Source organism: Halosegnis longus, from assembly GCF_009663395.1.
In the GTDB taxonomy this organism is placed as follows: Archaea; Halobacteriota; Halobacteria; order Halobacteriales; family Haloarculaceae; genus Halosegnis; species Halosegnis longus.
The window spans coordinates 2314264-2368293 of record NZ_QKNW01000001.1; the positions used below are offsets into that span (position 1 = coordinate 2314264).

Consider the following 54030-nt stretch of genomic DNA (forward strand, 5'->3'; position numbering starts at 1 on the left):
GCGGTCCAGCAGTTCGGGACCGGCGACCCGAATGAAGTTCACCGCCGTCTCGCCGGCGAGTGCCCGCGCGAGCAGTGTCTTTCCGGTTCCCGGCGGCCCGTACAACAGGACACCGGAGGCCGGCTCGGTGTTCGCCGCCTCGAACAGCGGGGCGTACTGGACGGGCCACTCGACGGCCTCGCGGAGGGTAGTCTTGGCCTCGTCGAGTCCGCCCACGTCGCTGAAGTCGACGGTCGGCGTCTCGGCGACGTACTCGCGCATGGCCGAGGGGTCGACGGCCGCCAGCGCGTCGTCGAAGTCGCCCCGGTTCACCCGGAGTTCGTCGCGGTTCTCGCGGTCGCGGAGGGCGGCCATCGCCGCCTCCTGCGTGAGCGTCTTCACGTCCGCGCCGACGAAGCCGTGGGTGCGGGCCGCGAGGCGGTCCAGGTTCACGTCGTCGGCAAGCGCCATCGCCCGCGTGTGCACGTCGAGAATCTCGCGGCGACCGGTCTCGTCGGGGGCACCGATTTCGATTTCGCGGTCGAATCTGCCGCCGCGACGGAGCGCGGGGTCGATAGCGTCGACCCGGTTCGTCGCGCCGATGACGATGACCTGCCCCCGGGATTCCAGACCGTCGAGGAGAGTGAGCAGTTGCGCGACCAGCCGATTCTCCATGTCGCTTTCCTCGTCGCGCTCGCCGCCGATGGCGTCGAGTTCGTCGATGAAGATGATGGCCGGCTGATTGTCGGCGGCCTCCTCGAACATCGTCCGGAGCCGTTCCTCGCTGTCGCCCTTGTACTTGGAGACGATTTCCGGGCCGTTGATGACCCGGAAGCTGGCGTTCACCTCGTTGGCGACGGCGCGGGCGATGAGGGTCTTCCCCGTGCCCGGCGGCCCGTGCAGCAGGACGCCCTTCGGTGGGTCGACGCCGACCTCGCGGAACAGCTCCGGCTCCGAGAGGGGAAGCTCGACCATCTCGCGAACCAAATCGAGTTCCTCGTCCAGCCCGCCGATGTCCTCGTAGGCGACGCCGGAGGCGGTCGTCGTGGCGGCGTCTGCTGGCTCCTCGGAGACGGGTATCTCGGTGTCGGTCGAGCCGGACGGCGCGTCCTCACCGGTCTCGTTCCCCTGAACGGAGAGTGTCGTCGTCTCCGTCACCATCACGACGCCGTCCGGGTCGGTGGCGGTGACGCGCGCCTCGATGTCGGCGGCGTCGAGATGGACCGTATCGCCGGCGCGCAGGGGGCGGTCCAACAGCGACCGCTTGAGGAGCGATTCGGCGTTGCCGGGGACCGAGCCGCGCACGTCGAGGGTGACGCGGTTCGCGTCGCTGACGGTGACGCGGCGAACCGTCACCTCGTCGCCGACGGTGACGCCGGCGTTGGCGCGGGTGTCGGCGTCGATTCGCACCACGTCGTTTTCGGTGCCGGGCCACACCTTCGCGACGGCCTGTCGGTCACCCTCGATGACGACCGTATCCCCCGAGAGGACGCCGAGTCGCGACCGCGCCGGCTCGGGGAGTCGGGCGACGCCGCGGCCGGCTTCGCGCTTCTTCGCGGCGGCCACCGGGAGCCGCACCGTCTCGTCAGTCATACAGGCGAGAGGTCTGGCGCGAGTTTCAATCCCCCGGTCACGGCGACAGCCGGTCGCGGTGTTCGCTGGCGAGTCGCTCGGCGTGTTCGCGGTGCTCGGCCGCCTTCCAGCGGACCTGCTCGTGGTCGCCGTAGGTGAGTGCTTCCTTCAATACGTCACGAATCATTCCAGCCTCGATTGCCTCGATTTCGCCGTCGGTGCCGAACTCGATGACGCCGTAGCGGTCGGGAGCGCTCCCGATGGTCGCGCGCGTCAGGTCCGACCACGCAGTCGGGAGGGGCATCACTCCTCCCCGACGATTTCGTAGCTCTCCTCGCCGAGCTCGTCCTCCGCGAAGACGAAGACGCGCCCGCGGGCGGTCTCGGGGTCGGCGGAGATTTCGGTGCGGTAGCCGGCGTTCGTCGCCTCCACGCCGGGGAAGATGGACTCCGTCTCGTCGCGGTCGATGATGACCCGACCCACGCCCGTCGCCCGGAGGATGTCGTCGTCGGTCGCGCGGTCGTTCACGTACAGCATGACGCCCTCCTCCTCCGAGGGGTCGGTGACGAGGACGTGCACGTCCTTGCCCGGTGCGGTGGTGACCGTCTCTTCCACCTTCGTCGGGACGCCGTGATAGAAGACGCTCCGGCCGTCGGCGTAGGTCACCTCGACGCCCTCCGGCTCCAGCGAGATGTCGATGAGTTCGGGGGCGATGTCGCTGCGGAAGCTCATACCCGGCCTTCGGCAGGGCGGCGGAAAAACCGTCGTGTTCGTTGTTCGGACCGTCACGGCTTTACTCGTGCCCGGACTCTCAGGGACAATGCGAGCCACCGCACGGGCGCCCGCGGCGGGGACGGTCCTCAACGCGCTCGCCACCGGCCACGGCAGCGCGTTCGCCATCGACGAGTACGTCCACGCGACGGTCGAACTCGACGGCGCGGGCGAGGTGACGGGCGAGGTGGCCGACGAACCCGACGCGGACACGACGCTCATCGAGGCGTGCGTCGAGACGGTCGCGCGCGAGCACGACCGCGAGGTGGGCGGCCACGTCCGCACGGAGACGGCGATTCCGATGGCCGGCGGGCTGAAGTCCTCGTCGGCGGCGGCGAACGCGACGGTTCTCGCGACGCTCGACGCGCTCGGCGTCGAGATGGACCGGGAGGATGCCTGCCGACTCGGGGTGCAGGCGGCCCGCGGGGCCGGCGTGACGATTACGGGCGCGTTCGACGACGCCAGCGCGTCGATGCTCGGTGGCGTGACCGTGACGGACAACACGAGCGACGAACTGCTGGCCCGCGAGGAGCCGGAGTGGCACGTCGCGGTCTTCACTCCCGACGAGCGGGCCTACTCCGCCGACGCCGACGTGGCGCGGTGTAAACGCATCGCCGGCACCGCACGGGTGGTCGAGGAGTTAGCGCTCGATTCCCGCTACGGCGAGGCGATGACGGTCAACGGGTTCGCCTACTGTGGCGCACTGCACTTCGACACCGAGCCGATGCTCGACGCGCTGCCTGACGTACACGGTGTCTCGCTCTCGGGGACGGGACCGAGCTACGTCGCGGTCGGCACGCGCGAGCAGATGGAACAGACGCAGACGACGTGGGCAGAATACGAGGGAACAACATGGCTGACGACAACACAACAGGCGGGAGCACAGCTGACATGAACGTCGAAGAGATGGAACTGGACGAACTGCGCGAGGAGATCCGGAGTATCGACCACGAAATCGTCCAGCTCATCGCCCAACGCACCTACGTCGCGGAGTCCATCGCGGCGGTCAAACGGGAACACGACATCCCGACGACCGACGAGACGCAAGAGCAGGCGGTGATGGACCGCGCCGGCGAGAACGCAAAGCAGTTCGACGTGGACTCGAATCTCGTGAAGGCGGTGTTCCGACTGCTCATCGAGCTGAACAAAGTGGAGCAAAGGAGCAATCGGTAGCCCAAATCGGGGGTTTAAGCTCCTTTAACGGCGTTTTGTTCGCGTCAATCCCCTTCCGATTATTCATCTATGGTTCCGGATTCGATGAGCAGTCAGAAGATTCGATGTTCGTCTGCTGCTTGGGCCACGACCACCGTTGCAAGCAATCCGAATTCAGTATAGATGACTAGATATCGCCAAGTACGGATGCAGAGATTACCGTTCTGCTAGCTTCGCAAGCTCGTCGTAGACCTGTCCGAAGTTGTCGTATTCGCCGGCTTGATCGTCCCAGACGGCGTCAACTACTGACTCGTCTTCAATCTCGTAGACGGCGATACTTCCCTCGAAGATTCCGTCGTAGTCGTCGTTTTCGATGCCGGAGTCGATGACGTAGGTGCCGGATTTTATCTCCATGGTTTTCACGATATTAGCGAAATCCCAGAGATGCTGGAAGTCGGCATCGTTGCTGTTGTACTCCAGTGTTGTCCGGGACAGCTGCTTCACTACCCCGGTAGTAACTGCAAATTCACTTGTTGCGGGTACTGCTCGTTGGCTAACGTCGCAGCTATCGAGTTACTATCATCTGCAATCGAAGTTATCGATCCAGAGGCGAACCCCTTTGCTTGCCCAAACCCGTCTACGTCGCCGCGATTCCACTCGTCGGTGTGGAACAACAGCGGATGATGGTGGTCTCCTTCCGTGATAAACGGCCAGTCCTGCACCGGTGTGTGGAGGTGGGCTGATTTCGAACTGTGAGCGCTTCGCTGGTGGTCGAAGCTCCGAATTGTGTCGTCGTCGGGGCTGTACATGAGGCCGCTCGGGGTGACGCCGCCCTGATTGGGGGTTTCCCATGCGAGAACGTCAAGTCGTGGTAGCGTTTGTACGCTTCCCGGGTTACAGCCGCGTGTTCAGGTACGTTAATCGGATTGCCAATAGTGAGGACTAAGCCGTGGCCGAGGTCAAGGGCTTCTTCAACAGTATCCGCGTTCAACCACTTCTCAGTGGAGTAGCTTCGCGGGGCCTCAGTATCATTATAGTGGAAATTCTCTCCGTGTTTCTCGTCTGCGTAGAGGTCTTCATTAACGAACGCTTCGACCCACCGCTCCAAGGGATTCTGGGAGTCTCGTTTGAGGATGTCGAAGTTGCTGTCGCGGTACAGTTTCAACGCCTCAAAGTCAATCTCGTGATTGTCGCGCTCGGAGTCCGTCGAATACTCGAAGGCGGGATGTTCCTCGACGACGTTGCCGACCGACGCCTCGACGTACTGGCCGAGTTCCTCGCGCAGCAAGTCGTTGCGACCAGGTTGCATATCCCACCGATAGTTTGCTGGCCGATCGATGTCCGGCTGGTCGTCCGTCGTCTCTTCGGGTTGCTCGGTCGTCTGTTCTGCTTCGGTGGTCGTCGCCGACCCGTCAGTCGTCGTGGGCGGCGCCGTCGGTGAGTCGTCGCTGGTGTCGCTGGCACAGCCAGCCAGTCCAGCGACGAGGCTCGCCGTAACGCCGGTTCGGAGGAACGTCCGCCGTCTCATTAACTACCCATCACTTCCCAGCCGACGCTGATAGAACTACTGGAAAACCCAACCCAGATATTGCACGGGAAGCCCCCGAAACCTGTTTAGTTCGAACGCCTACTCTACGGTTATTTCGACGATACATAAGTGGAAATTGGAATTCGAAGCGATGGATACCCGAACAATATGGGGCTCAGAGGGCTCTCGAATCAGTCGATGCACCGCAAAGCACAATATTCTGTGTCTACAAATTTTCCTGTATGCCTAGTATCACCGTCAACGTGGACGACGAGCTCAAAGACCGAATGGAGAGACACCCAGAGATCAACTGGAGTGAGGTCACTCGACAGGCCATCCAGGAGAAAATCGAGGCCCTCGAAGTGATGGACGAACTCACCAGCGAGAGCGAGCTCACTGAGAGCGACGTGACAGAGATTGCGGATCGAATCAACGAGCGTGGACGCGAGCGCGTCGAAGAACAGTCGGACTAGCCTCTTGGATGAAGCTGGTTATCGACGCCAACGTCGTCATTTCTGCGCTCATCGCTGATTCGAAAACGCGTGAACTCATCGTCACGCTCGAACCCGATTTGCTGACGCCCGCGTTCGTCCACGACGAAATCGGGAACTACGAAGACCTCATCGTCGGGAAGTCCTGAATGGAACCGCAGCGCGTCCAGCAGTTCATCGACCTCCTGTTCCAGTACATCGAGGTCGTCCCCGCAGACGAGTTCTATCCCCACATCGAGCAGGCCGACGCGGCGATCGGCGAGACCGATTCTGACGACGTGCTATACGTTGCGTGTGCCCTGGCTAGCGACGCCGGCATTTGGAGCGACGATTCCGATTTCGACGAACAGGACGTCGTCGAGACGTACTCGACGAGCGACGTAATCGACTCGTTCGACACGCGCTAGCCGACCGAGACTGACGGCTACAGGATAGGGCAGGATTGTTTAAATGTGCCTGCTGGGAGAGCGTTCTCAGCCACGTATTCGCCGGAATAGAAACGCGATCAAGGTTTGATTTCACCGGCTCGCAGTATGGATTTCAGCTACCTGAACAAAATCGAGTAAAACCGTAACGTCATAAACGACGGACAGCGCGGCGATCGAGACTCTGAGAAGTGACCAATTAAGTAGAGTTTATTACAACAAGGATTCGCGCAGACAGGACCGAGCAGCTACAGACCGAAGTTGAAGATATCCGCGCGGTACTCATCTTCAACGTCCGCATAGTCCGTGTGGACGTACCCGGATACTTGCTACCACGGGCGTGTCTGAGCCGCGCAGGTCAGTCCAGCTAAATAAAGCTACAGCCGTGCAATGAGACGGTCAGTAGCTTACGCCGGAACTACCAGAACCGCCTCCGGAAGAGCCGGTCGATTGCATCGTGTCTGGGCTGACGACTAAGGCGAAGTTGGTGTCAGCCGGTTCATTATCCGGTGACAGGTAGCCAACAGCGAATGCCGAGTATACTTCGCCACCGCTGAGGCTCACATCGTAGCTTGCGACGACCTCTCCGTCGTTGTTCTCGGTATCGCCACGAATGTCGAGTGTGTAGTCGCCAGCAGGGACCGTCGCGTACCCGGACTCGCCGTATGCCACGCCGTCAAACACTGCATTGCCGTTGGAGGCGAGCGTGATATCAACCGCAGGGGCATCTGGCGACGCGTGCACTGCTCGAATCCGGGCGCTGGAGTTCGGCGGGAGTTCCGAATCCACTCACATTGGACTCCCGCATCTGCACGTCTGCAGCTTCGGCGTGCCGTACGTCTCACACAACTGGCTGAAGAGCTACTGGTCACAGCGACACGCCGAGATTGTCCACATTCACGGGCTGAACAAGCGAGGTTCTGTTGAAATACTCAGCCAGTGCCATGTTCTTAGGACCGTGCTGAATACAGAGCCCATATCTTGTATAGCGCAGTTCAATTAGAGTGCCAGACAACGATGCACGTCCAAGTACACGAATGTATTAGCGGTACTTACAACAGGACTGCTTGGGCCAATCCGAGGAAGACCAAGAACCCCAGCACATCGGTCGCCGTGGTGATGAAAATCGTCGCAGACGTGGCTGGGTCGTATCCCATTCGGTCGAGCAACAGCGGCGTGATGGCACCAAAAAAGCCCGCGATGACGAGATTTGCGACCATCGAGATACCAATCACAGCCCCGAGTAAGAGGCCGAACTCACCGAATGAAAAGGCGGTAGCAATCACGGCGACGAGCACACCGGTGATCATCCCATTGACAGCACCGGCAGCGGCTTCGTTGAAGATGACACGCTTGCCGGTGTTGAGAGATACTTCACCCAGTGAAATTCCACGAACTGTCACCGCCATCGCTTGTGTCCCGGCATTTCCACCCATTCCGGCCACGACCGGCATGTATGCCGCCAAGATGGCGACGGCAGCGATGGTTGACTCGAACAATCCTACGACCGCTGCAGCCATGAACGCCGTGCCGAGATTGAGGATCAACCACTTGTACCGCCGACGGACCTTCGTTCCAATCCCATCGAGCACGCTCTCTTCTTCGGCGACACCAGTGAACTCGTAGAGCGTTTCACCCTGCCTCTCTTCGAGCAGCCCTAACAAGTCCTCGGCGTGAATCACACCGAGGATGTCTTCCTCTTCATCGAGTACGGCTACTGAACGTTCGCGGTTTTGCTTGAACACCTCAAGAACCTCTTCGTCATCGCGGTCGTACCGGACATACGGGGTCTCCTGGACGAAATCGCTGATCGCCTCAGTCTCGGGGTCGGCCACGGACAGCGCTCCTCCAGGGAGCTCGCCACGTAATTTCCCATTCGAAGTAACGAAAATCGTCGGAACCTTCCCCTCTCTCTCTCTCTTCGAACTGACGAACGCGTTCGATCACTCCCTGGAAGTCCCGCCGTTCATCGACAGTGACGTAATCGAGGCTCATCACTCCGGCTGCACTTTCAGGGTCAAACGAGAGGAGGAAGTTGATTTTCTCGCGGCGCTCGCTATCGAGCGTTGTGAGCAGTGCCTCACGTGCCCCCTCATCTGTGTACCCAAGAACGTCCGTTACCTCGTCCGGATCGAGTTGATTAATAAACGTCACCAGCTCAGACCGGGACAGATCAGTAATGAGGTGTTCTCTCACGTCTTCGGATAATGAGAAGAACACGTCTCGCCACTGGTCCCGTGGAAGATTTGTAAACGAGTCCGATGGCTCCGGAGCCATCGAAATCGATTCCTGTAGTTCTGTAGAATGCTGAGGCACGTGCGGGTTGTATAAGACAACTACAAAAGCGTTACTGGTAGCATATCGTGGAAAGACGCTATCAACTGTCGCTGTTCCAACAGCATCGAGCAGCCAACTCATGAGAACAACCTCGGAAAGGAGTGAGTTCCCCTGTTGACTACATCCTCCGTATCTCGCACGCCGATCATATCAGTTCTTAATCATTTCAACAGAGTTAACTGGTATGTAAATGTTTGACCCCTCCCGGGTGGGTGAACTAGTGATTATCATCCCCCTACAAAGTGGAGTTGCAATGGCAGCACAGGACAAATCCGGTTTCGAGAAGGCTGAATCGCCACAAATGGTGACGACCTCGATGACGATGCTGTCTGGATTGAACGTCCCGATGAGGGTGAGTCGGTTCAGGGCATCCTTCTCGACCGAACTCCCGAGGCGGGTGACTACGATTCGGCGCTGGACAAACTCCGTCGCACCGACGATCACGCCGAAGATGAAGGCCCAGTCGTGATGATGTGGAGATCGTCGGCAGGCGCGATGTTGTATCGGGGTGTGTACCCGCTGTCTGTTTTGAGTAACAATGGCGACCAGTCGAGGCTACGAGTTGGTGATCTCGAATCGGACTCCATCGAGGTCCGCACCGTCTTTGATACGAATCGCCCACCCGTGGGCGAGCACGATCTGACGAACACTCGCCATCCCCATCCCGATACCTTCTTGACCGTTCTTTGTCGAGAACCCCGGTGTAAAAATTCGGTCCCGGAGTTCCGGATCAATACCGGGGCCGCTATCCTCGTAATAGAACCCGGATTCGAACTCTCCCATCTGAATCACAACGTCGTCGGGCCCATGTTCGATTGAATTGCCCACGAGGTTCTCGAGCACCCGCTGGAGTGCATCGGTATCAGCCTCAATCTGTGTTCCTTCTTCCACCGTTACCGAGGCCGTCTGTGGCGGATCGACGGCAGTCCAAACGTCATCGATTATGGATGCTAACTCGATGCGTTCCGTCTCCGAAACGATTTCTCCCGTTCGAAGCGTCGTCACGAAATCATCGCGTAACTCGTCAACGCGGTCGATCGCTTCAGCGGCCTTTCTCACGTGCTCCATCTCCCCCGTTTGGAGAGCCAATTCCAAGCGTCCCTGGACTGTCGAAATCGGGCTTTGGAGGTCATGTGAAACGAAGCTTGCGAATTCATCGAACTGCTCGTTGCGTCGCTTCAATTCGCGTTCTCGGCGCCGTCGTTGTGTTACATCCTTTGCAGAGACGATAATACGAGAGACTGCCCCATCATCGTCCATAACTGGCCGGAAATTCCCTTCGACAGTGGCCTTTCCGCCGTCTTCTGTCGGATGGTCGGCCTCGTACTCGACGTACTCGCCGTCGGCAGCTTCAGCAACCCACTGTTTGATCGCTGCTCGATAATCTTCAGTCCACCATGGCGTTTCCCAGAACGGGTCGCCGACGATATCTTCTCGTGAGACGTCGACGTATTCGAGCGCTTTCTCGTTTACGTCCTTGACCGTACCATCGGTGTCAAGAAGACCGACGAGGAGGTTTGGGTCGTTAAAAACCGCCTCAAATTGGTGTTCCTGTTCGCGCAAACTCTGTTCACGCTGCTTCAATTCGGAGATATTCCGTCCTTCTGGAATAAGTAATGTGACATCGCCGTCGTCGTTGGTTATCGGTCGAACGGAGAAGTCGATGAAAGCTTCTCCGTCAGTCCCTTGAATCTTAATCTCATCGCGGAACAGCTCACCGTCTCGTGCTGTTTCGACTGCCTCGCGAACCACATCCCGAGCTTGCTGGCCTGATTGGAACCACTCTGCTTCCCACAGTGGCATCCCAACGACCTCGTCACGTTCGACGCCTGCGAACGAGAGTGCCGCCTCGTTAGCTTCGATGACCGTTCCGTCTGGTTGGAGGAGACCCGTCAACTGATAGGTGTTGTTGAAGATAGCCTCGAAGCGACGCTCACGACGTTTGGATTCTGTAATGTCCGTGATGAACCCCTCAAGCGCGATAATCTCGCCATCGGAATCCGTGACGTTTCGGCCACGCTCCCACACCCATTTTATCTGGCCGTCTTCTGTTTTGATCCGATACGTTAGCTCGAACGGCTCGCCATCTTCAATTGCCCCCTGAACGTCATCCCAGACTTTTGCCCGGTCGTTTGGATGAATCACGTCTTCACCCCATGAGACAGCCCCCGATTCGATTGTGTCAGGAGAGTACCCAACGAGCTTTTCGCACTCGCCGGCGACCTCGCTCATCGGCCACCCCGGTTCGTTTTGACATCGATAAATCAGCCCGGGAACGTTATTTATGATTGTTTCGAGCCGACGCTTCTGCTCTTTGACAGCTTCTTGTGACTGCTGGCGTTCAACAGCGTTTTCGATACGATTCGCGAGTATTGCGTACTGGTCAGTGCCACTCTCTTTTTGCAGGTAATCCGTGACACCTGCCGAGATAGCATCGCTTGCGACTTCCTCAGAGCCCTTGCCAGTAAAGAGGATAAAGGGCAAGTCGGGATACTCGTCACGGACTAATTCGAGCAACTCGATCCCTGTCATTGAGGGCATGTCGTGGTCTGAGACGATACAATCGAGATCTCCGTTCCGAATCCGTTCAAGCCCGTCTGTTGCTCGCGTTTCAGTGACCACGTCAAAGTAGTCACACTCGCGTTCTAGAAAATTGGACGTCAGACTCGCAAAATCCGGCTCATCATCAATATGAAGAACTCGAACAGAGCCAGCCATACTTCGACTATCTGAGATAGAGGATAAAAGAGGTTACCATGAACCTTCTCTCTCTTTTTCAATACTGCTATTTAATATTGGATTAGGCACCCAACAGTCGTGGGTTTGATCTATACTGCTGTGACTACGTGGTTGTCGAATGGCAACCTCCCCGCTGAGCGAGTTCGAGGTCGTCGGTCACGTCTCGGACAGTCGCCTCGCCCTCCCGAGCGAGGTACGCGTACAGCTGGGAAAGCTGTGGCTCCTCAAGGGGGTCCGCGACCGAGGGGAAGTCCCGGACAATGTCGCCGTCGGCGTGGTTTGCGGTGCGTGACATGAACCGTTCTTGATTACAGTGAAACAGTAAACATTGTTTGGGATCGCTCTACCGACGTCGAGTATCGTGACCAATTGAGGTACTGTGGCCGCAGAAAGTGCTACGGTGCTGATAACTATCGGACTAGAGTTGATTCCCAGTAGGATACGTAGTTGGTCAACTGGTTTGTCACGTCTTCGGAATGTTCGTCGACGAGCCGATGACCGTCGACGAACTGGCCGCGAAACTAGAGTTGGATGATGAAGAGGTTCACGACCGGATTGTGTATCTCTCAACGTTCGACCGGGTCAGTCGGGATGGCGACACAGTCCGTCACGTGGACTAGCTCAATCGCTATCCGAGGGAGAGGAAAGCCACCCTATCGGTGAGCGTTGTCAGCGACCAACATCGGCGACAGACATAGGACGACTCAGCCAGAGTGACATCCATGACAGACCCCGCTGATTACCGCGCCGGCCTCCGCACACAACACGAGGAGGTCGACGACAAGGCGCTCCCAGTCGATGGGGCCTTTCCGGACTGGCTGTCCGGTGACCTGATTAGCAACGGACCGGGACAGTTCGAGGCCGGCGACACGGCGCTGCGCCACTGGTTCGACCCGTTCGCGATGCTCCGCCGCTTCCGGATCACCGACGGCACCGTGACATACACCAACCGATTCGTCGAGAGCCGTGACTACGCGTTCGCGCGCGACGAGGGCGGCGTTCGGACCCCGTTTCCGGGAACGCCGCCCGACCGGCCGCTCAGAACGCGGCTCCGACAGGTCCTCGACGGGACCTTCCCGGACAACCCCGTTATCGGCGTCCAGCGGTTCGGCGACGAGTACGCGGCAATCACCGAATCACCGACGGCGCTGACGTTCGATCCCGACACGCTCGAAACGACCGGCCGGATCGACCTCACCGCGGGACTCGACAGCGACCTGACGCTCGCGCACGTCCACTACGACGGCGACGAGGATGCTTTCTACAATATAGGCGTCGAGTACGGCCGCGACACCGTGTACACGCTATTCAAGCGCCCGGGGAACGGCGGCGAACCGACCGCGCTGACGCGACTGCGCTTCGATGAGGCGCCGTACATTCACTCATTTGCCGTAACCGACCGATACGCCGTAGTCACGGTGAACGCGTTCGGGCTCGACACTGGCCAGCTGCTCAAGGGGACGGTGACGAGGGAGACGTTCCTTGATGCGTTCCGGCCGCTCGACGCGCCGTTGCGGTTCGTCGTTCTCGACCGGTCGACTGGAGAGCACGTAACGACCGCGTCGGCGCCGCCGGCGTTCGTCTACCATCATGCGAACGCATACGAGCGCGACGGGGAGATCGTCGTCGATTTGGTGGCCTTCGACGACGAGCGGGCGGTCACCGGACTCGCGCTCTCGAACCTCCGGAGCGACACCCCCGACCTGCCTCGCGGCGACCTGCGCCGGTACAGCGTCGCGCTGTCCGATGGCGAGGTCGCATCGGAGACGCTGTATCAGGGGCCCGTCGAGTTCCCGACGATCAACTACCGGGCGGTGAACGGCCGGCACTACCGGTATGTCTATCTCGCTGAGACGGACGGCAGCTCAAGTCTCCCGACGGGCATCACAAAGGTCGATGTCGAGGCGGGGACCGTCCGGCAGTGGCGCGAATCGGGCACCCACCCAGGCGAGCCGCTGTTCGTGCCGTCGCCGGACACGGACGACGAGGATGACGGCATCATTCTCTCGGTCGTGTTGAACCCCGAAGCCGACCGCTCTCAGCTCGTCTGTCTGGATGCCACTACGCTGAGCGAGCTGGGCCGAGCACATCTTCCCCACCGGCTCCCCTTCGGATTCCACGGGCAGTTCTACGGGCCCGGCGCTCCGGGGCGGAGCATGGCCTGAGCGTCGCTCCCAGGGAAGCGTGTTCGGACTGCGGGGTCGCCTCTTGGGAGGCACCGGCACTATCGAAGCGCAAGCCTGGGGTGGAGGCTCGTCGTAATAAGTGGGTAGTGGCGTGACCGGCTTACCTCGTCCCGATGCGTGGACGCGGTTACCCAGCCGTATTTACGAATTCGGCGACATATAGCGTGTGTGAATCGGCGTTCCCTGCTTGTGGCCCTCGCTCCCGGGCTTGCTGGCTGCTCGCTCGCACCAAGTGGCCCCTCAACGGAGTCTTACCCGACCAGTGCTCCGAACATCTTCGCTTCCTTCGATTGGGACTCCGACCAGTCTGCACTCATCGTGACATTCGACCGTGGTAATCCCGTGACGCCTGAGAACACCGGGCGACTTGTCGTAGTCACACCAGATGCCGATGGCGTTGAAACGGTGTGGGTCGACCGGGGCGATACCGACACAGCCGCGGCGTTTCCACTCACCCCCGGAGCGACGCTCCGTCACGAGATTCCAAGCCCAGCGACGACTCGTGTGGTCTGGGAGGGCCCAGAGCAGCACACCCGGATGGTCGGAGGGTGGCAGCCGGCGACGACTGCTTCAGCGGGTGCCGAATGAACCGCCGGCGGTTCCTCGCCGGAGCAGGGATCGCAACCCTCAGCACGATTACGGGGTACGGTGGGATTCGGGTTGCGGACATCCGTCCATACGACCCAGCGCTCCCAACGGGTGAGTCACCGCGGGCGCAGATTATCGCGGCAGCTCGACACCGGCATGCCGCCGATCACCGCGCCGTCACGAGGGTCCGGGTGCTGGACGACTGGACTGGTGAAGCTCCGTATGCTCTCGATATCCGTCGACTGTGGCACAAACCCTCTCGGCGGCGGCAGCTCCACACGCTGACGACGTTCGAGACGCCATTGACACGCAGCAACCGTCTCACGGACGTCCCCGACAGAGAGTACATCGCGCCACACCAGACCCTGTGGGCGCTACTTCACTACAATCGGGTATTCAACGACAACTACGCCCTTCCACTGACGAACGTCCGGTACATCACCGACGGAGCCGTCATCTATGACCACGACGAACCAACTCCGGCTGGGAACACCGTACGCGTGTCGGACGAACAGAGCGGACGGTTCGTCAGTGGTGACTACGAGCGGGCCTCCGAACCGGTCCGTCGTGACCTCATCCGTCCCCACCGGACCGACTGGACGCGAATCGCTGCCGACGAAGCGACCGTCACGTACCGCCTCTCCGGCGCGGACGCATACGCACAGGCCGTCCCACTACCGTTTGCTCCTATCTCGGGGTTCGGTGACTGCTGGATCGAGGTGACGCTGCATCGTGAGACAGGACGACTCCGACGAATCGTCGACAATCGTGCCGTGGTCATTGACTTTCAGAATGGAGTTGGTGAATGGTCGTTGACCTATCGCATCGAGACCGAACTCAACCAGTACGGCGACGTACGCGTACGCCGGCCGACCGGGGACGTTGACGGCGGACTGCAATCGCGTCTGCGAGCACTACTCTTCGATCTGGTGAACTACTGAGTTCGTAGAAGTCGAAGACGCTGCTGCATAGAGCGCGTATATTCAGCACTGTGCCTTATTGAAAGGCTCGTTTGACCTCCCGGCTGTGCTACTGAGACGGTCGGAAAGATCTACGGGTCGTACACCCGGGTCTCGGAGTCTCCACTTGCCCCCGTTTGAGCCCCGCACTCTGGGCAGAAATCCACACGACCGTATTCGGACAGATTCGCGCCACACCCTGAGCAGCGCGTACTATCACCACCGGTTCTGTTTATACGTCCAATCGCGATGGTCATATTCATATCATGTACTGTGAAGACACCCAGTTCAGGAACCGTTGTCGCTGTCTCAACACTGATAGGGCGTTGTGGCCGAACCGTGACTAATGCGGAATCTCCGGCTTGAATGTAGTCCGGATCGTCTACGCCTGCATCACGTATATCGCCGCTTGACGGATCGAGCTTCCAGTCGATCGACTCGATAGCACAGGCGGTCCGTGACGTGTGAATCTGGAAGTCTGGAGTGTACCCTTCTGTGAGCACAGACGGATGCTGCTTCACGGCAATCTGGGCCTGAAATCTCTTGACGACGCTGGGGGGACTATCAGCGGGGCCACCGACATCCCCGCAGTTGAATTCCTCTTTTCTTAATCCGCGTATGCCGACGAGCGTGTTGTCGAAAGGTATGTTCTCGGGAATCTTATCCGAATGTTCATTTACACTTTTGATTTTACCGTTGGCATCTGATGGTTGGAAGACGACTTCATCGCCTACAGAGACAGTCCCGTTGTGGATTTCTACAGACGCGATAGTTCCGATTCCGGGAACACTGTAGATATCTTCAACCACGAGACGAACAGGATCTGCTCTGGAAACCGACGAATCATCCTCTTGTTGAAGAAACCACTGCTGCTGTACATGGTCCATATCGGAAAAATGGGGCTCTACAGACCGCTGAATTCGATTTTTGATATTTCTGTCCTCAAGGTTACCCATTTGAATTACGCATGTGTCATGCTACCACATGCAATTAATTGTTATTCTGTTCGTTCCTATTTGACTCATCAGATGAAGGGTAGGGAGACGATCCTGCGTACGACCGATTTGAGTTTGAGAGTTACATCGGTGACCGGCTCTCGCTTGACGGTAATCTGTTGAGATCCTCGGTCGGGGACACGTGCTCGGAACTGTACTGATTACAGAACCGGTCGCTCACACAGATGCGTCAGACTCTTGATCGGCGTCGATAACGACGACAGCAAACCCGCCGTTTGGCATTTCCGAGATCGATTTCGACTCCGGAAACTCGGTGTCGTCTGCTCGGAGCCCCGTGCCACTTCCGTGCCACTCACCGGATAGCTCTACTGCGGGCAACACTTCTGCACGAATCGTATTTACGTCGCTGTCTGGGTGAAAATCCGTCCACGATGTTCCCACTGCCTCCTCCAGCGTGTATCCGTACAGGCGCTGGTGGGCTGGATTCGCATACACTAACTCGCCGTCGGGCGAAAACACTGCGATACCCTCTCGCACAGCCTCTAACGCGGCAAGTCGAAGCTCCGCGAGTTCCTCGGCCTCGGCCCGGTCGATAGCGTTCCGCAGGGTGTTCGACAGCACCTGCACGTGAGATTTACCGTGGTCCTTCTGGATGTAGTCGGTGACGCCGGTACTGATTGCTTCGGCGGCCACCTCTTCGCTCCCAAGCCCGGTGTAGAGGAGTACCGGCAGTCGCTCGTCCAGTTCTCGGACGGCTTGCAGTAATTCGAGCCCGTTCATCTCGGGCATATCGAAGTCAGTGACGAGCGCCTCGATGCTATCGTCGTCCGATTTGACTCGAGCAAGTGCCTCGTGTGGGTCGTTCGTGGTTTCGTAAACGATATCCGGTGCTACACTGTACATATACGCCTCGATTAGATCGAGAAACTCTACTTCGTCATCGACGTGAAGTACACGGTAAGTCTGAGCCATTGTTCGTCGCAATCGGAGACCTTGGTGCGGGTATGTTGTCCAGTAAAGTCCACATCGAAGGTCGACTGGGGGGGGGGGTCACGGAGGCTCCCATCCTTGCTGTCGATGTGTGCGCGTGCAACCTCACCGAGCGACGTGAGCGACACCACGTTGTAGTTGGCGTCCGACTCCTTGCGAACGAGCGAAGCGCGTTCGAGCGTACTGAGCGCGCGTGAGACGCCGGAACTGCTGAGGTTGACGACCGTCTCCAGCAGCTCCTGTTGGCGCATCGCGCGGTCGTCCGGAAGCGCGAGCAGCACGCGACCGTAGCCGTTCTGCCAGTTGTCGATGGCATCCAGGCGGTCGCGAGCTTTCTCCTGTTGGCTTCGCGATTGTGTGGCCTCGGCCTGAGTAGGGGGGGTCGCCTCGAACGGCTCAGTCAGGTCGGCCGTGATGTCGTACGCCGCCAACTGCTCGGCGAGCCCGCGCGACGACACGACGATCTTCACCGTCGACGTGCGTGCAAGCGCGTGGAGAAGGTCGATGGACCGCTGCCCGGTCCGTGTGTCGGCGGCGGCCCACGCGGCAGCGTCGAAGCGAATCGAGATGTCGAGGAGGTCGTCGAGGATGGTGAGCGCCGCAATCGGCCCCCGCACGACCTGCTCGACCGACCCCGACGGTGTCCCGCCCGGCACAGCGACCTGCGTCAGCGTCTCACGGCGCGCCCGCTGCTGCGCTTCGACGGCCGCGCGCGTTCGGACCTCTTCGGCGTCGGCCATGTCGTCGTACTGCGACTCGTCAGGCCGGTCGAGCGCAAACTCCGCGAACTGGTGCGCCCACGTCTCGTCGAACGCGGAGACGCCGGCGACGCGGACCAGCCACGTCGCGACCGCCGACACGTCGCGCCGGGACGGCAACTCGTCATCACGACGGAGGCGGTCGCGAAGCGCGTCGGCTGCGGGTTCGAGCAGCTTCTCGACGAGCGTCGGCCCCCACTGCGACATCTTCGGCCCGATCTTGAGCTCGATATCGTTCAGCGCGGTGTCGTCGCCGGGGAAAATCGGAGTGAGTGACCCCTCGTCGCGCGGCCAGTCGGGGTCGGGAAGCGTGGTGTCTTCGTCGATATCTGTCGCGACCGTGTTGAACGCGAACGGCCCGTCCTCAACGAGCGCCTCTTGCACCTGCTCGGCACGGGTTGGTTCGAGAAGCCCGCCCTGTGCCGCGAGGTCGGCCCACACCGCCTCATTCCACTCCTCGTGGCCAACCTTCGGAATATCGAGCGTCGGGGCGTCGCCGGTCGCTCGGGCAGTCTCTGCGCTCTGCTCGGCGAGCGAGAGTGCCTCGACGCGGTCGCGTGCCGAGGCGAACGACTCCATCGCGACGGGCTCGTCGGTCGCGCCGCCCGTCGAGCGGGCAGTCTGCATCAGAAGTTCAGCACGCTTGTCGGCGGCCTCCTGGTCCGTCGCCGCCGTTGCGAGTGGCTGCAGCTTCCGACGGAGGTGTGTACGCCCGCAGCGAGGACACTCCGCAGTGACGGTGCGCTCGCTGTTCTCAAGCAGCCAGTGTTCGCGACAGTCCGTGCAGGCGACGACGATCCACTGCGCGCGGTCCGAAGCGGTCATCGCGACCCCTCCGTGACTGTCGATCGCAGTTGCTCGTCGGTCTCCGACGGTTCGACCCTCGGGGTCGAGACGTGAAGACCGGCCTGCAGACCCGGCTCTGTGTGGAGATATGCGTGCATCGTGGCCTCATGGCCACGCACAGGCTGGTCGCTTCCACTCGCGCGAACGGCACAGCCGCCGCTAACTGAGGGAAGGTTTAAGATACACCGCGCAGAAGGGTAGAGTACGATTGTGCTCCTTCGGGAGGTTCCTACCCTCCCGCCTTCCACACCGGTGAGCCGTGCGTGTGTCTTACTCGTGCTTGATAGCTGAGAGTGTGCGCGACCCTCTTTAAATCTACTAGCTCCAGTCGAAACAAGCGGGGGTGGTTTCCCCCGACGGCGAAGCCGCCGAGCCGCCGGACGGCAGACGCGCGTCAGACATTCGGTCCCTCCACGCACTCAGGCGCGATGAGTCGCGTCCACGACACCTGCTTGTAGGCCTCTGCGTCGGTCCGGCCCTCACCGGCGTCGAGCCACCCGCCGAGGTCCGCGACGAGCTGTGCGACCGCCGTCGCAGGGACGACGACCATCGCGAGCAGATCGGGGAAGCGACCGGGCTGGTAGACCGCGAACAGGACGGATGCGCCCTCCTCAACGAGTGTCTCCAGTTGGCCACGTCGCACATGCCATCGCCCGCGCTGGCCGCTTGCGAGTCGCTGCTGACAGCCCTTGATTTCGACGTGCGTGCCGGCTTCGAGGATGCAGATGCCGAGCATTCGCATCTGCTTGCTCGGCGAGATTGCCGTCTCAACGACGGCATCGTAGTGGCGTGCCGTCGCGTCGGGGACTGACGTGAGTTCCTCAACGACCTGGATGACCTCGGCTTCGACCGCGTCGCCGGAGGCGCGGGAGGACCGCGCATACGCGTCACTGCTCATCGTCGGTCACCTCAGAGAGGAGCACGCTCGCAGCGAGCGCGATGATGTGGAACGCTTGGTCGAACCAGATTGGGGCGCTGTCATGCCAGCGCCGTGAGTCAATCGCGAAGTGACTGCCCCAGAGTGCAACGAAGAAGACCGCTCGCTGGCGGCTGGACCAGTCGCACGCGAGCGCGAATGGAATCAGCGCTGTCGTGTAAATCGAGACATGCGTCGCGCGGACAGACGCATCCTCCAGCTTCTGGGCCGCCATCCCGTCGGGCTGTAGCGGGAAGTCCCCTGCTGCATGGCCGGCGAGCGCGTACAGCGTCGTGTGGTCGCTCACGCGAACCACCCATCGCGACTCTCCGTCACGGACAGCCCGTGCGGGCGACCCTCAACGCGCTCGGCGGCCGTCCACTCTGTTGGAATCTCGTCGGTGTCGGCCGACCGCACCTCGTGCAGCACGTCGGTGCCAACACCCGGCGTGTGGACAACGCGGACGCGGTGCTCGATGGTGTCACCGCGTCGGTCGTGGGCGGTGAACGGTGAGTCGGTCCACTCCGCGACGGTGTGAGAAGTCTCGTCGGCCACGTCAGGCCACCTCCGAGCAGCACGCTACCGACGCCGACCAGCGATAGTTATTATACAACAGCGCGCTTTTATTATTTAGATGGTGAATGACCCCCCCAGAGAGGAGATTTTGGCCGCGCTGAGAATCATTGACGAGCGGAGTCTGTGCAGTACCCCGATGGAGTGGTTGGCTGAGATTGAACCCGGCAACGACCCGGAGCAGACTGTCCAGAAGCTCAGGGAGGCTGGATTGGTAGAGCGGATGGGTATTGACAGAGATCGCCTGTGCCTGACGCCAAAGGGAAAGGCGATGCTGAAGATAACCGCCATCCCCGAGCAGTAGCCCCCGATTTACGCTCGATTCGGTACTCGTCTGCTGTGGTGCCTGCTCGGACTCGTCGCAGGGAGTCTCGTCGGTCACTCTGGACACCCCTCGAAGGCACGCGTCTCGTGGACGCGACGCGTCTCGATATGGACCTGTGCCATCCCGTTCTCCTCGGCCTCTTTCGCCGCCTCGATCGTCCCCTCGCGGAAGTCCGTCCACTCCGAGTAGCACCTGAGATAGCCGTCTTCGACGCTCCCGATCTCGAAGCGAAGTCGGTACTCGTAGGTCCACTGGCCGTGCATATCGTCCTGCCCGGCGTGGGCGTGGTCGTCGGGGTGGTCGGCCACGTCAGGCCACCTCCTGTACGGGCGCGGTCATGTGCCAGCGCGGGGTGTAGAGCCACTTGCGGCAGGTTCCGCCGAGCGACCCAGCCGTGCCCGCTCCCCACCGGTCGGGCGCTGGCTCGGCAAAGCACGACCAGCAGGTGTGGAACAGCCACAGCTCGTACGGGAGCGAGCGCGGGAGTTCTTTCCCGCACGTCGTACAGCGGCGGAGGTCAGCATCGGCCATCAGTACCAACACCCCTCCTCCGCCCATGACGCCAGTCGGTCGTTCTTCACGTCGCGGCTGTGGCCATCCCACTCGTAGTCGTCGTCACGCGTCACCAGCGATGCCGCCATCTCGCGCGGAACGTGCCACGACACCTGTCCCGTCGGCGTTGAGGCGTGGACGATGGCCCACTCCTCGGGGTCGTAGTCCGGTGCGGGCGTCCAGCCGCCCATCGGTGCGAGTTCAGCGAACGCACAGGCGAGCAGATTACGGTCGCGATAGACCGCGTCCATCTGCTCGTGTGGGTTTGTCTGCTCGCTGTTGTCGTGGGATGTCTCGTCGGGGGACACCTCACTCCTCACCTCGCTGCTGCTCGGCCTCGTTCGTGAGCTCCTTCTCCAGCGCGCCGAGCGTCTCGGCGACCTCGCTGACGGCCGCGTGCTGGTCGCCCGACAGCGCTGCGGCGGGAATCTGTGTGACGTTAGCGAGTGCCTCGCGCGTCACAGCCAGCGCCCGCTCGGTGGTGTCGTCGGCCATCAGACGGACACCTCCCCAGTAGTTCGGTCGTGGTCACGGTCGCGAACGCTCGGGTGCACGGGACCAAGCACGTCGAAGGCTCCATCGTCACCGATGCGCGACGCGTCCGTCCACAGCTCGTGTGGCCCGTCGCGATGCTCCTGCACCGCGAGATAGTGTTCCCAACAGCCCCACGCGGTTTCGAGTTCGCGCACGAGGCCGTCGCCGAGCCGGTCGATGACGACGAAGCCGATGCGCGTGGGCTCACACTCGGGGTCAACTTCGGTAACGAGACACCACTCGGCGTCCTCGTATTCGAGAATCGTCCCGCGCGTGACGCCGTCGACGTGTGCGTGCGAGCTAATCCACTGTCGCTCTTTGCTCCGTTGGCGGCGGCTGGCGACGTTGTTCATACCGACGCCCACCTCGTTGGCGTCGCCCACTCGCCGTCTTGTAGCCGCCGGCGCATCTCGGCTTCCTCGTCTTCCGAGACGACGCGGAACGGGCCGTCGTCGTCGACAAACGCCTCCAGTGCGGCACGGCTGCCCTGATAATCGTAGCCGAGCGAGCCGCCGCGAAGGAACACCAGCTCGCCGTCGTCGATCTCGAAGTGGTGAATCTCGTGGTTGGCGTCGACGAGCATCAGCACCGCGTCGTGCTCGCGGAGGAACGTTTCCCAGCGGTCGGCCGACCAGTCAGTGCGGTCGTCGTCGCTAGCCGGCTGGTCGATGCCGCCGTCAGTGACAATTTCCTCATCACGAATCCCGCCCAGACGCTGCCGAAGGCTTTCGAGGTGCGCCTCCGGGTCGCTGTGGATATCACGACCCATGACAACCGCGCGAATCTCGGGGTCACTGAACTTCATCGACCACTTTGCGTCGGCAGACCGCTCACGAACCCACGAGTGCAGTAGTTGAGACTGGTCATCTCAATGCATACGATCTCATCGAGATCGATCGAGTCCAAGAACCACTAAGCGAACCTACGGTGAGAGGGTCGTCATTTTCTGCAAGCGTTCAGGTATTGGCCAGTATCCGATTCGTCGAGAGTGTCCGTGTCAATATGCCCTCCTTACTAAGCTCTCATATTGGCTATTCGACGAGATATTAACTGCTGTATTGGATATGGCCAGATTTAATAGAATAGTCCTTATTATTGATAACACGATGGCACACATTCACCTCGGAGAAGGCTCGTTCCCGCTATGGGCACTGGTACTCTGGACGCTGCTTGGCGCCGGACTGATCAGTGCCGTCATCTACCGAGTCCGGAAGGGCGGCATCAAGACACACCAGATAGCGCTCGCCGGCATCGGTGCGGCCGCGAGCTTCGCGATCTTCCAATTAAATATCCCCGTCTGGGGCGGTATCCACATGAACCTCACCGGGCTCGTGGGGATTCTTGCTGGGCCGCTGCTTGGAGCGCTCATCGCACTGGTCGTGAACATCTTCTCGGCAGCACTCGGCCACGGTGCAGTCGGCCTCCTCGGCGCGAACACGCTCGTCAACGCGAGCGAAGCTATCGTCGCCTACTACGCGTTCAAGACCCTGGTGAGGATGGACTGGGACGTCTTCCCCGCCGGCGCCAGTGCCGCAACGCTCGGCCTTTCCGCAGGCGCGTTCCTGATGGGAGCGATCATCGTCATCAGCGGCGTGAACGGAAGCGCGCTCCCCCGTGGTGATCTGACGATTGCCGTCGCTGGGCTCGTTGGTCTCAACCTCGGCGTCGCAGTCATCGAGGGTATCCTGACGGGCTTCATCGTTCAGTTCCTCGCGTCCGTCCGCCCCGACCTCGTCGGCCTCGCCGACCGTGACACCCAGGAGGAGCCGACCGGGGTGACGGCCTGATGCAGCGCTGGAAGCAGTACGGTGGTCTTGCTGCCCTCTTCGTTGCCTTTCTCGCCGCTGGGTACTGGGGCTTCACCGCAACCGGCGGTGCCCTGCCGTGGGCCAAACGCTCCGCACAGGCGCTCCAGCGCGGTGTGCAGGAGGGTGGCGGTTCGCTTATCGACTTCGGCCGCGGTATCGTGGTGGCCGGCCCCATTCGGAAGGGCGGAATGATGCTCGAATTCGGCGCGCTCGTCCTCGTACTGGTTGTCCTCGGTATCGGACTGTACGTCTACGTCGACCGCTACGGTGGCTTCGAGGACGGAGAACGCCCAGCTCAGTAACCGTGACAACACTCTCGAACCACGTTCCCGATCCGCGGCTCATCACGGCGTTCGCCGAACGGCGAGACGGACCGTTACACCGCGTCAATCCATGGACGAAGGTCGGTGTCGTCGGTGCACTCGTCCTCGCCGTCACGGTGTTCGACCGCCTTGCGCTCTTGGCCGGACTATACGGAGCCGTACTATTTGTCTATGGACTCGCGGGACTGCCATACCGACGACTCGCTGGGTGGTACACGCTCCCGATGCTGTTCATCGTCTCGGTTGCCGGGCCGCTGGCGTTTCTCGAACCGGGGACGCCGATCGGTGGCGCGCTCTCGACACCGCTCGGTGAACTTTCTGTCACGTGGGCAGGGCTCGTGCTCTTCGGGGAACTCACCTGTCGGTCACTCACGGTCGTCACGTTCACGCTGACGGCCTCAATGACGACCAAATACACGGACGTCGCCTACATGCTCGGCCGGTTGCTCCCACGACCGATTGACCAGATCGCGCTGCTCACCTATCGGTTCACATTCGTCATGATCGAGACGCTTGAAGACCTGGTGAAAGCCGCACTCTCCCGAGGTGCGAACTTCTCAGAGTTCTGGGCGAACAAACGGCTGTACGCCAGAATCCTTGGCATGACGATGTTGTCGGCAATCGAGCAGTCAGAACGGCTCGTCAAGTCGATGGAAGCCCGTGGCTACAACGGCGACATCACGCTGTACGGCGACGTCTCGCGGCCACCGACCCACGAACTATTCATCGTGGTGGGTTCGTACGTTGCCGTCGTCGGCTACGCAGCGGTCGCAGTCTACGGGGTGAGACTGTGAGTCGAGACGATTCACCGCTCGTCGATCTTCAGTGTGAGGCCCACACCTACCCCGACGGCACGGTCGGCATGCACGACGTCGACTTCTCGGTGTACCCCGACGAAGTCGTCGCACTCGTCGGCGGCAACGGCGCCGGGAAGTCGACACTCCTCGAACACCTCAACGCGACACTCGTTCCCGACGACGGCGATCTCGTCGTCAACGGCACCCCAATCACCGAAGATAACGCGGCACATGCGCGGAGAGAAGTCGGCTTCGTCTTCCAGGACGCCGATACGCAACTCGTCGCGCCCACGGTCCTCGATGACGTGATGTTCGGCCTCCAGAACTACGGCGTCCCCGGTGACGAAGCGAGAGCGCGCGCTCGTGAGGCGCTCGCGACCGTCGACGCGAGCCACCTCGAAGACCGAATCCCACACTACCTGAGCGGTGGCGAAAAGCGCCTCGTTGGCCTCGCTGGCGTGCTCGTCCTCGAACCAAGTGTGGTCGTGCTGGACGAACCGCTCGCAGGGCTCGACCCCGAGCGGTCCCAACTGGTCGCCGAGCGAATCCAGCAGATTCACGAGGACGGTATCAGCGTCGTCCTCTCGACGCACGATCTCGAATTTGCCGCTGAAGTCGCAGACCGAGTCTGTGTGATGGCCGACGGCAATGTCGTTGGAAGCGGAACGCCCCGAGCGGTGTTCTACAATAACGCGCTGTTGGCAGACGCGAACCTGCATCCCCCGAGTGCAGTGCGTGTTGCTCGTGATGCAGGGCTTGGGACGACGGCACAGCCGGTGACTGAAGCAGATCTCGTGTCGCTCCTCACAGAAGTCAACAACCTGGAAGCCACACCGACACCCTCACCAGATGGTAGCAGACACGACTGAGTGCCTTTCTCGATATCTCCGCGAGACAGCCCAGAAAGCAATTTGAAACCGTTTCTGCTGAATCGCACAACCTCGGAGGGTGGTTTTTGATATGTGGCTTCTGTGCAATCACGCGCGTATTGTGTGACATCCTCCCCGCCGTGAACGGCGGGGCTTCCCGTACTGCGGGTGGGATATTTGCCGGTCTACGACACGACCTGTTCTCTCGTGGTGAACGTCCCGCTCTCGCGGTCGAATAGGTGTGTCGAGGGCTGTGCCACACAGCCGTTACTCCTATCCTCGCCGTGAGGACTCGGAGTTATCTTCTGACGCATGTTTTCCGCCCCGTTGCAATCCGCGTTCCCGACTAACCCGCACGACGAGCAGACGTACAACCCACGGTGTTTGCGGTTCGACTTCGTGGCGTCACCACATCGTGAACACGTTTTCGAGGTGTTCCACTCGTTCTCTTTCCGTACCTCGACACCGCGAATCTCGCCTTTGTAGTCAAGGTACTGGTAGATACGGTCGAACGCCCACGTATGCAACTTCTTATTGCCCGTCTTGCCCCAGTCTGAGTCACGAACCTTCTCGGGCCAGCTCACCGCGAGCGTTCCAACATCGCGCTCGACACATTCTGTGATGATTGCGTCTGAGAGGACGTGGTAGAAGTGCGTCTCGCGCTCTGTGAGTTTTCGACGCGCCCACATCGACTTTTCAGATGGGCCGTTCTCACCTTCCGTATCGTATTCAGCACGCTTGAAGTAGTGTTTGTCCTGCTTAACTGAGTTGCCGGGGTATAGGACGTATTCGTTAGGGAACGCGACTGTAGCGATGTTCGTGATACCGAGGTCGATACCTGCCACGCCGTCGCCCGCTGAGTCGTTGGTTTCGAGGTTGACTTTGCAGACGAAGTGCAGTTCCCACTCCCCACCATTCCAGACGGCACGAACGTTCTGCACCGAGTTGACTTCTGAGAGGTCAACGTCGGGACGAGTCTGATACTCACAGAGGATGAAGTCCGAGAAATGCTCTTTCAGATTGGAGCCTTTCGAGAGTCGAACCCGATTGGTCTCTGGGTCATGTTTGAACCCGTCTTCTTTGAACGTGACTGTACTTCGGGGTCGTCTGTCGCTGTGTTTGCGGTAGCCGGGCGGATTCGCCTCGCCGTCTTTGTGTCGCAGTTCGAACCACGACTGGAAAGCGTCGGAAAGTTCTTCGATGACTTTCTGACTGGATTGTGCGTTCAGGTCTTTCCAGCACTCCCGGTTCTTCATGTACGCTTTGAGCGTTCCTTCGTCTGGGATTTCGCCTGTTTCGTCCCAGATTCGGTCGGCTGTCCAGCGTGCGACGTTCCATATCTTCGAGGCAGAGTCTCCGAGCGAATCGAGGCCATCGCGTACCTGTCGCTGGTTCTGAATGGACCCAACGTAGGTTCGCGTGACCTTAATCGCCATACATAGCCTATGTAGACGAGCTTACTTAATGATGTGGATGAGCGTTGAATATCCGGCCTGCCATCGACAGTGGGTTGTGAGGGAGTTGTCGGATTCACTCCCGCCCTGAAGGGCGGGATTCTCTCCTCGCAGAAAGATAGAGTTTGGCATCTAACCCTCGCAACTATCCGGGGTGAGACCCAATGCGGAAACACAATTCTCGGGACTCGTTGCAGATACCTCTCGATTTCCGATTTCTGCGGTTCACCGTCTGTCCATATGATTGAATAATGACTACCCAACCGGCGACTTACCCCGAAGAAACCACTAGCAGCGAACCGCAACAGACGCATTAGTCGAGCTAAATAATCGTCCTCAAGCGAGTCTCATCTCGACAACATTGGTTGCCTAAGAGATTGTTCCAGCGAGAGGCACCCTGCCCATACCTTTCCGGACACCGGTCGCTCACATGAAAATTGTCAACTAATCTTATTGTGTGAGTATGTTGGGATCTACTCGTTCAATTCCCGCGTCAGCGAGTTCGATTTTCACCGCCGGGGGAAGCGTTTCGAGCGTCTCGTCTACTTGTGGATCGACAGCTATACCGTCGACTCTCAGTGCCACTAATTTTCCACGGTTGCCCTGTGCGGCAACCTCGAATTCGAACGGGCGATCGCGTTCGTCAAGTGCATAGACCCAGACTTTCGAGAGGCCGTTTGCACTCTCCCAGTAACTGCTGTTGAGGACGTTGAGACTCCCCGCAGGGGGAACAGCCGGTGAGTTACATGCCTGGCACTGGCCCGGATGTGGCGAGGTACCGATGTACTCGTAGTCGGTCCCGCACCGATAACACTGTAATGTCAGAATCATCGTCAGCACTCTTCCTCTCGGGGGTCAGAGCCTCCCAGCACGTCCCGGGTCGACGTCAATTGCATCGACAGGACAGATATCGACACAGAGCATGCAGTCAATGCACTGGTCCTCGTAGCTAGGATCGGCCTTGTTTTCGGACTCGGGGTGGCCAGGGGTATCGGTCCACTCGAATACGTCAACGGGGCAGTCCTCCAGACAGGCCCCGTCCGCGACACAGATGTCGAAATCCACTGCGACATGGGTTCCGTGGATTCCCTGTTTGTCCTCCGTTGGTTCCTCGCCATCTGTCGTCCATACTCGGTGGTCCTTGTGGCGGTCAACTTCCTAGTAGGTGTTCTCGAAACTCGGATCGATAGCCATTGATGTATCCTATGATGTCTTGTTTAGCAATGCCGAACCGGTCACTACCCGAGGCTCCCCTCCATCTCCAGTTCGATGAGTCGGTTCATTTCGACTGCGTACTCGATGGGCAATTCCTCTGTCAGCGGCTCGATGAAGCCGGCGACGATCATCTGCTTTGCGTCGTCGTCGTCCAGCCCACGTGATTCGAGGTAGAAGACGTCCTCATCGCCGATCTTCCCGACCGTCGCCTCGTGGGCGACGTCGACCTTGCTCTCCTGAATCTCCATGTACGGCATCGTGTCGCTGGTCGACTCGTTGTCGAACATCAGCGCGTCGCACTCCACGCTGGTCGAGGAGTTCTCGGCGCCGTCGGCGATGTGGACGAGGCCGCGGTAGTTTGTGCGGCCGCCGTCTTTCGAGATGGACTTCGACTCGATAGTCGACTTGGTGTCAGGCGCGTTGTGGTAGACCTTCGCGCCGGTGTCGATGTTCTGTCCTTCGCCAGCCATGGCGATGGTGATGTGGTTGTCCGTCGCGCCGGGGCCCTTGAGAATGGTTGACGGGTACAGCATCGTGGCTTTCGACCCCATCGACCCCGACACCCACTCCATCGTGGCGTCCTTTTCTGCGATGGCGCGCTTGGTGTTGAGGTTGTAGGTGTTTTTCGACCAGTTCTGCACCGTCGAGTACTGGACGTGAGCGTTTTCTTTGACAAACACTTCAACGCCACCGCTGTGCAGATTGAACGCCGAGTACTTCGGCGCGGAACAGCCCTCGATGTAGTGCACTTCGGAGTTCTCCTCGGCGACGATGAGCGTGTGTTCGAACTGGCCCATCCCCTCGGAGTTCATGCGGAAGTACGCCTGGACGGGCATGTCGACGTTCGTGTCCTCGGGGACGTATACGAACGAGCCGCCCGACCAGATTGCGCCGTGGAGCGCGGCGAACTTGTTGTCGCTGGGCGGGACGGCCTTGGTCATGAAGTACTCCTTGACGATCTCTTCGTGCTCCTGAACGGCCTTGTCCATGTCACAGAAGATGACGCCCTGTTCCTCCCACTGCTCCTGCATGTTCTGGTACACAATCTCGGACTCGTACTGGGCACCGACGCCCGAGAGGGCGTTCTTCTCCGCTTCAGGAATGCCAAGTTTGTCGAAGGTATCCTGAATCTCCTCGGGAAGGTCTTCCCAGTTCTCGGCACCGCCGCGCGTCTCGATGTCCGGGCGAATGTAGGGGACAATTTCGTCGATGTCGACTTCCGAGAGGTCAGGCTGACCGGGCCAGTCGGTTGGCATCGGCATCTCCTGAAACTGCTTGAGTGCACGAAGACGGCGTTCAAGCATCCACTCGGGCTCGTTCTTGTCTTCCGAGATCAGGCGGATGGTCTCCTCGGTCAGCCCCTTCTCAGCCTCGAATGCCGACTTCTCCTCTTTCTTGAATTCGAAGCGAGCTTCGGTATCGGTGTCCTGGAGATGGTCTTGTTCTGAACTCATGAATCCATGTTGAGGCTCTGGCCGCATAACTTTGATTGATAACCATCTTTGGTTTCGGCCTAAGCAAATAATCTCCTGAAATTCCTGCTCTGAAACTCAAAATTGGTAATGTATTTTTGCGATATAAAAACTTACTATCACTCAGGCTCAAACGCGGTATATGATATTATTATCCACTGCTCGTCAGTCCAGTAGGCAATCTAACAGCCAACTTCTGTCTAGAGCCAGTATACCCAGCTTGTATACTACTTTTGTGAGTTGCCAGGCTTGGGATATCCGCTTGTCCCGCCGGCAGCGATCCTCCCGCTGTATCATCGGGGGAACCGAACATGACTGATTCATTTACCACGCCAAAGGTTCATCAAGAAAGCTCTCCAGAAGAACACGACGAGACGGACGAGGAAGAGCAGAATAACCTGTCGGGCAAAACGTGTCCAGAGTGCAGTGGACGTATCGTCCACGACGAGGCACAGGCCGAAACTCACTGTGAAGACTGTGGTTGCGTAGTTGAATCAGATAAGATTGATCGCGGACCTGAATGGCGTGCGTTCGATTCGCGCGAAAAGAATGACCGGTCACGGGTTGGGGCTCCTCAAACCCAGCAATTACACGATCGTGGCCTATCGACGGTTATCGACTGGCGAGACGAAGACGCGTATGGACAGTCGCTTTCGTCTCGTCAGCGAAAGAAAATGCAACGCCTCCGGACATGGGATGAGCGATTCCGGACAAAAGACAGCCAAGAACGGAATCTAAAACAGGCGCTGGGAGAGATCAACCGGATGGCCTCCGCGCTTGGATGCCCCGATCCGATCAGGGAAACGACGAGTGTGTTATATCGGCAGGCGGTAAAAAACGACATGCTCCGGGGCCGGTCGATCGAGGGGATGGCGACAGCAGCCCTCTACGCCGGATCACGTCTGGAGAATGCACCCCGGACACTCGATGAAGTTGCTGCCGTGAGTCGTGTGGATAAAATCGAGATAGAACGCACCTATCGCTATCTGGCAGACGAGCTCGAACTGAAAATGGCGCCAACGAACCCTGAATCATACATTGCTCGGTTCGCTTCCGAGCTGGGGTGTCCCGATGAAACGGAACGTCGAAGCCGTAAACTGATTCAAGCTGCCGTTAAAGCGGGTGTTCACAGTGGGCGAAACCCTGTCGGGATTGCAGCATCAGCGCTGTATGCGGCTGCCAAACTCACAAATCAAGACGTCATCCAAGATGATCTGTCCAAAATCGCTAATGTGAGTAAGGTCACGATTCGGAATCGGTACACAGAAATCCTCGAAGCGGCAGACGAGATGTCAAGCGAGTGACTATATCTAAGCGGAAAGCAGTCCTCTTCTGTTCGTCATGTGGGCACGAAAGCCATATTAAAGATGATTGGAACGTCCCCCCCGATAGTGGCCAGTACCAGCTCGAATGCCCAGACTGTCGATCTCGACTATTCGATTTTAATTGGAGTCAGCTGTAATGGAAACATTCACAACCGATCTACTGCGGTAGGACTCGAAGTAAGAAATGTTGGGATAAGTATAGGTGTAGGGAGCGTCGCAAGAGATAGGGCATCTATTCAGCAACTCAGATGAGAGTAGAGATACTTTGTCGAATATGGGTTAGTTCGTTATATTTAATCCCAAACAAATTCCGATATATAACATATTTTTGTTTTCGGTCGGATGTTCGCGAAATGACTGAGGAGGCCCTGTACGACCGGCTTAGAAGGGATCAAGCGATTCGGAGGGTCGTTGACGACTTTTATAATCGACTTCTTGCGAACGCCGAGTTGGGTCCGTTCTTTGGGGAGCGGATATGGAGAAACTCCGACAAACGCAGATGGGTTTTTGTCCGAGGCAGCTGGTGGCCCAGAAACATATGACGCTGAACTAGTCCGTGAGACACGTCCCCACATTTCGTTCATCCCTCGATTACATCCAGCGAGCCGTTGAGTTACTGCGTGATAGTTTAGACGCGTTTGACGTGCCTGGGGAAGATGCAGACGCCGTCGTTCAGCCAATCGCCGCATACGAAGAGAATCTATTGGCAAGACCCGATGACACCGAGAAAGAGTGAGTCCAGAAACTGCAACAAGCCCGCCTCACATCCTGCATGTGAGCCTCACCAATATTTGGACAGATAGTACGTGCGAATCTTTCTATTACACCTGGGGTTTCATAGAAACAATTACACACGGGGCTTTTTATTATGGACCACACTCTATCGGTATGCCCGAACGAAATGTTCTTGCCGAGAAACTTGCCACATGTAATACTGATCCAAGGACTGGTTTCAACCGCGATGGCTGCTGTGGAACTCATCCCAACGACCGAGGCAGGCACGAGCTCTGTGCGGTCATGACCGAGGAATTTCTGTCGTTCAGTAAAGAACACGGCAACGACCTTGTGACGCCGCGTCCGGAGTTGGATTTTCCCGGTCTTGACCCGGGCGACCGCTGGTGTCTCTGTCTCGGACGGTGGGTCGAGGCACTTGAGACCACGCGAGCCAGACATCTCCCGGAGACGACCGTCCCCCCTGTAGTTCTCGAAGCAACCAACGAGGCAGTGTTAGATTCCGTGAATCTGGAGACGCTCGAAAGCCACTCCTACGACGCGTGAGCGTCCAACCGACCCTGAGATCGTGCGATTATACACGACAACTTCGACTGCTCCTGCTTCGGTGTTTCTCCTCACTGGTGTGAAGCCATCGAATATGGGCAGAGAACGAAGCCACTCCGTCTTACAGTAGTTCGAGGCGAAAGCCCACGGCTTTAGCCGTGGGATGAAGCCGACAACCGGGAATCTATCCACGCTCGGACGCTCGGCTGGATATTCCACTCCCTGAACCACCAAAACTTATAAGTCGACAATATTATGTTACACGCGTAATGGTCGAGGTGAGCGTGGAAACTACGTTCCGCAACCCCAGCCGCTCTCGCCGCGAAGAGTGGCAACGCGCCACCCATATCCTCCGCGAGTGCAAACAATGGCTCGTGGACTGCTGGGAAGACGGCACGCTCACCTCGTCCGTGACAACTGGCGACATCGACAACCCACTCTACTCAGCACTCCAAAACCAAGCTATCCGTAACGCGAAGAGCGACTACGACGACGAACCCATCAAGTACACAGGAGAACAACCTATCGGGGTTAACAACCAGAACTGGGAAATCAACACGACGGAGAACGACTCTGTCGTCATCGGGTTCCCATGCATCAGCGATTGGTGGTACACGCCAATCCACGTCCACGACAGCATCAAAGAACCCGTCAAAGCTCTGCTCGATGGTGACGCTGAGAAGACGAAACTCAGTGTGTGGCGAGAAGGTGACGATTGGTATTGCTCGTTCACCGTTGAGTACGACGAGCAACAAGACGGCGAGGAAACACCCATCGGGGTTGACGTTGGCCACAACTACATCCTCGCCGCTACGCCACACGATGCGAGTGCTGACTCGTTCCTTGTGAGTGGCAAGGAACACAAGTTCGTGCGGCGGTACTATCGTTCCCTGCGTGACTCGCTACAGGAAACTGGGGCGCATCGCGCCCGAACTCGCGTAGGTAACAAGGAGTACCGTCGCATCCAACACATGAACCACACCCTCTCCAAACGACTCGTCGAATACGCCAGTCAGTTCGAGAATCCCGTCATCAAACTCGAAGAACTCAAAAACATCCGTGACGGTAGCGAGTGGAACGGCGTCCACTCGTGGCCGTTCTACGAACTGCAACAGTTCATCACGTACAAAGCCGAGAAAGAGGGAATACGGGTCGAAACGGTAGACCCCGAGAACACGAGTCAGGAATGTAGTCAGTGCAATGAACTTGTGGGTCGTGACGGGAGTAAGTTCGATTGCCCGCATTGTGGGTATGTTCGGCACGCGGATTTGAACGCGGCTGAAAATATCAGCCAACGAGAGGGTGACCCATGCACGGCGTAACACTTCGGATGACGCGAACCGTGCGGCCCAGCACGCTGAAGACCGTGCCGACCGCTTCGCGGTCGCCTGCCACGTGCAGGTGGGAAGGCCGATTTGACCTGGCTACACGCGCTGGAACGCACGCCCTCGGTCACAATTGGGCGGCAACCTGCGAGGCTGGCCACGCGAAAGCGTATTTGAGCTGCTGAGGAAACGCGCAACTCTAATATCCCCGTCGGGGAATCCCACCCCTTCAGGGGTGGGAGGAGGTCAACTCCGAGAGCACGGCATAGAAATAGTTGCTGCCGACAACTTATTTCAATCGGCATCCAAGATTGGCTAATGCTCACCATTGATCTTGATGAGTTCATGATTGAGATTCAGGACGGGACAATCAAGCACGTCGGTTCGTCCACAACGAGTGTAGACGCGAAACTCTATGACGTGACCGAGGCCGAGGCACGACACTTTGGCGATCAGATCAAGTTCGCGTTTGAAGACGGTGAGGGTAATATGATTGAGGTCGCACTCAACGGACCAGAGGTGCAGTCGATTGTTGGAGACCTCAATGGGATGGAGTGATAAGGGTTGGCTGACCGACCGGACGAGTGATAGCGCGGAGGCCATTGCCGGTCATCTGTCTTCGTAACACTCACACCGTGCTTGGGTGGCGGCAACGAGTCTCTGTTATACGAGCAGCCGCTGCTGATGGATCTTCTGATCATCTTCGATTAGCCGGTCGAGAATTGGTGGCGGTGAGTAGCCGAAGTAGAGAGCGCGAATGTGGTACGAACGGAGGCCGGTCAACGGGTGATAGTGATCGGTCCGTACAGAGGAACTAGGCATCAACTTCCAGATTTGAGACAGGATTACGGATAATAGCTACATCGCAATCCTTCTCGAAAAGGACGCGACCGCCGACACTCTCTGTTCCAAGTAAAGCCTGTCCAGCGGCGTCACTTCCAATGAATATGGATGTAACGTCACGGTTACGGGCTACGCGGCGGAGCCGGTTTGCCATCGTGCCACTTGATGCGTACCTGCCCACAGAAAAGTGTTCGAAAATTGCACTAGAAACGCAATCTTCGACCTGTTGGCGAAGTCGAGAGATGATTCGTTTTTTATCGAACTCTTCGTCACTCGTTATCCACCCCTTCTTGTCGGCATACTCTGTGTTGTTTACTGGAATTACCGTGGCTGCGAGCAGTGGAGTCCCATCAAGCTCCGCAGCTCGCCCTCCGTGGAAAAGAGCGCTTTTAGCCAGTACAGACCCATCGAAAGGCACGAGAACGGCCATATCGAAAGTAACGAACGTCGGCTCATAGCTGTTTCGCTATTTCACTATCTATCCAACACACCGAAGACTCATCGAAAGTTCGCACGTGTAGTGACCGAATCGCCCTGATCCAGTTTCGCGGAGGATTCTGAATAAAGAAACCGCGCTACTATCTACTGTTACATCGTCCAATATGATTGTTCATGAAAACGTTTGATTCCGGTTACCAATCACTATTGTGTGCTAACCTCCTGTTTTTGGACAGAATGGACAAAGATACGCTTACACAGATTGAACAACTACTTACCGAAGTTCAGCAGGATATCGACGATCCAGACACCAGTTACAAGCTCAGAACTGCGAGGCAACTCCTCAGCATCCGGAAACAGCGCAACGAAGCCTTGGATGAGGCAACTGACGAGGCGATTTCAGACGAGGAAATCCTCGAGAATCTCAGAGAGTTAGGCTATATGTAAGCCGCCTCGGAATGAGATAGTCACATACGAGGCATTATCGGGCTTACAGAAGGTATAGCCCCAAATTCAGCTAAGGTGCAGCAAACCCGGTGGTGGCTTCTAATAGTTCCTTATTCTGAGAATGCGTTTATAATACAGCTATTTTCCGGATAGAAGTGCGGATTTTAGCGATTTTCAAAAGCAACGTAAGCCGCTCGCTTGGATTATTCATCCACGACCGCTTGCAACGAATCGGCCCAAATACGGCTCAAGAGTGGAATTCGGTCGAACTGCCTGAACCTTGGGCACCAGAAAGAAACTCATGCCACAGCCGATGACAACGGCGTCAACGAATCAGCGTCATCATTGACGCACCCTCTGCGTGTATCGGCATCACCGTGCCCTCGATAGAGTCACTCATCAACCAGCGCTCACAATTCGCTCAGTCCTCATCATTATCAGTGATGTACAGCTCGCTCGGAGAATAACAAGGGCTACTCATTCCGACCGGAGAATCGCCCTCAAATCAGCTAGAGAGAGTCACCAGCAACTATGGGGGTAACAACGTAGCAACCTGTGATTCCGACTCAGTAGGACTCTTTCATAACGGACAGCTATTGGGCCACGTCTGAAATTTCGAACCGGGCCCCACCAGCTTGGCTTTCCTTGACTGCGATTTGCCAGCCGTGTGTCTCTACGATTTGTTCGACAATACTTAGCCCAAATCCGGTGCCGTCCGTGGCTGTCGAATAGCCCGCGTCAAAAATTGATCCCAGATTGTCTTCTGGGATTCCCTCGCCATCGTCCGCGATATAGAACCCATCATCGAGATCTCCGACAGTTATCGTGACGTCACTACCACCGCGGTCGACAGCGTTGCGAATTAGATTCTCGAAAACCTGCTGGAGCTGATTACGGTCGGCATGAACCGTACGGTCGGTCTCGATTTCGAGTGACGCATTCTGTGTTGCCACCGTCTCCCAACAGGTCTGCACAAGCGTTTTTAGCTCGACTGCTTCACGTTCCATCGCTGTATTCCCATCTTGTGCGAGAGTAAGCAGATCCTCAATCAGTGCATCCATCCGATTCAGCGCATGCTCAATGTCTTCAATATGCTCGCTGTCACAGTCTTCTTTGAGGAGTTCTAATCGACCTCCCGCAACCAGTAGTGGGTTCCGGAGGTCATGACTTACGACACTAGTGAAGCAATCCAATCGTTCGTTTTGTCGTCTGAGTCTTTCTTCCCGTTCCTGCTGGTCGGTGATATCACGGTCCATTGCCACAAATCGATCATTACCGTCCAGATCTAAGCGGATGAGATGAATCTCGATTGGGAATGTCGATCCGTCCTTTCGTTCCAGCTTCCCTTCAAATCGTCGTGGGGGGTCTATCGAGAGGCCCGTCCAGAAGGATCTCGCCTCCGAGGACTCAACTGTCGGGTCCAGTTCCCAGACTCTCTTCCGATTAACTCTGACTCCGTATAGCCCAACTCATCACACTGTGGTTCGTGCGGTGGATGGCGACAAATAGTGGTGGATCAATGAGTATCAAAGATAACGAACCGGAAGGGGCGGTCGTTGAACTTCGATTCTTGCGGGGGTAGCGAAAGGCCCGCACGGTGATTAACTCGACGGATTAATCTGGGCTAAATTAATCTTGAGAGATGGTTGAGGGCGCTTCCGAAGCAGGTGAAGGTGGCTCGTGGGTCCCGAACTCGGGGTGGGTCTCTTCCATCCAGACATACACGACTGCACCAGACACGAACATCAAGAGTGCGGTCATATAGAATGCAGCCTCGGCATTCACAAACTCCATCGAGAGTCCGATTAGGATGGCTCCGACAGCATAGCCGGAGTCACGCCACATTCGGTAGACGCCCATCCCTTCCGACCGCCACGTCGGGTGGGCGGCGTCGCTCGGCACAGTCATCAGGTTCGGATACAGCAACGCCATACCGAGACCGGAGATGGCAGCCAAGACAGCCCACGCGATGTACCCCTCAACGAGTACCATTCCGAGGACGCCGGCTCCTGCGAGAAACATCCCCCAAACAACAGGCGGACGGCGACCAATACGGTCAGCAAGTCCCCCGGTCGCAATCTGGAGGAAGTACATCGCGCTGTGGACACCGATGACGACACCGACAGCCGCGATACCAAGACCCTGGCTTACCAGATACAACGGGACGGCGATCCAGAACAGCGTGTCTACAAAGTTCTCAATGTGTCCAGCCTGAGCCGCAGCGAACAGCGTCTTGTCACCGTAGGTCGCCCGCTTCACTACCTCGTTGAACGGCAGGTTCGCGTCGTGGTGGTCGTCGTCACCTTCGGCTTGGGCGTACTGGACAGTCTCGTTAATCAGGAAAATCGAGATGAGGAACGCCAGCACGACGACGACAGCCAAGAAGTAGAACGGCTCTGGCCGGAGACTCCACTGACTGGCAATAACGCCTGTGAGCCATGCCCCAACGGCGACACCAGTGTAGCCGAACGATTCGTCAATGCCGACTGCAAGGCCACGCTGGTCAGGTCCTGCGAGGTCGATTTTCGCGTTGATAGCCATGCTCCACGTCAACGCTTGGTTGATACCCAGCAGAATGTTCCCGACGGTAATCCACCCCCAGCTCGGAGCGAAGATGAGGATAATTGGCAGGGGGAGTGCCGTCGCCCACCCGGCGACGAGTACCGGCTTGCGACCGTACTCCTCCCCCCATTTGCCAGCGTAGAGATTGAGAATCGATTTCACGATTCCGAACGAGACGACGAACGAACCGATAAGTAAGAACGACTCAACGCCGAGTACCTCTTCGCCCAGAACGGGAACGACAGTCCGTTCGGACCCGATGGTCAGGCCGGTGGCGAATACCAGCAGGACGTGGAGTGAGAACTGTCCGAAGTGCTCGCGGATTCCTTGTTTGATTTGTGTTCCCGTACTCATAGGTTCATTCAGCAGCGCAGTTGTTAGGGCCCAGTTCCAGTTTGGCTAGTTCGTCGGTCGGGACCGATTCCTGTCCGACGTTCGTCCGTTTGACGCGCTCGAAATTCGGCGGATGATCCGGGATATCCGCTGCGAGGTCGCGGACGAACCCCTCCCGGTCGCGACCAAGGTCGTCGTTCCGTCCCTTGACCTCCGCAAGCGTCGCGGTTACCGGTGGTTCAGGTGAGCCAGGGTCGTGTGCTGGCAAGACAACTGCATCGTTCGGTCTGTCCAACAACCGCTGGAGGCTTTCGTAGAGCGTCGCAGCGTTTTCCTCGATGTCAGAATCTTCAATCCCAGCTTCAACGCCAAGTTCGACACGTCCCACGCTCTCGTGAAAGAGCGTATCGCCCGTCATCAGGGCAGCGCCGTCAATGTCGAACGAGACGCTCCCCTCGCTGTGTCCCGGCGTGTGAATGACCTCGATGTCGAGACTGCCGACTGAGACGGTCTCTCCATCCTCGACCGGCGTCGCGTCGACGGCGAGTGCATCCTTCGAGTGGAGATAGTAGGGGACGTTGTGACGGTCGGCGAGTTCCGCCGCACCCGAGACGTGGTCGGCGTGGGCGTGCGTGTCGAACATCCCGACGAGTTCGGCGTCGTATTCGTCCAGGATCGCCTCGTATTCGTCGAGATAGTGTGACGGGTCGAAGACGACTGCGTCACCATTTGAAACGAGAACGTGCGAGAGGCAGCCCTTCCCCGGGCGTGCAATTTGAATGAGCGTGTCTTCGAGATCAGCGGGCACCTCTGCGTGCCGGTGAACACGGCTCCAGCCGTTCATCCCATCGGTGAGAGTCACCGCATCATAGTCCAGCTCTTGGAGGACTTCTGTCGCGGTTTGAGAAACGACGCCTGCGGCACAGACAGTGACGATTCGCTCGTCACGGGGAAGATCTGAGAGGGCTTCCTTGGCTTGTTCAGGATCGTCTGTTAATTGCTCGTAGATATCGACGTTGATGCTGCCGGGGATATGCCAGTCCTCGAAATCCGCTTCGTGGCGAATATCGAGGATGACCGGCTCGTCATCATCATTTCGCAATTGTTCGCTGAGTTCTTCCGGTGTGATTTCCTGCATCGGTGTTCCTGAATAGTAGGTATATTAGTATATAGACACTGCAGGACATGACCGGCACTGTTAATTTAGACCAGCTCAAAGTTGGTCGTATGAGCCTGTACGAGGCCTCGATACGGGTCAAACACGAGTGTCCGTACCGAGAAATCTCAGAGCGCCATCCGGATTTGACGATACGCGAGTGGCCGCTGAGTGACTGCCAAGTGCTCGAAATTAGCTCTGAGGCAACGCCGACTAACGAGCTACTCGATGAAATCAATCAGTTAGGGACCGTCCTCCACGAATCGGAGGACGAAGACGGGTATCATGTCGTCACGCAGTCGTGTCTCTGTTCACTGGAAGAGTCCATCATCGACCGATTTGAAGAGCACAACTGCCTGTATCAGTCGCCGACCATCTACCGCCAAGGCTGGGAACACTACACGGTAGTCGCATTCGATGGTGAAGACATCCGAGAGCTACTCGATAGTCTGCGCTCCGACAGGGAGATCGAACTGCTCTCGAAGACCTCGATTTCGGAGACCCAGATCCCCCACAGCATGCTGGCACCGGCAGGTCAACTGTTTGAGGACCTCACCGATCGACAGCTAGCGGCACTCCAGTTAGCACTAGAACGTGGGTACTACGAGCAACCGCGGAAGACCTCTCTCCGAGATTTGGCCGAACAGACAGCCGTCGCTCGTTCCACCTACGAAGAACACCTCCGGAAGGCCGAAAACAAACTCCTCACGAACGCGGGGCAGTTCTTGCGACTAGTCACCGCTACCTCGACATCTGATCCGTTACAAATGGAAAAGACATAACAAGCCAAACGAGCTCTCGATTAGAGCCGCCGAGTCAAGTTTGGTGGTGGGCGGCAAATCACACATCAAGACAAAAATACGAGCACAATATGAGTGATGTCGAGAGCTTCATTCGATTCTGTGAGAGTGATTTCGGGACGGCAGTCATGGACCACGAGGCCGCGTACGTGAAACAGTATGTCGGGGCCGACGACCGATCTTTGGACGTTGGATGCGGCATCGGCTCGCTCGAACAACGTCTTCCCGAGCATGAAATAATCGGAGTGGATTGCTCGGAGGCGATGATTCAGGCAGCCCAAGAACGATTTTCTGCACCGTTCGTACTCGGCGATGCGACCACGCTCCCCGTTACAACGGCGTCGGTTGATACCGTCGTTTTTGTATCAACACTCGAATTCATTCCCGATACTGATGCAGTCCTTGCAGAAGCGACACGCGTACTCGCTCCTGGAGGAACGCTCATCGCACTCGTGTTGAACACCCGTTCCGAGTACGTTCAATCGAATCTGGAGCGAGAAGGTTCCTACTTCCAGCGGATGGTCCACCAGGATTCTGAAGCATTGGTGGGCACAATTCTGGAATACGTTGAGGGCGAGCAGGAGTTCTTTTTAGGTATTTCCGACGAGCAAGTCTTTGAGAGCACAGACCCATCGAAAGCTGCAATCTCAGCGGTAGTCGGGGCTCTGCCTGAGTGACGATGATACCCGTTCCCAGATTCCGTGAACACGAACTAAATAACGGACTCAGCGGTACTACGGACGAGTACCGTAGAAAACTTGGAAATCATGGTGCGGATTGTTCCGGGCGAGCTGGTGCGGTAGCGGACGATTCATCTAAATTCTGTCGCGTCTCGAGAAACTCCTCGGCATCGAGGGCAGCCATACTCCCGGTGCCGGCGGACGTGATCGCCTGCCGGTAGCGGGGGTCAGCAACGTCGCCAGCAGCGAACACCCCCTCAACGGTTGTCTGGGCTGTGGGCCGCCCAGCCTCGTCAGTCTGTGTGAAGACGTAGCCGTCCTCATCTTGTTCGACGCCGGTGCCGTCGAGGAACTGCGTGTTCGGCGTGTGGCCAACGGCGTAGAACACGCCGCCGACGTCGACCGTCTCGCGTTCGACACCGATACTGGACTCAGCCTTCTCTCTGGGATATCCCTCGGGATGGGAGACGAGCGTGGCACCGGTCACGCCCTCCTCTTGGGAACCGTGGATGGCTTCGAGCTCCGCGTTCCAACGGAACTGGACGTCGTCATGGTCACGAGCACGGTCGGCCATGATCTCCGATGCCCGCAGCTCTTCGCGGCGGTGGACGACCGTCACGGAGTCGGCGAACTTCGCGAGGAACAACGCTTCCTCCATTGCGCTGTCGCCGCCGCCGACCACGAGGACGTCGTTGCCGCGGTGGAACGCGCCGTCACATGTCGCACATGTCGAGAGGCCTTGGCCCATCAGTTCGCCTTCGTTCTCGGCGCCGACCCAGCGAGCGCTCGCGCCAGTGGCGACGATCAACGCCTGCGTGTAGACTGTATCCCCGGTCGACAGCGACAGCTCCAGCGGCTGGCCGTCCAAGTCGGCGGCCTCGATGCTTCCATGCTGGAACTCGGCGCCGAACTGCTCGGCCTGCTCCTTGCCGCGCTGAATCAGCTCCATCCCACCGACCCCCTCGGGAAATCCGAGATAGTTCTCAACATCGGTCGTGAGCGTGAGCTGACCGCCCGGCTCGTCACCCTCCAGCACGAGCGGATCGAGGTCGGCCCGCGCGGCATAGACCGCCGCCGAGAGCCCGGCGACTCCCGAACCGGCGATGACGAGATCGTGGGTATCCTGAGTCATTTACTCGGTGTAGGTGTCGATGAGCGTTCGGAGTTGGTCTTCGCCCTGAAGACCGACAATTTCCTCAACCTGTTCACCATCGGCAAACAGGACAAGGGTGGGAACCCCTCGAACGCCGTAAGCCGCAGCGAGTTGTTGGTTTGCATCGACATCAACTTTCGCGACGGTAGCACCCGTGTCGGCGGCTAACTTCTTGACAATCGGTTCGAGCATCTGGCACGGCCCACACCAGTCAGCGTAGAAATCAGCAAGGACTACGTCATGTTCCGCGATGATCTCGTCAAGTTCGGACTTGCCACTAATGTGGAGTGATTCATTCGCAGTCGATGCGCCAGTCTCGGCACTTGTCTCTATCGTCATCACCAGTTAGTATGCACTGGTATGAATTAAGACTTGTGTGTAGTAATCACAATACTATACACATTCAATCGGTTCAATCAACTTCTGCGGATATCTCTGAATCGGGAGTGAGATGTATGCCCACCGCGCGCCTCTGTTAACGTCCAAGAGAAAGACAGCGATTAGCTCTCAGCAGCAGGGACCGCCGTTTCAGACTGCTCATACTTCGTTTCAAACTCCTGAATGAGCTGGCCCATCTTGGCATACCAGTCGTTAAGCAGTCGCTGCATGTCGTCTGCGATTTCCGACGGGTCCGTCGGCGAGTAGACGTGATAGTAGCCGCCTTGGTCGTAGTTAATCTGGTTCTTCTGAATGAAGCCGGTTTGCAATAGCCGCTGAACTGCCCGATAGGCGGTCGAACGCTCCCGTTCGACAGCGTCTGCGATTTCATCAACGGTTAGTGCATCGTCGGATTCGACGAGCGCCCGGAAGCAGTCCTTGTCAAGCTCTTTCAGTCCGTGGAAACATTCGAGGAGTCCCTCACACTCCATGTCTCGACGGAGTTGTTCAGACATTGAATCTGGCATTGTTATCACTGTACAGTACGTCTCACGCCAATAAAAGACTTGTGCGCAGACTGCACACATACGCGCACAAGCCGTCAGGTGAGAATAGCTGCGGTGAAATTTATTCTTAGTCTGCCGCGTTAGGTGTTGGCGTTTCTTCTGAACGAAGTGCCTGAATCGAACTGACAACGACGGCACCAGCGACCAGTGTGGCAGCACCAAGGATGATAACCAGCGAGACAGTCTGCAGGACTGGTATATCCATGACGTTCCCAACCTTGCGGACGGCAACGGCGAGTGCTCCCAAGAGTAACATCACCCCGAAGTAGACCTTGATTTCGTCTTCGTTGACGAGGCTCGTTGCTCCTGCACCAAGTCGCGCACCTAGCGCACTCCCTGCGAGTAGCGGTACAACAATCGAGAGGTTCACTGCTCCGTCCATTGCATAGAGGAAGCTCCCGATCCCTCCCGAGAAGACGATCTCGAACAGGTCTGTGCCGACTGCAATCGGGACGGGGACCCCGATGAGGTAGAACAGAGCTGGCATCCGAATGAAGCCACCACCGACACCGAGGAATCCGGAAAGGAGTCCGGTTACGAATGCAACACCCAGAATCATCCATAGGGAGACGGTGATGCCACCTCGAAGACTCATCATCGGGGGAACCCGATAGGATTGAATCTTCTTGGCAATCTCCGGGATATCCTCTGCGTCAGCCTCAGCGTCGGCATCGTGACTGATGCCACCACTACTGTCCCCCTTGGTCGCCTGATAGGTGATGAACGCACCAATCCCGCCCAATAACCCGACGTAGATGATGCTCACAACAGTATCAGCGAGGCCCATTCCTTGGAGGAAATGAAGGCCGATTTTGCCCACTTCAATGCCGGCTGTGGTTCCAGCAATCATGAGCACACCGAGCTTGTAGTCCACCTGCCCGAGATCTCGGTGTTTGAGTGTTGCAATGACGGACGTTGCAAACACGAACGCGAGCCCAGACGCGACGGCGACATCTGTCTTGTACCCCATCACCAGCAGTGCAGGGGTCACTAAGAATGAGCCACCCATGCCAAAGAAGCCGAATAACAGCCCAATGAGAACGCCAAAGCCTACAAACAGGGCGAGCAGAGGCGCTGGGCTTCCGAGTAATTCAATCATTCTTGGCGACTCACCGCGTTGATGATAGTCTTGCCAAAGACGCGCTCAAGTAGGCCATAGCCCAGATACAGGACAATAGCCTCTAGCAATACAACTCCGACGACAAGCATGGCACCGTCAATGCCACTTGCAGTTTCAAGTCCGAACATTCGCCACCACCGTTGGCAGTATTGTGCATTTCATGGTTTACTACTCATTTCCGCGTAACCGGTGGTAGGGTATAACAGTTTTGGAACTTTTGCACAATACTATCCAGCGCGGGAAGCAGTAAGTTATATCAAACTCATAGACACCGGGCCGACGAAAGTCTCTCTGCAGGGTTGTAAAATCGAATCTGTGGATTGCTTGTGAGGTTCGGAGGATAATAGCGGTGTACGTGTAGTCAGTTGATAACAAAGGATTGGTTTGATGATACTATATTAGATGATGAGTTTCACACTAGGATCATTCCAGCGAGATATGCGAGGCTGAATGACAGAGCGAACGACCCAGCCCACGCGCCTACTGTCATGAGAATCTTCCGTGCATCTATGGCCGCTCGCCCTCCGACCGCTGCGCCACTACCAATAATAGCACTAACGACGATCTCGTTGAAAGACACTGGGACACCCAACAAGACCGCAAGTTGGGCGATGAGGAACGACGGCACGAGTGCAGATATCGACCGGCGTGGCCCAAGCGATGAGTAATCTTGCGCAAGCGATTTAATCATCCTGGGTGCGCCTGTCCAAGAGCCGATGAGCATACCCAGGCCGCCGCCAACAAGGACAACAGAGGTCGGCACCATTCCAACCTCATCGAGCAGGGGCAACAGTGGTCCAACAGCAAGCCCGACCTGACTGCCACCGGCAGAAAATGCGACGAGCGCCCCAAGGCTCAGTAAGACGTGTCGCAGGCCGCTGGCTCTGTCGTGGCGGATGTCGAACCAGGTAAGACCTGCAAGCACAAGTGAGACAATTGCAGTGATTCCAGTGACCGACCCAACCCCCTCCATCGCTAGTCCCCGTCGTATAACCCCGCTAATCGTCCCCGGTGTAGTCCCGACACCAAGGAAGCTGAACTGAATATTCACAAGAACTGCTCCGACGAGAGCGACGAGTATCGGGATACTGTAGCGTTCTGGAACCGTTTCGCGAGGGAGTAGACTTGCGATAACGAATGCGACTCCTCCGCCGACAAATGGTGTAAGTACCCAGACGGCGGCAATCTGCTGATACTTTACCCACACAGGGGTCCCCCCGAGAGCTAGTCCGACACCAATCACTGCGCCCGTCACAGTAAATGCTGTCGCAATCGGGTATCCAGTCAGGATTCCGATAGCCATCAGTCCAGCTCCCAACACCAGTACAAGAATCACACCAGCAATGGGGAGACTAACCCCACCGATGAGACCACTTCCAACTGCTTCTGAGATACTCCCCCCTTGAATAACGGCTCCGGCAAAGCCGAAGATCCCAACAAGAAACGCCGCCCGCATCGTTGCGATTGCATTCGCGCCAACGGCAGGTGCAAACGGGGTTGCACCGCTTGAGCCAGCACCGATGACCCATGCCATGAACAGGCTAGCGAGCGCTGCAGCAACAAAGAGAGCGATAAGAGCGAAATCCATAGAATCGGGAATTAATCCGCGCTAACTGCGGTAGAGTCCCGCTCTGCACGGCGACTCCGCCAGTAGCCTTGGGCATACGCACCGAGGAACATCCCTGCCAGTGCCCAGAGAATGGTGATATTACCAACACCGAGACTAGCATAGGCGGCACCGGGACAAATTCCTGAGAGTCCCCACCCGACGCCAAAGATTGCGCCACCGATGAGCACATTACGATCAAACGGCTTCAAGCGTCGCTCGTATCGGTTTCCGGTGAGCGGTGCGGTTTCTCGGATGCGCGGCAGTAGGGCGAACGCGATGCCGGAGACGATTGCCGCTCCGAACATCACGAACGGAAGCCCCAAATCCTCGAATAGGAGGAAGTTCACTACGACCTCTGGGCGTGCCATATGGCTAAACCCGAGTCCGAATCCGAACACTAAGCCGCCAACAAAAATCAGCGGCTTGAACAACGGATGCCGGTTACTCATGGGCTCACCCCCAGGGCTGCGACGACCTGTGCCGTGCCGATTGCAACAGTCAGGAACGTCAATACGCCCACTAACGATGTCTTCGATGCTGATCCGACCCCGCAGACTCCGTGGCCCGACGTACATCCCTTCCCAACGCGGGTGCCGATACCCACGAGGATGCCACCAAAGAAGAGGCGCCACGGCTGGATATCGGTCGTCCAGAGTGTGACGCCAGCGACCTCGTACAGCTGGCCGGTCGTTCCGGGCTCATACAGCGGACTTGTGATGAGACCGGACTGGAACGTCGCGGCAAACGCTAGCGCTCCAAGAATGATGCCTGCCGTGAACAGTACTCGCCAGTCTCTTGAGGCGACATACTGTTGGAACCGCGATTGGTCGGAAACGTACGATAACGTCGACTCTAAGAATGTACTCGCTCCGGCTGGAATCCCCGTTCCGAGATAGATGAGAACGGTCCCAAGCCCAACAAGGAGGCCACCGACGGCGTAGCGACTAATCCCATTTGGGAAGAATTCGGCGGCTGCTTGGAGCAGTACTACGTCAGTGACCATTGGCGTCGTCAGTCCCCCGCGAGTGAGTCCTGGCTTGCGGCGCAGTTGTTTGGTCCGAGCTCAAGCGTGAACGCTTCGTCATCGTCGACAGGGTTTTTGCCGAGATTCGTAGCAATAATATCCTCATAGTTCGCTGGCCGTGGTGGCATGTCGGAGAGGACCAGCTCGACAAACGCCTCTTTGTCCATTGTCAGAGCGTCCATTTCGGTAACGAGGTCGCCAATCGGTGCTGTGTATGTACCGTCAGCTGCCGGTTCGGCGGCGTCGCTGAAGTGTGCTCCACCGATCAGCGTCTCATCGGGGAGCGAGAGGACACGCTCCTGTAGCGACTCGTATAGCATCCGAGCAGCGTCGGGCGCTCCGTCATCTCCTTCCTCGAGGTCCGGACGAGCAACGCTCTCGATGAACAATCCATCACCAGTGGCGAGCAGGCTATCGTCAACGAGGTAGGAGGTCATCCCAGTCGTGTGGCCTGGTGTATGAATCGCCTCGATGGTCGCGTTGCCGATGTCGAATGTATCACCATCGGCAGCTGTTGTGAACTCATCCGCATAGACGATGCCACGGCCGACAGCGGCCTCGGGGATGACCGCCTCAACCCCACGGTCGTCTAGGTCGCGTACTCCAGAGATGTGATCCGCGTGGACGTGCGTGTCGAATGCATACTTGAGATCGACACCGAACTCATCGGCATCATCGAGGTAGCGATCGGTGAAGGCGCGCAACGGGTCGATGATGGCAGCTTCATCGTCATCGTATAGGAGATATCCGAGACATCCCGAAGATGGACGCTGGTACTGGATGAGGGTCCCCTGCCCGTCGTATCGTTCGACCTCAACGGCTTCATAGATACTGGCCCAGCCGTTCATGCCGTCCTCGAGATGATCAACATCGTATCCGTGTTCCGCGAGCGTACCTGCAACGTATTCGCTGGCACCACCCTTGGCACAAAGTACCGTTATCTCACGGTCGTCCGGTATCTGGCTGAACACCTCAGTGTCGACCTCATCGTCGAGGAACTCGAAGTAGGGGATATTGATCGACGTGACGTTTTCGCCGCTAATCCGCCACTCATCGTAATCCGATTGCATACGCGCGTCGAGGAGCGTGATGTCCTCGCCGGCGTCAATGCGATCTTTGAGCGATTCTGGGTCGATTGATTCGACCTCGACATCCGGAGTCGGGAAGTCGTCTGCGTTCATCTTGTGCAGTCATTTCTACCGGTGGGATGCACAAAAGGGTTTGCATAGTAATTCAGTTTCTAAGCAATACTATATCCAATTAGCATTGCTTCTGAATCCCAGAAGCCAGCCCTAAGCGGTTCTGAACAGCATATAATACGTTTATCCCGCTTAGATAGGAATCCGCGTAGTGCACAATAATCGATATGCTTTTACTCCCAAGGCCAATATTGTGTGATAGCTCCAATACAGACTAACGGAGCAGATAACCAATGAGTGTAGAATTCGATATTGCGGAGACGCTTGATGTGAAAGGTGAATCGTGCCCGATGCCGGTCGTAAAGACCAAATCTACGATCGATGGTCTCAGTCAGGGAGAGGTGCTTGAGGTCCTGGCAACGGACTCGGGGAGTATGAGCGATATTGACGGCTGGGCAGATGGTACCGATGGCGTCGAACTCATCGAACAGCAAGAGGGCGATACCGTGTACAAGCACTACGTGCGTAAGACCGAGTAATAATGAGTACGGACACCCCTGACGCGCCGACCAGCGACGCGCCATCGCGTGCGGAGCTAGCCGCGCGCGTTGACGAGCTTGAGGCTGCGCTGGCAGACGCCACCGATGAGGAAGGTCAAAAGAAGATGAGTATCATCGCGACAAAGGGAACGCTTGATATGGCGTACCCTCCGCTCATCCTTGCCAGCACTGCGGCTGCCTTCGGCTACGAAGTAACGGTCTTCCACACATTCTGGGGACTGGATATCCTGCACGAAGAGCGCTCGAAGAACCTCAAGCTCAGCTCTGTCGGGAACCCCAACATGCCTGTTCCGAACGCAGTTGCTGCGCTTCCCGGGATGGATCGGGTCACCACCAAGATGATGGAGCGGAAGATCGACGACAACGACACTGCAACGATCGAGGAGCTCATCGAAACAAGCCTCGATATGGGTGTTGAGTTCCAAGCCTGCCAGATGACTATCGACCTCATGGACTATGACGAGCAGGACTTCTATGACGGTGTGACTACTGGCGTTGGTGCAGCAACCGCACTCCAAGATATGGCCGATGCGGATATTCAGCTGCTCGTCTAACTACTAGATTACAGATTCCTCCCATTGTCGGCGTTCTGGAGCCGTACCCTCCATACTGTCGGGTTCATGAATCAAGAGCTGGATGACACGTAGCGAGCGGAAGCCCACCCCTCCAGGGGTAGGAGAATATCAAAGGAGAATCGCATCTGCAGAATTTGTACGTCTCGAAGGGCACTCAGGGGGATTATGATCCAAGTGCCATGTCGGTTGGACGTCGCAAACTTCCTCTGACGTTGCCCGAACTGTGATCTGCACTTACTCGCTTACATCTATCGAACTTAATTATTTTGCCAGTGTGTCTACCCTGTCGATGCGGCTATACACCAGCACACTGTCGCTGTCTCTGCTCAATCGATTGAAGTAGTGAGTAAAGAAGTGCATACGTGTAATCAAGAAAGAGCGAGAATATCTCAACGCGGGTACACGGGCCTCCTCAGTCCCACTCTGTCTCCAGCCCGCTTACCAAATCCGCAATCTCGGTAGATGTATTCACAGCATGGACTGATGCACGGATTGCGTTCGGTGAGGGCAACGACCGAACAACAATGCCCCTCGAACTGAGTCGATTTACCGTCCGTTCTGGGTCCTCGACTTCGATTGTCACAAGTCCAGACTCTGGATCGATCGGGCTGTGGAGTTGTTCGTCAGGCACTCCATCAATCAACTGCTTGGACAGCATCTGAATCCGGTCTGCAATGCGGTGGACGCCGACCTCATCAATTACATCAATCGCTTCGGCCAGCGCAACATGTGAAGCCGGATTTGCTGACCCGACTTCGAACCGACGAGCGCCCGGGGAAAACTCGTACGGGTCCGAAGTTGGTGTTTCAACGCCCCGGTAACCGATACTCGAGGGGTGGAGCTTCTCTGCAGCTTGGTGGTCGACATACAGTATTCCACCACCCCACAGCCCGAGGAGCCATTTGTGACCGGCGGCTGCAACGGCATCGGCTCCCCATTCCTTGACATCCATCGGAAGCTGCCCTGGCACTTGCACAGCATCAACGAGGACGAATGTGCCAGCATCATGAGCAATCTCCACGAGCTCTGCGACAGGTAATTGCGTGCCATGCGTCCAAGTAATCGCACTAAAACACACTAACCTCGCTCCTCTGACGGCGTCGATGAACGTATCGACGTCGACTCGCCCATCTTCAGTTTCGATTACTTCGACGTTGACGCCCCTTTGAGCTAATCGCTGCCATGGAAGGGTTACTGCTGGATGTTCAAGATCTGTCCGAACGACAGTGTCTCCTGGCTCCCAGTCAATTGCGTTTGCAATTGCGTTGATTCCAGCAGATGTACTCTCGGTCAGCGCAACCTCACTCGGATTGGCACCAATGAAGTCAGCAGTCCGGCCACGCACGTTATCATACGTTTCGAACGCGACCTCATACGGATCTCTTCGGCTATTTGTCTCGTACTCGTGGGACTGGATGAACTCACTAGCGGCATTCACAACATACTCTGGGCTCGGTCCGTGAGCGCCGAAGTTCAGATATGTATCTTCCTGCAGCGCAGGGATATCAGCACGGAGTTCGTTTGAATCCATGATTGGGTATGTTGCTTACGCAGTGTACTGTTCTATCAGGTCCTTGAGTGATTCCTTAGATTGGCTACCACGAAGCCGCTTCACCGGGCTTCCTGACACGAACAGCACGAACGTGGGCGTACTCTGGGCACCAAACTCGATTGCTGTCTCAAGATTCGTTTCGATGTCTACTGTTACTACCGTAGCATCGGTCTCCTGTGCCAAATCCTCAAGAACCGGCTCCATCTGCGTACACGATCCACACCATTCGGTGTAGAACTCAACGAGTCCGACTCCTTCCTCGCCGACAACAGTCGTTATATCACCCTCATCAAGTGAGCGAACAGTGTTTGCTACAGTTGACTGTGCTTCCATCAATCACATGTACGTACTGCTCTGGTAATAGTCTTGTGAATATTGTACAATATATTCTTCAGCCAGGGCGACTCCATTGAGCAGGTGATGGGTAGGACCGGTCTTGATTTACTTCTGATTAGGACAGAGTAGTACGACATCTGGATTCAACCACAAGGCACTGAGAGACTTGTAGCAACTACTCCTGAGATATCGAACTCTCCTCTGTCGAGAAGTCACATTGCCGGATTAGTTGATCCGTAACCGAGTACCAATCGTTTAGCAATGCTTGCATATCGTGTGCAATTTTCCCTGGCTCTCGTAGCCGGTACTCGTAATAATACCCATGCTTACTTTCCACCCTTCGCTGAATTACGATGTCCAATTCTACGAGCCGCGACAGGGATCGATGCGCTGTTGACCGGTCACACGCCAATTGGGCCGCGATCTCATCGGCAGTGCACTCCTCTGTTGCCCTGTGTATGGCTTGAAATACGGCTTTGTCTCGATCGTTGAGGCCGTAGACACAGTCTAGTAATTCGGGAGTGTGTACATCAGTGCTTAGTCTTTCACGGATAGATGTGGTTCTCATTAGTGAAAATAGAGTGCCAACACCAATGAAAGTTATTCTGTTATGGCACAATACTGGGCGGATTAGATTCTAATCCAGTAACGGGTACGAGTATAATGCAGCCTTAGCGGTGTCCCTCGCCGAAAGAGATTTGTGTCTTATGCCCATTATACTACACGAATGTCTCTTCCAATTGACCCCGAAGAAATTGCTCCAGAAGATATCGGTGAAGCGCGTGCCACCCTCGACATGAGCCATGACGACGCGATTGAACACGTCCGTAGTGTGTTTACTGATGCAGGGTTCGGTGTTCCCGTCGAATTTTCCCCCTCTGAGATGCTTAACGAGAAGGTCGATGCAGGTCGCGACCCATATTACGTGCTCGGCGCCTGTAATCCATCAGTCGCCGACCGGGCCCTCGAAGCTACTGACAACAAACTCGGCGCACTCATGGCGTGTAATGTTGTTATCTGGCAAGAAGACCCCGGTACACAGATTGTGTACCACACCTCGATTATGCGTATTGCCCGGCTAGTTGGGATGGCGCCAGATGATGAAGAGATGGCAGATATCATCGCCGACACGGGTGAGCTCGTCGACGAAGCGTTCGAAAATCTATAACACGGGAAGACTGCTGTCGTCTCAGTTTGGTGAGGCGATCACAAGAAATGTCTCTGAACGTATCGCTTGGAAAGAGACATCGAATCCCGCGGCGTCGAGCTTCGTGGTTGTCTCGTCGATACTGTATCGCTCATCAACTGGTGGTCCGGCATCTCCCGGTCCATCAGCTGCCCAATCGAATACAACCAGCTTTCCGTCCGATACAATCACACGTCTTAGCTCCTCCAGGGCGGCTTCACTCGCAAACTCATGGTACGTCATCGTCGACAACGCCACATTCAGCTCATCAGTCTCGAATGGCAACTCCTCAATCCCAGAGAGGATGAGGTCAACATTCTCGGGGACTCCCTTCTCTCGATAGAATTCATGCATCTCCTCTTGGATATCGACGGCATAGACATGATCAGATAGTGGCGCAATCACGTCGGTAAAGAATCCGGTCCCACTGCCTAAATCAGCGACCGTGGTCTCTGATGACGGTTCAAGTGCCCACAACAGTTCCTCTTCTGAGATACGTCGATACCGCTTAGATGCATCCTCAAGTTCCGCTGCTCCATCTGCATCAAATGTATGATGTCCCACGTGCACAATAATGGGCGTGTCGTGAAATACTTGGCGAGCCAGCCTTCATCACGTAATCATAAACCAGATTTTGTGGACGGCCAATCGGACCCACCGTCGGGATTCACTCTCCGGTCTCAATTGGGGCATTAATCATGTTACCCCATTCGACCCAAGACCCATCGTAGTTGGCTACCTGCTCATAACCGAGTAGCTCGTGCAGCACAAACCACGTTACTGCTGAACGCTCCCCAATACGACAGTATGTGACGGTTTGTTCCTCAGGTAATAGTCCCTTATCACGATACACTGCAGCAAGTTGTGACGGCGATTTGAATTTCCGATTTGGCTTGATGTTCTCTGCCCAAAATACGTTTACTGCGCCCGGTATATGCCCACCGCGTAAGGCACTCTCGTTTGATCCTGGCGGCGCAGTAATCTTGCCAGTGTATTCCTCCTGAGTGCGAACATCAATTAGTTGGGTTGAATCGCCAATGGCAGCTTCAATATCCTCACGTGTCGCTCGCAATTCACTGTGCTGTGCCTGAACAATATAGTTGGTCGGCTTGGGGTCTGGAACCGATGTTTCCATCGGATATCCATGCTCTTCCCAGTAGTTCCGGCCTCCGTCCATCACACGGATATCTCCGTGGCCGTAATAACTCATCATCCAATAGAAGTGAGTTGCGAACCAGTTGGCATTGTCACCATAGACAACGATTGTCGTGTCCTCGGTGATTCCGCACTCGCCCAAAACGCGCTCAAGTTCGCTTGGGCCAACGATATCACGACTTGACTCGGAGCGGAGATCATTACGCCAATCCAGTCCGATAGCCCCCGGGATATGCCGTTCCGTATAGAAACTAGTGTCCACGTCAACCTCGAGGAGTCGGTATGATGGGTCATTGCTGGTAAACTGACCTAGATGGGCCTCAACCCAGTCTGGACTCACCAAGATATCATCTGGATACGGTTCGTCGTCTGTGGTGTGGCTGCCGTCTGGATTCGTTGGAGTCATGGGTCAGCTGGGTACTGTGATGCGTAATGCTCGGCGAGCTGTGCGGTTGCCCTCCGAAGTCGATATGACGCTGTTGATTCGGGTATCCCGAGATCAGCTGCGAGGTCAGCGATAGAGACCTGTCGTGGAGTCTCGAAATATCCCCTGTCAACTGCGTGGGTAAGTATATCTCGTTGGTCGTTGGGAAGTGCTTGTGGAGTGACTAACTCATTTCGCCACTGGCTTGACTCATCAAGCCGCTCAAACGTGAACGTCACATCCGCTCCAATACGTGCGGAGATAGTATCATAGATTAATCCCATCTTTTCATCGGATCGGAGTAGTACCCGATACCGCTCTGTGTCGGCTTGTTTGAATACCTCCACTAACGCACCATCAGAGATGTACTGGGATGTGATCGTTGCGACTGCGTCACGGTACCGAATGTCGCCAAGATATGAGTAGATCACTCGACGCGTGGACGTATCGGTCAGCAGGTCATGATAACGTGTTGCCCCAATATCTCTGTCACTAATCGATTCACGGTCCAACGACGGGTTCAATGCGGCCTCAGTTGCGGCTTCAAGCGCACCTGTCTCGCCGATGATTGACTCGAGTCGCACCATCCGATTGGGGCATGTCGAGATATAGAAACTGTGTGACTGTAGACTGGTATGTGCTTGGAACAAGTCGGTGTAGACGTGATCGGGTTGCCGCTGGATGGTGAACACGAATTCATACATGTAATGCTACCCCCGTTCTACCGGCTGAGCAGTGATACACAGGTCTCAATATGAAGAAATCAACCTCAGTGACACTGTGACGATGAAGTACTGAGCTGTCAGTATGAGCCAGGTGCCCTTCCGGAGTGATTGTCACATCTAACGGTTAGGCTGAGACAGGATAAGGGGGCAGTTGGTCTAAGCCAAGTCCCGAGTTATCTCGACTTATTTCTACACTTCATTCTTATTTGTCGAGGACTCTGAATCT

General features: G+C 57.3%; 65 protein-coding genes and 5 pseudogenes (2 of these 70 cut by a window edge). 24 read left to right on the top strand and 46 right to left on the bottom strand.

The genetic code is table 11. The features are described from left to right. The 3 genes in view from DM818_RS12515 to DM818_RS12525 are tightly spaced (at most 37 nt apart) and all read right to left on the bottom strand, a layout consistent with a single transcriptional unit that may run on beyond the window. Positions 1-1572 carry the 5' portion of an AAA family ATPase gene (locus DM818_RS12515; protein WP_075936402.1) on the bottom strand. Its footprint begins 552 nt before the window's first position, so 1572 of the gene's 2124 nt are visible here — the first part of the coding sequence; its start codon is at positions 1570-1572; the stop codon falls past the left edge of the window. A 37-nt stretch (positions 1573-1609) separates the two neighbouring features. Then, the gene (locus tag DM818_RS12520; protein WP_075936401.1) at positions 1610-1855 is read right to left on the bottom strand and encodes a DUF7508 domain-containing protein; all 246 of its coding nucleotides are present in this window, start codon (positions 1853-1855) and stop codon (positions 1610-1612) included. Continuing rightward, entirely contained in the window at positions 1855-2283 is a 429-nt protein-coding gene (locus tag DM818_RS12525; RefSeq protein ID WP_075936400.1) for a DUF5796 family protein, read from the bottom strand. Before DM818_RS12525 ends, DM818_RS12520 begins: the two co-directional genes overlap by 1 nt. 88 nt (positions 2284-2371) lie before the next feature. Here DM818_RS12525 and DM818_RS12530 point away from each other — a divergent pair, with 88 nt between their 5' ends. Then, positions 2372-3217 carry a shikimate kinase gene (locus DM818_RS12530; RefSeq protein WP_075936399.1) on the top strand — a complete coding sequence of 282 codons (846 nt, stop codon included), beginning with the start codon at positions 2372-2374 and terminating at the stop codon, positions 3215-3217. Further along, a complete protein-coding gene (locus tag DM818_RS12535; protein ID WP_075936398.1) occupies positions 3175-3495 on the top strand; it encodes a chorismate mutase in 321 nt (106 codons plus the stop codon). The genes DM818_RS12530 and DM818_RS12535 overlap by 43 nt, the downstream gene beginning before the upstream one ends. A 195-nt stretch (positions 3496-3690) precedes the next feature. Here DM818_RS12535 and DM818_RS12540 read toward each other — a convergent pair whose 3' ends face one another. Together DM818_RS12540 and DM818_RS12545 are read right to left on the bottom strand one after the other, a co-directional pair. Next, on the bottom strand, positions 3691-3978 hold the full coding sequence (locus tag DM818_RS12540) for a hypothetical protein (protein WP_075936397.1): 288 nt from the start codon (positions 3976-3978) through the stop codon (positions 3691-3693). Between the two features lie 133 nt (positions 3979-4111). After that, positions 4112-4783 carry a hypothetical protein gene (locus tag DM818_RS12545; protein ID WP_153952655.1) on the bottom strand — a complete coding sequence of 224 codons (672 nt, stop codon included), beginning with the start codon at positions 4781-4783 and terminating at the stop codon, positions 4112-4114. A 461-nt stretch (positions 4784-5244) separates the two neighbouring features. Between DM818_RS12545 and DM818_RS12550 the strand changes: the two genes are divergently transcribed. Both DM818_RS12550 and DM818_RS12555 read left to right on the top strand, forming a co-directional pair. Continuing rightward, complete coding sequence (locus DM818_RS12550) at positions 5245-5475, top strand: hypothetical protein (RefSeq protein WP_058983326.1); 231 nt, start codon at positions 5245-5247, stop codon at positions 5473-5475. A gap of 8 nt (positions 5476-5483) precedes the next feature. Then, positions 5484-5900 (top strand): annotated as a pseudogene (locus DM818_RS12555) (PIN domain-containing protein). Positions 5901-6317: 417 nt separating this feature from the next. Here DM818_RS12555 and DM818_RS12560 read toward each other — a convergent pair. Together DM818_RS12560 and mgtE are read right to left on the bottom strand one after the other, a co-directional pair. Continuing rightward, positions 6318-6707, bottom strand: a complete 390-nt coding sequence (locus DM818_RS12560; RefSeq protein WP_075936393.1) for a DUF4397 domain-containing protein — start codon at positions 6705-6707, stop codon at positions 6318-6320. Positions 6708-6970: 263 nt separating this feature from the next. Further along, positions 6971-8195: pseudogene (gene mgtE, locus DM818_RS15395) on the bottom strand (magnesium transporter). A gap of 313 nt (positions 8196-8508) precedes the next feature. On the opposite strand from mgtE, the gene DM818_RS12570 reads away from it, so the two are divergent. Continuing rightward, positions 8509-8724, top strand: a complete 216-nt coding sequence (locus DM818_RS12570) for a hypothetical protein (protein ID WP_153952656.1) — start codon at positions 8509-8511, stop codon at positions 8722-8724. 86 nt (positions 8725-8810) lie between these two features. Here DM818_RS12570 and DM818_RS12575 read toward each other — a convergent pair whose 3' ends face one another. Together DM818_RS12575 and DM818_RS12580 are read right to left on the bottom strand one after the other, a co-directional pair. Next, a complete protein-coding gene (locus DM818_RS12575; protein WP_153952657.1) occupies positions 8811-10973 on the bottom strand; it encodes a PAS domain S-box protein in 2163 nt (720 codons plus the stop codon). Between the two features lie 154 nt (positions 10974-11127). Beyond that, positions 11128-11289: pseudogene (locus DM818_RS12580) on the bottom strand (ArsR family transcriptional regulator); the annotation flags it as partial. A 181-nt stretch (positions 11290-11470) separates the two neighbouring features. Between DM818_RS12580 and DM818_RS12585 the strand changes: the two are divergent. The 3 genes from DM818_RS12585 to DM818_RS12595 all read left to right on the top strand — a co-directional run bounded on the left by DM818_RS12585 (position 11471) and on the right by DM818_RS12595 (position 14709). After that, complete coding sequence (locus DM818_RS12585; RefSeq protein ID WP_153952658.1) at positions 11471-11614, top strand: hypothetical protein; 144 nt, start codon at positions 11471-11473, stop codon at positions 11612-11614. Between the two features lie 102 nt (positions 11615-11716). Continuing rightward, positions 11717-13159: a carotenoid oxygenase family protein gene (locus tag DM818_RS12590; protein WP_075936390.1), complete on the top strand. Its 1443-nt coding sequence runs from the start codon at positions 11717-11719 to the stop codon at positions 13157-13159. A gap of 569 nt (positions 13160-13728) precedes the next feature. Beyond that, entirely contained in the window at positions 13729-14709 is a 981-nt protein-coding gene (locus tag DM818_RS12595) for a hypothetical protein (RefSeq protein ID WP_197738618.1), read from the top strand. A 110-nt stretch (positions 14710-14819) separates the two neighbouring features. On the opposite strand, the gene DM818_RS12600 is transcribed toward DM818_RS12595, so the two are convergent. The 6 genes from DM818_RS12600 to DM818_RS12625 form a co-directional block, all read right to left on the bottom strand. Continuing rightward, positions 14820-15683 carry an elongation factor 1-alpha C-terminal domain-related protein gene (locus DM818_RS12600; RefSeq protein ID WP_079988849.1) on the bottom strand — a complete coding sequence of 288 codons (864 nt, stop codon included), beginning with the start codon at positions 15681-15683 and terminating at the stop codon, positions 14820-14822. Between the two features lie 216 nt (positions 15684-15899). Beyond that, entirely contained in the window at positions 15900-16655 is a 756-nt protein-coding gene (locus DM818_RS12605) for a response regulator (RefSeq protein ID WP_153952659.1), read from the bottom strand. Continuing rightward, the gene (locus DM818_RS12610; protein WP_075936387.1) at positions 16613-18256 is read right to left on the bottom strand and encodes a helix-turn-helix transcriptional regulator; all 1644 of its coding nucleotides are present in this window, start codon (positions 18254-18256) and stop codon (positions 16613-16615) included. Before DM818_RS12610 ends, DM818_RS12605 begins: the two co-directional genes overlap by 43 nt. Positions 18257-18671: 415 nt before the next feature. Then, positions 18672-19175 (bottom strand): hypothetical protein, encoded by a 504-nt coding sequence (locus DM818_RS12615; RefSeq protein ID WP_075936386.1) that lies wholly within the window; start codon positions 19173-19175, stop codon positions 18672-18674. After that, a complete protein-coding gene (locus DM818_RS12620; protein WP_075936385.1) occupies positions 19165-19500 on the bottom strand; it encodes a DUF3307 domain-containing protein in 336 nt (111 codons plus the stop codon). Before DM818_RS12620 ends, DM818_RS12615 begins: the two co-directional genes overlap by 11 nt. Continuing rightward, positions 19497-19748 carry a hypothetical protein gene (locus DM818_RS12625; protein ID WP_075936384.1) on the bottom strand — a complete coding sequence of 84 codons (252 nt, stop codon included), beginning with the start codon at positions 19746-19748 and terminating at the stop codon, positions 19497-19499. Before DM818_RS12625 ends, DM818_RS12620 begins: the two co-directional genes overlap by 4 nt. A gap of 79 nt (positions 19749-19827) precedes the next feature. Between DM818_RS12625 and DM818_RS12630 the strand changes: the two genes are divergently transcribed. Then, positions 19828-20070: a hypothetical protein gene (locus DM818_RS12630; RefSeq protein ID WP_075936383.1), complete on the top strand. Its 243-nt coding sequence runs from the start codon at positions 19828-19830 to the stop codon at positions 20068-20070. Positions 20071-20144: 74 nt separating this feature from the next. Here DM818_RS12630 and DM818_RS12635 read toward each other — a convergent pair whose 3' ends face one another. From DM818_RS12635 to DM818_RS12660, 6 genes are read right to left on the bottom strand one after another with little or no spacing between them, the layout of a single operon-like run. After that, positions 20145-20399 carry a hypothetical protein gene (locus DM818_RS12635; RefSeq protein WP_075936382.1) on the bottom strand — a complete coding sequence of 85 codons (255 nt, stop codon included), beginning with the start codon at positions 20397-20399 and terminating at the stop codon, positions 20145-20147. Position 20400: 1 nt separating this feature from the next. Then, positions 20401-20622, bottom strand: a complete 222-nt coding sequence (locus DM818_RS12640) for a hypothetical protein (protein ID WP_075936381.1) — start codon at positions 20620-20622, stop codon at positions 20401-20403. Beyond that, positions 20622-20963, bottom strand: a complete 342-nt coding sequence (locus DM818_RS12645) for a WDGH domain-containing protein (RefSeq protein WP_172977320.1) — start codon at positions 20961-20963, stop codon at positions 20622-20624. The genes DM818_RS12640 and DM818_RS12645 overlap by 1 nt, the downstream gene beginning before the upstream one ends. Beyond that, the gene (locus DM818_RS12650) at positions 20953-21138 is read right to left on the bottom strand and encodes a hypothetical protein (RefSeq protein WP_075936379.1); all 186 of its coding nucleotides are present in this window, start codon (positions 21136-21138) and stop codon (positions 20953-20955) included. The genes DM818_RS12645 and DM818_RS12650 overlap by 11 nt, the downstream gene beginning before the upstream one ends. Further along, a complete protein-coding gene (locus DM818_RS12655; RefSeq protein WP_143823773.1) occupies positions 21138-21530 on the bottom strand; it encodes a hypothetical protein in 393 nt (130 codons plus the stop codon). The genes DM818_RS12650 and DM818_RS12655 overlap by 1 nt, the downstream gene beginning before the upstream one ends. Next, positions 21527-21982, bottom strand: a complete 456-nt coding sequence (locus DM818_RS12660) for a hypothetical protein (protein ID WP_075936377.1) — start codon at positions 21980-21982, stop codon at positions 21527-21529. The genes DM818_RS12655 and DM818_RS12660 overlap by 4 nt, the downstream gene beginning before the upstream one ends. A gap of 301 nt (positions 21983-22283) precedes the next feature. Here DM818_RS12660 and DM818_RS12665 point away from each other — a divergent pair, with 301 nt between their 5' ends. The 4 genes from DM818_RS12665 to DM818_RS12680 all read left to right on the top strand — a co-directional run bounded on the left by DM818_RS12665 (position 22284) and on the right by DM818_RS12680 (position 24974). Beyond that, complete coding sequence (locus DM818_RS12665; protein ID WP_153952660.1) at positions 22284-22964, top strand: energy-coupling factor ABC transporter permease; 681 nt, start codon at positions 22284-22286, stop codon at positions 22962-22964. Next, complete coding sequence (locus DM818_RS12670) at positions 22964-23287, top strand: cobalamin transport operon protein (RefSeq protein WP_075936375.1); 324 nt, start codon at positions 22964-22966, stop codon at positions 23285-23287. Before DM818_RS12665 ends, DM818_RS12670 begins: the two co-directional genes overlap by 1 nt. Before the next feature lie 2 nt (positions 23288-23289). Continuing rightward, on the top strand, positions 23290-24102 hold the full coding sequence (locus tag DM818_RS12675; RefSeq protein WP_075936374.1) for an energy-coupling factor transporter transmembrane component T family protein: 813 nt from the start codon (positions 23290-23292) through the stop codon (positions 24100-24102). 68 nt (positions 24103-24170) lie between these two features. Further along, positions 24171-24974 carry an energy-coupling factor ABC transporter ATP-binding protein gene (locus tag DM818_RS12680; RefSeq protein WP_079988953.1) on the top strand — a complete coding sequence of 268 codons (804 nt, stop codon included), beginning with the start codon at positions 24171-24173 and terminating at the stop codon, positions 24972-24974. 185 nt (positions 24975-25159) lie between these two features. Here the strand turns inward: DM818_RS12680 and DM818_RS12685 are convergent, their stop codons facing one another. From DM818_RS12685 to sufB, 4 genes and pseudogenes are all read right to left on the bottom strand, one after another. After that, entirely contained in the window at positions 25160-26410 is a 1251-nt protein-coding gene (locus DM818_RS12685; RefSeq protein ID WP_075936372.1) for an RNA-guided endonuclease InsQ/TnpB family protein, read from the bottom strand. A gap of 468 nt (positions 26411-26878) precedes the next feature. Continuing rightward, positions 26879-27259: a hypothetical protein gene (locus DM818_RS12690; protein WP_075936371.1), complete on the bottom strand. Its 381-nt coding sequence runs from the start codon at positions 27257-27259 to the stop codon at positions 26879-26881. A gap of 24 nt (positions 27260-27283) precedes the next feature. Then, positions 27284-27622: pseudogene (locus DM818_RS12695) on the bottom strand (4Fe-4S dicluster domain-containing protein). A gap of 44 nt (positions 27623-27666) precedes the next feature. After that, positions 27667-29097: a Fe-S cluster assembly protein SufB gene (gene sufB / locus DM818_RS12700; RefSeq protein ID WP_075936370.1), complete on the bottom strand. Its 1431-nt coding sequence runs from the start codon at positions 29095-29097 to the stop codon at positions 27667-27669. A 329-nt stretch (positions 29098-29426) separates the two neighbouring features. Between sufB and DM818_RS12705 the strand changes: the two genes are divergently transcribed. The 5 genes from DM818_RS12705 to DM818_RS12725 all read left to right on the top strand — a co-directional run bounded on the left by DM818_RS12705 (position 29427) and on the right by DM818_RS12725 (position 33601). After that, complete coding sequence (locus DM818_RS12705) at positions 29427-30419, top strand: transcription initiation factor IIB (protein ID WP_075936369.1); 993 nt, start codon at positions 29427-29429, stop codon at positions 30417-30419. Positions 30420-30793: 374 nt separating this feature from the next. Further along, positions 30794-30982, top strand: a complete 189-nt coding sequence (locus DM818_RS15210; protein WP_234953621.1) for a hypothetical protein — start codon at positions 30794-30796, stop codon at positions 30980-30982. Positions 30983-31328: 346 nt separating this feature from the next. After that, positions 31329-31718: a DUF2237 family protein gene (locus tag DM818_RS12715; RefSeq protein ID WP_153952661.1), complete on the top strand. Its 390-nt coding sequence runs from the start codon at positions 31329-31331 to the stop codon at positions 31716-31718. Between the two features lie 269 nt (positions 31719-31987). Next, positions 31988-33040 (top strand): RNA-guided endonuclease InsQ/TnpB family protein, encoded by a 1053-nt coding sequence (locus DM818_RS12720; protein ID WP_075936367.1) that lies wholly within the window; start codon positions 31988-31990, stop codon positions 33038-33040. A 321-nt stretch (positions 33041-33361) separates the two neighbouring features. After that, a complete protein-coding gene (locus DM818_RS12725; RefSeq protein WP_075936366.1) occupies positions 33362-33601 on the top strand; it encodes a hypothetical protein in 240 nt (79 codons plus the stop codon). A 256-nt stretch (positions 33602-33857) separates the two neighbouring features. Here the strand turns inward: DM818_RS12725 and DM818_RS12735 are convergent, their stop codons facing one another. Next, on the bottom strand, positions 33858-34316 hold the full coding sequence (locus DM818_RS12735) for a universal stress protein (protein WP_075936365.1): 459 nt from the start codon (positions 34314-34316) through the stop codon (positions 33858-33860). Between the two features lie 245 nt (positions 34317-34561). Between DM818_RS12735 and DM818_RS12740 the strand changes: the two genes are divergently transcribed. Continuing rightward, a complete protein-coding gene (locus tag DM818_RS12740) occupies positions 34562-34771 on the top strand; it encodes a hypothetical protein (protein ID WP_075936364.1) in 210 nt (69 codons plus the stop codon). 593 nt (positions 34772-35364) lie between these two features. Here the strand turns inward: DM818_RS12740 and DM818_RS12745 are convergent. The 4 genes and pseudogenes from DM818_RS12745 to DM818_RS12755 all read right to left on the bottom strand — a co-directional run bounded on the left by DM818_RS12745 (position 35365) and on the right by DM818_RS12755 (position 38804). Further along, positions 35365-36027, bottom strand: coding sequence for a sensor histidine kinase (locus DM818_RS12745; RefSeq protein ID WP_197738619.1), 663 nt, complete (start codon positions 36025-36027; stop codon positions 35365-35367). A 15-nt stretch (positions 36028-36042) separates the two neighbouring features. Continuing rightward, positions 36043-36195, bottom strand: a pseudogene (locus DM818_RS15400) (hypothetical protein); the annotation flags it as partial. Between the two features lie 205 nt (positions 36196-36400). Beyond that, positions 36401-37687, bottom strand: a complete 1287-nt coding sequence (locus DM818_RS12750) for an MFS transporter (protein ID WP_153952663.1) — start codon at positions 37685-37687, stop codon at positions 36401-36403. A 4-nt stretch (positions 37688-37691) separates the two neighbouring features. Further along, entirely contained in the window at positions 37692-38804 is a 1113-nt protein-coding gene (locus tag DM818_RS12755) for an MBL fold metallo-hydrolase (RefSeq protein ID WP_075936361.1), read from the bottom strand. An 89-nt stretch (positions 38805-38893) separates the two neighbouring features. On the opposite strand from DM818_RS12755, the gene DM818_RS12760 reads away from it, so the two are divergent. Together DM818_RS12760 and DM818_RS12765 are read left to right on the top strand one after the other, a co-directional pair. Beyond that, on the top strand, positions 38894-39604 hold the full coding sequence (locus tag DM818_RS12760; RefSeq protein WP_075936360.1) for a helix-turn-helix domain-containing protein: 711 nt from the start codon (positions 38894-38896) through the stop codon (positions 39602-39604). A gap of 89 nt (positions 39605-39693) precedes the next feature. Continuing rightward, the gene (locus tag DM818_RS12765; protein WP_075936359.1) at positions 39694-40299 is read left to right on the top strand and encodes a class I SAM-dependent methyltransferase; all 606 of its coding nucleotides are present in this window, start codon (positions 39694-39696) and stop codon (positions 40297-40299) included. An 88-nt stretch (positions 40300-40387) separates the two neighbouring features. Here DM818_RS12765 and DM818_RS12770 read toward each other — a convergent pair whose 3' ends face one another. From DM818_RS12770 to DM818_RS12805, 9 genes are all read right to left on the bottom strand, one after another. Beyond that, positions 40388-41434: an NAD(P)/FAD-dependent oxidoreductase gene (locus DM818_RS12770; RefSeq protein ID WP_075936358.1), complete on the bottom strand. Its 1047-nt coding sequence runs from the start codon at positions 41432-41434 to the stop codon at positions 40388-40390. Continuing rightward, positions 41435-41794, bottom strand: a complete 360-nt coding sequence (gene trxA / locus DM818_RS12775; protein ID WP_075936357.1) for a thioredoxin — start codon at positions 41792-41794, stop codon at positions 41435-41437. Between the two features lie 161 nt (positions 41795-41955). Further along, the gene (locus DM818_RS12780; RefSeq protein ID WP_075936356.1) at positions 41956-42360 is read right to left on the bottom strand and encodes a helix-turn-helix domain-containing protein; all 405 of its coding nucleotides are present in this window, start codon (positions 42358-42360) and stop codon (positions 41956-41958) included. Between the two features lie 106 nt (positions 42361-42466). Next, positions 42467-43498 (bottom strand): sulfite exporter TauE/SafE family protein, encoded by a 1032-nt coding sequence (locus DM818_RS12785; protein ID WP_153952664.1) that lies wholly within the window; start codon positions 43496-43498, stop codon positions 42467-42469. Next, positions 43495-43647, bottom strand: coding sequence for a DUF7512 family protein (locus tag DM818_RS15435; protein ID WP_449272347.1), 153 nt, complete (start codon positions 43645-43647; stop codon positions 43495-43497). Before DM818_RS15435 ends, DM818_RS12785 begins: the two co-directional genes overlap by 4 nt. Before the next feature lie 284 nt (positions 43648-43931). Beyond that, the gene (locus DM818_RS12790; RefSeq protein ID WP_153952665.1) at positions 43932-45107 is read right to left on the bottom strand and encodes an inorganic phosphate transporter; all 1176 of its coding nucleotides are present in this window, start codon (positions 45105-45107) and stop codon (positions 43932-43934) included. 11 nt (positions 45108-45118) lie between these two features. After that, positions 45119-45577 carry a YeeE/YedE family protein gene (locus DM818_RS12795; protein ID WP_075936354.1) on the bottom strand — a complete coding sequence of 153 codons (459 nt, stop codon included), beginning with the start codon at positions 45575-45577 and terminating at the stop codon, positions 45119-45121. After that, entirely contained in the window at positions 45574-46131 is a 558-nt protein-coding gene (locus tag DM818_RS12800; RefSeq protein WP_075936353.1) for a YeeE/YedE family protein, read from the bottom strand. The genes DM818_RS12795 and DM818_RS12800 overlap by 4 nt, the downstream gene beginning before the upstream one ends. An 8-nt stretch (positions 46132-46139) precedes the next feature. Beyond that, positions 46140-47333 (bottom strand): MBL fold metallo-hydrolase, encoded by a 1194-nt coding sequence (locus DM818_RS12805; protein ID WP_075936352.1) that lies wholly within the window; start codon positions 47331-47333, stop codon positions 46140-46142. A gap of 251 nt (positions 47334-47584) precedes the next feature. Between DM818_RS12805 and DM818_RS12810 the strand changes: the two genes are divergently transcribed. Together DM818_RS12810 and DM818_RS12815 are read left to right on the top strand one after the other, a co-directional pair. Next, complete coding sequence (locus DM818_RS12810; protein ID WP_075936351.1) at positions 47585-47830, top strand: sulfurtransferase TusA family protein; 246 nt, start codon at positions 47585-47587, stop codon at positions 47828-47830. A 2-nt stretch (positions 47831-47832) separates the two neighbouring features. Continuing rightward, positions 47833-48405: a DsrE/DsrF/DrsH-like family protein gene (locus tag DM818_RS12815; RefSeq protein ID WP_153952666.1), complete on the top strand. Its 573-nt coding sequence runs from the start codon at positions 47833-47835 to the stop codon at positions 48403-48405. 433 nt (positions 48406-48838) lie between these two features. Here the strand turns inward: DM818_RS12815 and DM818_RS12820 are convergent, their stop codons facing one another. The 3 genes from DM818_RS12820 to DM818_RS15405 form a co-directional block, all read right to left on the bottom strand. After that, on the bottom strand, positions 48839-49957 hold the full coding sequence (locus DM818_RS12820) for an aminotransferase class V-fold PLP-dependent enzyme (RefSeq protein ID WP_075936349.1): 1119 nt from the start codon (positions 49955-49957) through the stop codon (positions 48839-48841). A gap of 15 nt (positions 49958-49972) precedes the next feature. Continuing rightward, positions 49973-50311: a thioredoxin family protein gene (locus DM818_RS12825; protein ID WP_153952667.1), complete on the bottom strand. Its 339-nt coding sequence runs from the start codon at positions 50309-50311 to the stop codon at positions 49973-49975. 178 nt (positions 50312-50489) lie between these two features. Then, positions 50490-50882 (bottom strand): helix-turn-helix domain-containing protein, encoded by a 393-nt coding sequence (locus tag DM818_RS15405; protein WP_197738621.1) that lies wholly within the window; start codon positions 50880-50882, stop codon positions 50490-50492. A 159-nt stretch (positions 50883-51041) separates the two neighbouring features. On the opposite strand from DM818_RS15405, the gene DM818_RS12835 reads away from it, so the two are divergent. Next, positions 51042-51482 (top strand): DUF302 domain-containing protein, encoded by a 441-nt coding sequence (locus tag DM818_RS12835; RefSeq protein WP_153952668.1) that lies wholly within the window; start codon positions 51042-51044, stop codon positions 51480-51482. 21 nt (positions 51483-51503) lie between these two features. Here the strand turns inward: DM818_RS12835 and DM818_RS12840 are convergent, their stop codons facing one another. The 4 genes from DM818_RS12840 to DM818_RS12855 form a co-directional block, all read right to left on the bottom strand. Beyond that, complete coding sequence (locus tag DM818_RS12840; RefSeq protein ID WP_153952669.1) at positions 51504-52064, bottom strand: class I SAM-dependent methyltransferase; 561 nt, start codon at positions 52062-52064, stop codon at positions 51504-51506. Between the two features lie 103 nt (positions 52065-52167). Continuing rightward, complete coding sequence (locus DM818_RS12845; protein ID WP_075936345.1) at positions 52168-53061, bottom strand: sulfurtransferase; 894 nt, start codon at positions 53059-53061, stop codon at positions 52168-52170. Continuing rightward, positions 53058-53783, bottom strand: a complete 726-nt coding sequence (locus DM818_RS12850) for a helix-turn-helix domain-containing protein (protein WP_075936344.1) — start codon at positions 53781-53783, stop codon at positions 53058-53060. The genes DM818_RS12845 and DM818_RS12850 overlap by 4 nt, the downstream gene beginning before the upstream one ends. Before the next feature lie 210 nt (positions 53784-53993). Further along, positions 53994-54030 carry the 3' portion of a cbb3-type cytochrome c oxidase subunit I gene (locus DM818_RS12855; protein WP_075936343.1) on the bottom strand. The gene runs 1742 nt beyond the window's last position, so only the last 37 of its 1779 coding nucleotides appear in the window; its start codon lies off the right edge, out of view; it ends in the stop codon at positions 53994-53996.

Excerpts from the sequence above, each read along its gene's own strand:
- DM818_RS12670 (WP_075936375.1), top strand. The coding sequence starts at position 22,964 with ATGCAGCGCTGGAAGCAGTACGGTGGTCTTGCTGCCCTCTTCGTTGCC.
- trxA (WP_075936357.1), bottom strand. The coding sequence starts at position 41,794 with ATGACGATAGAGACAAGTGCCGAGACTGGCGCATCGACTGCGAATGAA.
- DM818_RS12795 (WP_075936354.1), bottom strand. The coding sequence starts at position 45,577 with ATGAGTAACCGGCATCCGTTGTTCAAGCCGCTGATTTTTGTTGGCGGC.
- DM818_RS12770 (WP_075936358.1), bottom strand. The coding sequence starts at position 41,434 with ATGACTCAGGATACCCACGATCTCGTCATCGCCGGTTCGGGAGTCGCC.
- DM818_RS12545 (WP_153952655.1), bottom strand. The coding sequence starts at position 4,783 with ATGCAACCTGGTCGCAACGACTTGCTGCGCGAGGAACTCGGCCAGTAC.
- DM818_RS12815 (WP_153952666.1), top strand. The coding sequence starts at position 47,833 with ATGAGTACGGACACCCCTGACGCGCCGACCAGCGACGCGCCATCGCGT.
- DM818_RS12535 (WP_075936398.1), top strand. The coding sequence starts at position 3,175 with ATGGCTGACGACAACACAACAGGCGGGAGCACAGCTGACATGAACGTC.
- DM818_RS12780 (WP_075936356.1), bottom strand. The coding sequence starts at position 42,360 with ATGCCAGATTCAATGTCTGAACAACTCCGTCGAGACATGGAGTGTGAG.
- sufB (WP_075936370.1), bottom strand. The coding sequence starts at position 29,097 with ATGAGTTCAGAACAAGACCATCTCCAGGACACCGATACCGAAGCTCGC.
- DM818_RS12590 (WP_075936390.1), top strand. The coding sequence starts at position 11,717 with ATGACAGACCCCGCTGATTACCGCGCCGGCCTCCGCACACAACACGAG.
- DM818_RS12835 (WP_153952668.1), top strand. The coding sequence starts at position 51,042 with ATGTCTCTTCCAATTGACCCCGAAGAAATTGCTCCAGAAGATATCGGT.
- DM818_RS12720 (WP_075936367.1), top strand. The coding sequence starts at position 31,988 with ATGGTCGAGGTGAGCGTGGAAACTACGTTCCGCAACCCCAGCCGCTCT.
- DM818_RS12600 (WP_079988849.1), bottom strand. The coding sequence starts at position 15,683 with ATGGGTAACCTTGAGGACAGAAATATCAAAAATCGAATTCAGCGGTCT.
- DM818_RS12820 (WP_075936349.1), bottom strand. The coding sequence starts at position 49,957 with ATGGATTCAAACGAACTCCGTGCTGATATCCCTGCGCTGCAGGAAGAT.
- DM818_RS12725 (WP_075936366.1), top strand. The coding sequence starts at position 33,362 with ATGCTCACCATTGATCTTGATGAGTTCATGATTGAGATTCAGGACGGG.
- DM818_RS12755 (WP_075936361.1), bottom strand. The coding sequence starts at position 38,804 with ATGCAGGAAATCACACCGGAAGAACTCAGCGAACAATTGCGAAATGAT.
- DM818_RS12610 (WP_075936387.1), bottom strand. The coding sequence starts at position 18,256 with ATGACCGCTTCGGACCGCGCGCAGTGGATCGTCGTCGCCTGCACGGAC.
- DM818_RS15435 (WP_449272347.1), bottom strand. The coding sequence starts at position 43,647 with ATGTTCGGACTTGAAACTGCAAGTGGCATTGACGGTGCCATGCTTGTC.
- DM818_RS12525 (WP_075936400.1), bottom strand. The coding sequence starts at position 2,283 with ATGAGCTTCCGCAGCGACATCGCCCCCGAACTCATCGACATCTCGCTG.
- DM818_RS12605 (WP_153952659.1), bottom strand. The coding sequence starts at position 16,655 with ATGGCTCAGACTTACCGTGTACTTCACGTCGATGACGAAGTAGAGTTT.
- DM818_RS12685 (WP_075936372.1), bottom strand. The coding sequence starts at position 26,410 with ATGGCGATTAAGGTCACGCGAACCTACGTTGGGTCCATTCAGAACCAG.
- DM818_RS12665 (WP_153952660.1), top strand. The coding sequence starts at position 22,284 with ATGGCACACATTCACCTCGGAGAAGGCTCGTTCCCGCTATGGGCACTG.
- DM818_RS12660 (WP_075936377.1), bottom strand. The coding sequence starts at position 21,982 with ATGAAGTTCAGTGACCCCGAGATTCGCGCGGTTGTCATGGGTCGTGAT.
- DM818_RS12785 (WP_153952664.1), bottom strand. The coding sequence starts at position 43,498 with ATGATTGAATTACTCGGAAGCCCAGCGCCTCTGCTCGCCCTGTTTGTA.
- DM818_RS12825 (WP_153952667.1), bottom strand. The coding sequence starts at position 50,311 with ATGGAAGCACAGTCAACTGTAGCAAACACTGTTCGCTCACTTGATGAG.
- DM818_RS12520 (WP_075936401.1), bottom strand. The coding sequence starts at position 1,855 with ATGCCCCTCCCGACTGCGTGGTCGGACCTGACGCGCGCGACCATCGGG.
- DM818_RS12805 (WP_075936352.1), bottom strand. The coding sequence starts at position 47,333 with ATGAACGCAGACGACTTCCCGACTCCGGATGTCGAGGTCGAATCAATC.
- DM818_RS12845 (WP_075936345.1), bottom strand. The coding sequence starts at position 53,061 with ATGACTCCAACGAATCCAGACGGCAGCCACACCACAGACGACGAACCG.
- DM818_RS12640 (WP_075936381.1), bottom strand. The coding sequence starts at position 20,622 with ATGGCCGATGCTGACCTCCGCCGCTGTACGACGTGCGGGAAAGAACTC.
- DM818_RS12585 (WP_153952658.1), top strand. The coding sequence starts at position 11,471 with ATGTTCGTCGACGAGCCGATGACCGTCGACGAACTGGCCGCGAAACTA.
- DM818_RS12530 (WP_075936399.1), top strand. The coding sequence starts at position 2,372 with ATGCGAGCCACCGCACGGGCGCCCGCGGCGGGGACGGTCCTCAACGCG.
- DM818_RS12715 (WP_153952661.1), top strand. The coding sequence starts at position 31,329 with ATGCCCGAACGAAATGTTCTTGCCGAGAAACTTGCCACATGTAATACT.
- DM818_RS12750 (WP_153952663.1), bottom strand. The coding sequence starts at position 37,687 with ATGAGTACGGGAACACAAATCAAACAAGGAATCCGCGAGCACTTCGGA.
- DM818_RS12570 (WP_153952656.1), top strand. The coding sequence starts at position 8,509 with ATGGCAGCACAGGACAAATCCGGTTTCGAGAAGGCTGAATCGCCACAA.
- DM818_RS12760 (WP_075936360.1), top strand. The coding sequence starts at position 38,894 with ATGAGCCTGTACGAGGCCTCGATACGGGTCAAACACGAGTGTCCGTAC.
- DM818_RS12630 (WP_075936383.1), top strand. The coding sequence starts at position 19,828 with ATGGTGAATGACCCCCCCAGAGAGGAGATTTTGGCCGCGCTGAGAATC.
- DM818_RS12655 (WP_143823773.1), bottom strand. The coding sequence starts at position 21,530 with ATGAACAACGTCGCCAGCCGCCGCCAACGGAGCAAAGAGCGACAGTGG.
- DM818_RS12850 (WP_075936344.1), bottom strand. The coding sequence starts at position 53,783 with ATGTATGAATTCGTGTTCACCATCCAGCGGCAACCCGATCACGTCTAC.
- DM818_RS12615 (WP_075936386.1), bottom strand. The coding sequence starts at position 19,175 with ATGAGCAGTGACGCGTATGCGCGGTCCTCCCGCGCCTCCGGCGACGCG.
- DM818_RS12650 (WP_075936379.1), bottom strand. The coding sequence starts at position 21,138 with ATGGCCGACGACACCACCGAGCGGGCGCTGGCTGTGACGCGCGAGGCA.
- DM818_RS12800 (WP_075936353.1), bottom strand. The coding sequence starts at position 46,131 with ATGGTCACTGACGTAGTACTGCTCCAAGCAGCCGCCGAATTCTTCCCA.
- DM818_RS12745 (WP_197738619.1), bottom strand. The coding sequence starts at position 36,027 with ATGGACCGTGATATCACCGACCAGCAGGAACGGGAAGAAAGACTCAGA.
- DM818_RS12810 (WP_075936351.1), top strand. The coding sequence starts at position 47,585 with ATGAGTGTAGAATTCGATATTGCGGAGACGCTTGATGTGAAAGGTGAA.
- DM818_RS12705 (WP_075936369.1), top strand. The coding sequence starts at position 29,427 with ATGACTGATTCATTTACCACGCCAAAGGTTCATCAAGAAAGCTCTCCA.
- DM818_RS12575 (WP_153952657.1), bottom strand. The coding sequence starts at position 10,973 with ATGGCTGGCTCTGTTCGAGTTCTTCATATTGATGATGAGCCGGATTTT.
- DM818_RS12735 (WP_075936365.1), bottom strand. The coding sequence starts at position 34,316 with ATGGCCGTTCTCGTGCCTTTCGATGGGTCTGTACTGGCTAAAAGCGCT.
- DM818_RS12680 (WP_079988953.1), top strand. The coding sequence starts at position 24,171 with ATGCACGACGTCGACTTCTCGGTGTACCCCGACGAAGTCGTCGCACTC.
- DM818_RS12740 (WP_075936364.1), top strand. The coding sequence starts at position 34,562 with ATGGACAAAGATACGCTTACACAGATTGAACAACTACTTACCGAAGTT.
- DM818_RS12765 (WP_075936359.1), top strand. The coding sequence starts at position 39,694 with ATGAGTGATGTCGAGAGCTTCATTCGATTCTGTGAGAGTGATTTCGGG.
- DM818_RS12690 (WP_075936371.1), bottom strand. The coding sequence starts at position 27,259 with ATGATTCTGACATTACAGTGTTATCGGTGCGGGACCGACTACGAGTAC.
- DM818_RS15210 (WP_234953621.1), top strand. The coding sequence starts at position 30,794 with ATGACTGAGGAGGCCCTGTACGACCGGCTTAGAAGGGATCAAGCGATT.
- DM818_RS12550 (WP_058983326.1), top strand. The coding sequence starts at position 5,245 with ATGCCTAGTATCACCGTCAACGTGGACGACGAGCTCAAAGACCGAATG.
- DM818_RS15405 (WP_197738621.1), bottom strand. The coding sequence starts at position 50,882 with ATGAGAACCACATCTATCCGTGAAAGACTAAGCACTGATGTACACACT.
- DM818_RS12790 (WP_153952665.1), bottom strand. The coding sequence starts at position 45,107 with ATGGATTTCGCTCTTATCGCTCTCTTTGTTGCTGCAGCGCTCGCTAGC.